The organism is Paenibacillus sp. FSL L8-0502, assembly GCF_038593055.1.
Classification (GTDB): Bacteria; Bacillota; Bacilli; order Paenibacillales; family Paenibacillaceae; genus Paenibacillus; species Paenibacillus polymyxa_D.
The window spans coordinates 1,083,015-1,140,685 of record NZ_CP151958.1; the positions used below are offsets into that span (position 1 = coordinate 1,083,015).

At 44.7% G+C, this 57,671-nt stretch carries 48 protein-coding genes, 2 tRNA genes, 3 rRNA genes and 1 pseudogene (2 of these 54 cut by a window edge); 47 read left to right on the forward strand and 7 right to left on the reverse strand.

From position 1 onward, the window contains the following. The 7 genes from NSQ57_RS04805 to NSQ57_RS04835 all read left to right on the forward strand — a co-directional run. On the forward strand, window positions 1-1,865 hold the final stretch of the coding sequence (locus NSQ57_RS04805) for an S-layer homology domain-containing protein (RefSeq protein ID WP_342425699.1). 2,188 nt of this gene lie to the left of the window's left edge; 1,865 of the gene's 4,053 nt are visible here — the last part of the coding sequence; its start codon lies off the left edge, out of view; the stop codon is at window positions 1,863-1,865. Window positions 1,866-2,120: 255 nt separating this feature from the next. Further along, the gene (locus NSQ57_RS04810) at window positions 2,121-2,462 is read left to right on the forward strand and encodes an iron-sulfur cluster biosynthesis family protein (protein ID WP_029517576.1); all 342 of its coding nucleotides are present in this window, start codon (window positions 2,121-2,123) and stop codon (window positions 2,460-2,462) included. A 212-nt stretch (window positions 2,463-2,674) separates the two neighbouring features. Next, window positions 2,675-3,232 (forward strand): DUF1273 domain-containing protein, encoded by a 558-nt coding sequence (locus tag NSQ57_RS04815; RefSeq protein WP_069012927.1) that lies wholly within the window; start codon window positions 2,675-2,677, stop codon window positions 3,230-3,232. A gap of 226 nt (window positions 3,233-3,458) precedes the next feature. Continuing rightward, window positions 3,459-5,255, forward strand: a complete 1,797-nt coding sequence (locus tag NSQ57_RS04820) for a rhamnogalacturonan lyase (RefSeq protein WP_342426115.1) — start codon at window positions 3,459-3,461, stop codon at window positions 5,253-5,255. A gap of 175 nt (window positions 5,256-5,430) precedes the next feature. Further along, complete coding sequence (locus NSQ57_RS04825) at window positions 5,431-5,664, forward strand: hypothetical protein (protein WP_029517573.1); 234 nt, start codon at window positions 5,431-5,433, stop codon at window positions 5,662-5,664. A 111-nt stretch (window positions 5,665-5,775) separates the two neighbouring features. Continuing rightward, complete coding sequence (locus NSQ57_RS04830; RefSeq protein WP_342425700.1) at window positions 5,776-6,645, forward strand: DL-endopeptidase inhibitor IseA family protein; 870 nt, start codon at window positions 5,776-5,778, stop codon at window positions 6,643-6,645. A 90-nt stretch (window positions 6,646-6,735) separates the two neighbouring features. Beyond that, window positions 6,736-6,981, forward strand: a complete 246-nt coding sequence (locus NSQ57_RS04835) for an HPr family phosphocarrier protein (RefSeq protein ID WP_023987189.1) — start codon at window positions 6,736-6,738, stop codon at window positions 6,979-6,981. Between the two features lie 89 nt (window positions 6,982-7,070). On the opposite strand, the gene NSQ57_RS04840 is transcribed toward NSQ57_RS04835, so the two are convergent. Together NSQ57_RS04840 and NSQ57_RS04845 are read right to left on the reverse strand one after the other, a co-directional pair. Then, window positions 7,071-7,859, reverse strand: coding sequence for a formate/nitrite transporter family protein (locus NSQ57_RS04840; RefSeq protein ID WP_029517571.1), 789 nt, complete (start codon window positions 7,857-7,859; stop codon window positions 7,071-7,073). A gap of 89 nt (window positions 7,860-7,948) precedes the next feature. Then, a complete protein-coding gene (locus NSQ57_RS04845; protein WP_029517570.1) occupies window positions 7,949-8,731 on the reverse strand; it encodes a Cof-type HAD-IIB family hydrolase in 783 nt (260 codons plus the stop codon). A 199-nt stretch (window positions 8,732-8,930) separates the two neighbouring features. On the opposite strand from NSQ57_RS04845, the gene NSQ57_RS04850 reads away from it, so the two are divergent. The 18 genes from NSQ57_RS04850 to NSQ57_RS04935 all read left to right on the forward strand — a co-directional run bounded on the left by NSQ57_RS04850 (window position 8,931) and on the right by NSQ57_RS04935 (window position 26,006). Then, window positions 8,931-9,962 carry a WXG100 family type VII secretion target gene (locus tag NSQ57_RS04850; RefSeq protein WP_340931441.1) on the forward strand — a complete coding sequence of 344 codons (1,032 nt, stop codon included), beginning with the start codon at window positions 8,931-8,933 and terminating at the stop codon, window positions 9,960-9,962. Window positions 9,963-10,268: 306 nt separating this feature from the next. After that, the gene (locus NSQ57_RS04855) at window positions 10,269-10,817 is read left to right on the forward strand and encodes a YcxB family protein (RefSeq protein WP_069012931.1); all 549 of its coding nucleotides are present in this window, start codon (window positions 10,269-10,271) and stop codon (window positions 10,815-10,817) included. A gap of 58 nt (window positions 10,818-10,875) precedes the next feature. Beyond that, a complete protein-coding gene (locus NSQ57_RS04860) occupies window positions 10,876-11,823 on the forward strand; it encodes an ATP-grasp domain-containing protein (RefSeq protein ID WP_342425701.1) in 948 nt (315 codons plus the stop codon). Between the two features lie 273 nt (window positions 11,824-12,096). Next, entirely contained in the window at window positions 12,097-12,543 is a 447-nt protein-coding gene (locus NSQ57_RS04865; RefSeq protein ID WP_013369616.1) for a tellurite resistance TerB family protein, read from the forward strand. A 28-nt stretch (window positions 12,544-12,571) separates the two neighbouring features. After that, window positions 12,572-13,165, forward strand: a complete 594-nt coding sequence (locus NSQ57_RS04870; protein ID WP_069012933.1) for a TerD family protein — start codon at window positions 12,572-12,574, stop codon at window positions 13,163-13,165. 47 nt (window positions 13,166-13,212) lie between these two features. Beyond that, complete coding sequence (locus NSQ57_RS04875) at window positions 13,213-13,788, forward strand: TerD family protein (RefSeq protein ID WP_013308970.1); 576 nt, start codon at window positions 13,213-13,215, stop codon at window positions 13,786-13,788. A 31-nt stretch (window positions 13,789-13,819) separates the two neighbouring features. Continuing rightward, window positions 13,820-14,401: a TerD family protein gene (locus tag NSQ57_RS04880; protein WP_069012934.1), complete on the forward strand. Its 582-nt coding sequence runs from the start codon at window positions 13,820-13,822 to the stop codon at window positions 14,399-14,401. 224 nt (window positions 14,402-14,625) lie between these two features. After that, complete coding sequence (locus NSQ57_RS04885; protein WP_342425702.1) at window positions 14,626-15,912, forward strand: TerD family protein; 1,287 nt, start codon at window positions 14,626-14,628, stop codon at window positions 15,910-15,912. A 26-nt stretch (window positions 15,913-15,938) separates the two neighbouring features. Then, window positions 15,939-16,673 (forward strand): TerC family protein, encoded by a 735-nt coding sequence (locus NSQ57_RS04890; RefSeq protein ID WP_029517565.1) that lies wholly within the window; start codon window positions 15,939-15,941, stop codon window positions 16,671-16,673. A 167-nt stretch (window positions 16,674-16,840) separates the two neighbouring features. Then, window positions 16,841-18,028 (forward strand): HpcH/HpaI aldolase/citrate lyase family protein, encoded by a 1,188-nt coding sequence (locus NSQ57_RS04895; protein WP_341038830.1) that lies wholly within the window; start codon window positions 16,841-16,843, stop codon window positions 18,026-18,028. A gap of 52 nt (window positions 18,029-18,080) precedes the next feature. After that, window positions 18,081-19,427 (forward strand): phosphoribosyltransferase family protein, encoded by a 1,347-nt coding sequence (locus NSQ57_RS04900; RefSeq protein WP_069012943.1) that lies wholly within the window; start codon window positions 18,081-18,083, stop codon window positions 19,425-19,427. Then, window positions 19,424-20,575 (forward strand): cysteine protease StiP family protein, encoded by a 1,152-nt coding sequence (locus tag NSQ57_RS04905; protein ID WP_322252499.1) that lies wholly within the window; start codon window positions 19,424-19,426, stop codon window positions 20,573-20,575. The genes NSQ57_RS04900 and NSQ57_RS04905 overlap by 4 nt, the downstream gene beginning before the upstream one ends. Continuing rightward, window positions 20,572-21,408: an HAD family hydrolase gene (locus NSQ57_RS04910; protein WP_342425703.1), complete on the forward strand. Its 837-nt coding sequence runs from the start codon at window positions 20,572-20,574 to the stop codon at window positions 21,406-21,408. The genes NSQ57_RS04905 and NSQ57_RS04910 overlap by 4 nt, the downstream gene beginning before the upstream one ends. Window positions 21,409-21,425: 17 nt before the next feature. Further along, entirely contained in the window at window positions 21,426-22,457 is a 1,032-nt protein-coding gene (locus NSQ57_RS04915) for an ATP-grasp domain-containing protein (protein WP_342425704.1), read from the forward strand. Between the two features lie 58 nt (window positions 22,458-22,515). Next, window positions 22,516-23,196 carry a hypothetical protein gene (locus tag NSQ57_RS04920; protein ID WP_039272509.1) on the forward strand — a complete coding sequence of 227 codons (681 nt, stop codon included), beginning with the start codon at window positions 22,516-22,518 and terminating at the stop codon, window positions 23,194-23,196. A gap of 96 nt (window positions 23,197-23,292) precedes the next feature. Further along, entirely contained in the window at window positions 23,293-24,393 is a 1,101-nt protein-coding gene (locus tag NSQ57_RS04925) for a toxic anion resistance protein (protein ID WP_039272510.1), read from the forward strand. Window positions 24,394-24,730: 337 nt separating this feature from the next. After that, complete coding sequence (locus tag NSQ57_RS04930; protein WP_029517557.1) at window positions 24,731-25,276, forward strand: hypothetical protein; 546 nt, start codon at window positions 24,731-24,733, stop codon at window positions 25,274-25,276. Between the two features lie 52 nt (window positions 25,277-25,328). Then, entirely contained in the window at window positions 25,329-26,006 is a 678-nt protein-coding gene (locus tag NSQ57_RS04935) for a VWA domain-containing protein (protein WP_029517556.1), read from the forward strand. A gap of 303 nt (window positions 26,007-26,309) precedes the next feature. Here the strand turns inward: NSQ57_RS04935 and NSQ57_RS04940 are convergent, their stop codons facing one another. The 4 genes from NSQ57_RS04940 to NSQ57_RS04955 form a co-directional block, all read right to left on the reverse strand. After that, complete coding sequence (locus tag NSQ57_RS04940; RefSeq protein WP_342425705.1) at window positions 26,310-26,690, reverse strand: DUF3899 domain-containing protein; 381 nt, start codon at window positions 26,688-26,690, stop codon at window positions 26,310-26,312. Then, window positions 26,690-28,333, reverse strand: coding sequence for a peptide ABC transporter substrate-binding protein (locus NSQ57_RS04945; protein WP_342425706.1), 1,644 nt, complete (start codon window positions 28,331-28,333; stop codon window positions 26,690-26,692). The genes NSQ57_RS04940 and NSQ57_RS04945 overlap by 1 nt, the downstream gene beginning before the upstream one ends. Window positions 28,334-28,529: 196 nt before the next feature. Then, window positions 28,530-29,480, reverse strand: coding sequence for an ABC transporter permease (locus NSQ57_RS04950; protein WP_165150033.1), 951 nt, complete (start codon window positions 29,478-29,480; stop codon window positions 28,530-28,532). 1 nt (window position 29,481) lies between these two features. After that, on the reverse strand, window positions 29,482-30,408 hold the full coding sequence (locus tag NSQ57_RS04955; RefSeq protein ID WP_039272522.1) for an ABC transporter permease: 927 nt from the start codon (window positions 30,406-30,408) through the stop codon (window positions 29,482-29,484). A gap of 318 nt (window positions 30,409-30,726) precedes the next feature. Between NSQ57_RS04955 and NSQ57_RS04960 the strand changes: the two genes are divergently transcribed. From NSQ57_RS04960 to NSQ57_RS05040, 17 genes and pseudogenes are all read left to right on the forward strand, one after another. After that, window positions 30,727-31,494, forward strand: a complete 768-nt coding sequence (locus NSQ57_RS04960) for an amino acid ABC transporter substrate-binding protein (protein ID WP_341071706.1) — start codon at window positions 30,727-30,729, stop codon at window positions 31,492-31,494. A 39-nt stretch (window positions 31,495-31,533) separates the two neighbouring features. Further along, complete coding sequence (locus NSQ57_RS04965) at window positions 31,534-32,193, forward strand: amino acid ABC transporter permease (protein WP_029517550.1); 660 nt, start codon at window positions 31,534-31,536, stop codon at window positions 32,191-32,193. Window positions 32,194-32,208: 15 nt separating this feature from the next. Continuing rightward, complete coding sequence (locus NSQ57_RS04970) at window positions 32,209-32,961, forward strand: amino acid ABC transporter ATP-binding protein (protein ID WP_029517549.1); 753 nt, start codon at window positions 32,209-32,211, stop codon at window positions 32,959-32,961. Between the two features lie 281 nt (window positions 32,962-33,242). Beyond that, a complete protein-coding gene (locus NSQ57_RS04975; protein WP_029517548.1) occupies window positions 33,243-34,457 on the forward strand; it encodes a radical SAM protein in 1,215 nt (404 codons plus the stop codon). 22 nt (window positions 34,458-34,479) lie between these two features. Beyond that, entirely contained in the window at window positions 34,480-34,914 is a 435-nt protein-coding gene (locus NSQ57_RS04980; protein WP_029517547.1) for a pyridoxamine 5'-phosphate oxidase family protein, read from the forward strand. Between the two features lie 3 nt (window positions 34,915-34,917). Beyond that, window positions 34,918-35,643, forward strand: coding sequence for a class I SAM-dependent methyltransferase (locus tag NSQ57_RS04985; protein WP_029517546.1), 726 nt, complete (start codon window positions 34,918-34,920; stop codon window positions 35,641-35,643). Between the two features lie 21 nt (window positions 35,644-35,664). After that, on the forward strand, window positions 35,665-37,032 hold the full coding sequence (locus NSQ57_RS04990; protein WP_069012388.1) for a glutamate-cysteine ligase family protein: 1,368 nt from the start codon (window positions 35,665-35,667) through the stop codon (window positions 37,030-37,032). 13 nt (window positions 37,033-37,045) lie between these two features. Beyond that, window positions 37,046-38,326, forward strand: a complete 1,281-nt coding sequence (locus NSQ57_RS04995) for an ATP-grasp domain-containing protein (RefSeq protein ID WP_029517544.1) — start codon at window positions 37,046-37,048, stop codon at window positions 38,324-38,326. Continuing rightward, a complete protein-coding gene (locus NSQ57_RS05000) occupies window positions 38,307-39,965 on the forward strand; it encodes a radical SAM protein (RefSeq protein ID WP_342425707.1) in 1,659 nt (552 codons plus the stop codon). Before NSQ57_RS04995 ends, NSQ57_RS05000 begins: the two co-directional genes overlap by 20 nt. Window positions 39,966-39,981: 16 nt before the next feature. After that, window positions 39,982-41,220: a hypothetical protein gene (locus NSQ57_RS05005; protein WP_165150039.1), complete on the forward strand. Its 1,239-nt coding sequence runs from the start codon at window positions 39,982-39,984 to the stop codon at window positions 41,218-41,220. Beyond that, window positions 41,221-42,456 carry an MFS transporter gene (locus NSQ57_RS05010; protein WP_342425708.1) on the forward strand — a complete coding sequence of 412 codons (1,236 nt, stop codon included), beginning with the start codon at window positions 41,221-41,223 and terminating at the stop codon, window positions 42,454-42,456. Window positions 42,457-42,459: 3 nt separating this feature from the next. After that, window positions 42,460-43,284, forward strand: a complete 825-nt coding sequence (locus NSQ57_RS05015; RefSeq protein WP_029517540.1) for a hypothetical protein — start codon at window positions 42,460-42,462, stop codon at window positions 43,282-43,284. A 4-nt stretch (window positions 43,285-43,288) separates the two neighbouring features. Next, window positions 43,289-44,302 (forward strand): U32 family peptidase, encoded by a 1,014-nt coding sequence (locus NSQ57_RS05020; protein WP_029517539.1) that lies wholly within the window; start codon window positions 43,289-43,291, stop codon window positions 44,300-44,302. A 1-nt stretch (window position 44,303) separates the two neighbouring features. Next, window positions 44,304-45,143, forward strand: coding sequence for a hypothetical protein (locus NSQ57_RS05025; RefSeq protein ID WP_342425709.1), 840 nt, complete (start codon window positions 44,304-44,306; stop codon window positions 45,141-45,143). Between the two features lie 1,041 nt (window positions 45,144-46,184). Then, window positions 46,185-46,823, forward strand: a complete 639-nt coding sequence (locus NSQ57_RS05030) for a glycoside hydrolase family 11 protein (protein WP_025720875.1) — start codon at window positions 46,185-46,187, stop codon at window positions 46,821-46,823. Window positions 46,824-47,111: 288 nt separating this feature from the next. After that, a pseudogene (locus NSQ57_RS05035) lies at window positions 47,112-47,854 on the forward strand (SUMF1/EgtB/PvdO family nonheme iron enzyme); the annotation flags it as partial. Between the two features lie 354 nt (window positions 47,855-48,208). Next, window positions 48,209-48,961, forward strand: a complete 753-nt coding sequence (locus NSQ57_RS05040) for an alpha/beta hydrolase (protein ID WP_318628273.1) — start codon at window positions 48,209-48,211, stop codon at window positions 48,959-48,961. Window positions 48,962-49,402: 441 nt separating this feature from the next. Here NSQ57_RS05040 and NSQ57_RS05045 read toward each other — a convergent pair whose 3' ends face one another. Then, window positions 49,403-50,719 carry an erythromycin esterase family protein gene (locus NSQ57_RS05045; protein ID WP_342425710.1) on the reverse strand — a complete coding sequence of 439 codons (1,317 nt, stop codon included), beginning with the start codon at window positions 50,717-50,719 and terminating at the stop codon, window positions 49,403-49,405. A 1,620-nt stretch (window positions 50,720-52,339) separates the two neighbouring features. Here NSQ57_RS05045 and NSQ57_RS05050 point away from each other — a divergent pair. The 5 genes from NSQ57_RS05050 to NSQ57_RS05070 form a co-directional block, all read left to right on the forward strand. Further along, window positions 52,340-53,895: ribosomal RNA gene (locus tag NSQ57_RS05050) — 16S ribosomal RNA — on the forward strand. A 403-nt stretch (window positions 53,896-54,298) separates the two neighbouring features. Beyond that, window positions 54,299-57,247: ribosomal RNA gene (locus tag NSQ57_RS05055) — 23S ribosomal RNA — on the forward strand. A gap of 152 nt (window positions 57,248-57,399) precedes the next feature. Then, window positions 57,400-57,516 (forward strand): 5S ribosomal RNA (gene rrf, locus NSQ57_RS05060). The 16S, 23S and 5S rRNA genes sit together here with 2 tRNA genes alongside, the layout of an rRNA operon. Before the next feature lie 70 nt (window positions 57,517-57,586). Next, window positions 57,587-57,662 (forward strand) — tRNA-Ala (locus NSQ57_RS05065). Between the two features lie 4 nt (window positions 57,663-57,666). Then, window positions 57,667-57,671 (forward strand) — tRNA-Asn (locus NSQ57_RS05070) (it continues 71 nt past the right edge of the window).

A 57,671-nucleotide genomic window follows, 5' to 3' on the forward strand; every position in this document is an offset into this window, starting at 1 on the left:
CTCCACATGGACAAGCCCCTCAGCCGTTAACCGTCACATTGGGCCAGCCGGATATGACACTGGATCTTTCAACAATATTTACGGATGCAGATGGCGATCCACTGGTGTTCACAGCGATCAGTTCGGATGCTTCCATCGTACAGACTACCTTAATGAGAGCTCAGCTCTCTTTGCAGTCGCTGCAAGCGGGGAGTGTAAGTATTACCTTGACGGCAGACGACAGCAAGGGTGGAACAGATACAGTTACCTTGATTGTAACGGTTTTGCCCATACCTAACAGTAGCCCGGTAGTAACCCGTGCACCAGACGCTGTACATCTGATTTTAGGCAAGGCTGACGGAACTGTGGATCTGTCCACCATCTTTGCTGACCCGGACCATGACCCGATTCGTTATGAAATCAGTTCGTCTGATCCAGCCGTGGCAGATGCTACAGTTCAAAATGATCAGCTTGTCATTCATGGGTTGACTAGCGGCAATACCGTGATTACCATCACGGCTAAAGACGATAGAGGCGGAGAGATTAGCGCAGACCTACAGGTTCATCTATTGGAAAATGCGGTTATTACAGCGATCCCTGAGCAGTTGCTTCAATTGGGAGATGCTGCATCAGAACTGGATCTCTCACCGTTCTTATTGAACTGGGATCTAGCATCCCTGTCAGTGACAGCAGACACGTATGATCCAGGAATTGCTACGGCCCATATGAATGGTCAGAAACTACAGTTAAACCCAGTAAGTGTAGGGACCACGAGTGTAACACTCAGTGTGTATGATCAGTACGGACGTGCAGAGGGAGCGACGTTCCCGGTTACCGTCAGCATGCCTCAGCTAAATCAAGCTCCTCAAGTCGTAGCGGCTATAAACGAGCAGGTATTGACTCCCGGAGTTACACAGCAAAGAGATTATGATTTGCAACAGCTGTTCAGCGATGAGGATGGAGATGTGCTTCAGTTTACGGTCAGCTCCAGTGATCCGACATTGGTGAGTGCATCAATTAATGGCAGTATCTTAACGGTGGCTTCTGGAACAGGTAGCGGTCTTGCCGCTGTTACCATTACAGCCACGGATGGTCGGGGAGGTTCTGTGCAATACACGTTGAATACACGCAATGCCGAACTGGTTTCCGGGGGGATCACTCCGATAGGGGTTAAATACGGCTTGCCGCATAGAACCGTGGATCTGTCCAGTTATTTCCCAGGACAATCTAAATTCCTGGTATATAGAGGAACGCCATCATCGACATTCATCGGTCCTGTAGAACTCATAGGCACCTCCATTCCCCTTTCCCCCGAACCTTTACTGGTATGGGTGGTAGGAGCGGATGGAAGAGCTGTCGTATTTCAGGTCCAACAGGAACCACAGCAAGCGCCTGCTGTATATTTCTCGCAATATGTGGATGGCGGGGATGGAAGAATTGTTTTGCAATTGTATTATAACGGGAATGGAGATCCTTCCCATCGGGCAGACGGTTACTCACTGGAGTTTCATCAATGGATGAAGAAAACAAACCAAATGAAAGTTACCACTCTACCGATTAATCCGGTTTATCCTGCCATGCCCTATATAATCATCGACACTATTTTCTATGATTTCATGGATATTACGAATGCTTGGTATTTCAATGATGAGGGCGATTTCTACAACCCGAACGAATTTAACACTGTTGCATACGTTTTAAAATACCAAGGACAAGTGGTGGATGTATTAGGAAATCCAAATTCACATGAACAGTTTACTCCACAAGGAGGAACGTTCGTCCGCAAGTCAGGAATATCCTATGGATCGTCTGCCTATAATCAGCCAGATGAGTGGAATGCGTTCCCGAAAGGGACCTTTCAATTTGTCGGCATTCATACACCATAAACGGTATGTTTGTCTGCGATCGCCTGTTTTTTGAAGACAGGTCATGAATTCTTAAAAAGGTGTAACCCATCAACTATGGAGGGTTACACCTTTTTATGTACAAAGAGGTAATGATAAAAGAGATCATTTATAGCAGTGAGTGCAGTCACATAGACATATACAAAAACATGACTATAATGTACATATAGTTTAAATTTAGTCTTTTTGGGGCTGACGGTTCCACACACTTTACTCACAAAGGAGAGGATTCATCTCATGAGCATACATTTGGAATTGGATTCCTTATCCGTTGAAAGGCTAGAAATGGCCCTTTCAGGACGACCGGGAATGTTCAAGCTGTTTTATGACACCGAGGATTGTGGATGCAATGGCGTACTCGTCATTTTGGTTGTCACCGCGCCCAATGCAACTGATAAAGCAGTACAGTCTGAGCCTTATTCTTTTTGGGTAGATCAGCAGCAGGAACAGCAGTTCGATAGCAGAATGCGGCTTGAGGCAGACCCTAGTTACCCGTCGTTCAAGCTAAGTAGTGATGCCGGTATATTTAGTAGCAATGTTAGAATTCAAGATCGGCGCGCGAACTCGTCCGAGGAGTGATGTGCGGAGGTAATAGGAATTCATTAAGCACCAAAAAAGCAATTCTGATTTACACCAAGTTTCCAAAAGACGAACCTTGTTTAGCCTATATGGCAGAGGTTCGTTTTTTTTGTGTTATATTCCAATCGTTCCACCAAAAAATGAAGTGTTTAGTGGCCTGCTCTGAAGTGGTACAATAACCTTTATGATAATCGGAGAAGGACGTTGAGAAGATGAAAAACTTGCTCGTTTCGGGCTATCGTGCCCATGAGCTGAATATTTTCAGTCAGAAGCACGAAGGCATTCCATATATTAAAAAGGCGATTGCAGGCAGGCTTATTCCCCTGATTGAAGAAGGGCTGGAATGGGTGATTACCCCAGGCCAATATGGGGTGGACTTGTGGGCCTGTGAGGTCGTTACTGCACTAAAACAGCAATATCCCCACCTCAAATGCTCTATTATGATGGCTTATCAAAATATGGACGAAAAATGGAAGGAGGACAAAAAGGAATATTTTCAGCAGATTTGTGCCGAAGTTGACTATGTAGGAGTAGTCAGCCGCCAGCCTTATCAGGGGATATGGCAACTTAGGGCACGGGATGAACTTCTTTTCCGCAAAACAGACGGTTTATTGCTTGTTTACGATGAGGATGCCGGAGAGGGCAGCCCACGTTTTATGAAGGAACTTGCATTGAAAAAACAACAGGCAGAGGGCTATCAGTATATTAGCATCAGCTCGGAGGATATCCAGAGCATTGCGGATGAAGAACGATTATTCATGGACCTCTGATTTTTAAAGCAGTAGCCCGGATTTTTGAACAAAAAGGACGTATTCGTCCCTTTACATTGATGTAAGCGCTGTCATAGAATTTAAACAACAATAACTTATCAGTCACATAAAATAAATTTATTGAAAATACAAACTATGAAAGGAGCTAATGATTCAGATGAACAAAAGGTTTCGGTATACTGCGTTGCTCTGTCTCGGTGTCATGTTGTGTGGAGTGGTTACCCCGATGGATAGCCAGGTCTCTGCTGCCTCTACGAGACAAATGGAAAAGCTGAACCGGGGAGCCGTCGCTGTTAAGGTGCCTGAGGGTGTACTGGTGAGCTGGCGCTTGCTGGGCACGGAAGCGGATTCGGTCGGCTTTAATTTGTACAGAGGGACAAGCAAGGTGAATGATGCGCCGATACCATCGAGAACCAACTTTTTGGACAAGGCAGGTTCGACCTCATCTTCGTATACCGTTCGTGCCGTGGTCAATGGAGCAGAGCAGGCCGCTTCTCCTGCGGTGAAGGTATGGAACAACAACTATCTGGATGTTCCGATCCAGCAGCCCGCGGGAGGCACAACTCCGGATAATGTGAGCTACACGTACCATGCCAATGATGCCAGCGTAGGGGATCTCGATGGGGATGGCGAGTATGAGATTGTGTTAAAATGGGACCCTTCCAATGCCAAGGATAATTCGCAATCCGGTTATACGGGAAATGTATTTTTGGATGGCTACGAACTGGATGGAACGCGCAAATGGCGGATCGACCTGGGACGGAACATACGGGCTGGAGCCCACTATACGCAATTTCTCGTCTATGATTTTGACGGAGACGGCAAAGCAGAGATCGTATGTAAAACAGCAGACGGCACGGTAGATGGTACAGGTGTAAAGATTGGGGACGCTTCGGCTGATCATCGAAACACGAGTGGATATATTTTGAACGGACCCGAGTTTCTGACCGTGTTCTCAGGAAATACAGGCAAGGCTCTTAGTACCATTGACTATGTGCCACCACGCGGAACGGTATCGAGCTGGGGAGATAATTATGGTAACCGTGTAGATCGTTTTCTCGCCGGGGTTGCTTATCTGGATGGCGTGAGACCCAGCATAGTGATGGCACGTGGGTATTACACTCGCACCGTTCTGGTCGCATATGATTGGCGGAATGGTAACCTGAGCCGACGCTGGACCTTTGACAGCAACAGCTCCACCAATGCTGGAACTGCTGGACAGGGGAACCACAGTTTGAGCGTGGCAGATGTGGATGGAGATGATAAGGATGAGATTGTGTATGGCTCGCTGGTTGTAGACGATAACGGAGCGAAGCTGGTTAACACGGGGATGGGACATGGAGATGCACTTCATGTTGGCGATCTAGACCCCGACCGTTCGGGCTATGAAGTGTTCAAGGTGAACGAGGACAAAAATGCCACCTACGGAGCTGCCATGTACGATCCGCGTAATGGAAATATTTTATGGGGCGTAAATACAGGCAAGGATACCGGAAGAGGCATGTCAGCAGACATTGACCCGCGGACCAAAGGGAACGAGCAGTGGGCACCGGGTATTGGATTGCGTTCAGCCAAGGGACAGCTCATCACCAACACGCTACCGTCTTCCATTAATTTTGGCATCTGGTGGGATGGGGATCTCCTGCGTGAACTGCTGGATCATACCTCATCAAGCGCTGGAAAGATAGACAAGTGGAACTATACGAACTCGACTACTTCCAACTTGCTTACGGCAACAGGAACGAGTTCCAATAACGGAACCAAAGGAACGCCGTCCTTGCAGGCCGATCTGTTCGGTGACTGGCGTGAGGAAGTCATTTGGCGTAAAAGTGATAATTCAGCGCTGCGTATCTACACAACACCATACGAGTCAGAACATCGATTTTACACGCTTATGCATGATCCAGTGTATCGCTTGAGTGTTGCCTGGCAGAACGTAGCTTATAATCAGCCGCCGCACACCGGGTTTTATCTGGGAGAAGGGATGTCCAAGCCCCAGCAGCCGAATATATATACTCCTTGATATGTCGTTAGACAGTGGTTTGAAAGCAAATAGAATGAACAAAAACAGAGAGGGCTCCAAGCTAATTGGAGCTCTTTTTGTCATGAGAGCCCAAGAGATAACGTATGCTTTCTATAAAAACGGGAACATTAGTTCTTATTGGTGGAATATATGTATGAAAAAGGAGGCGGAATCTGTGAGTTCTTTAACGACTGAAGGCATAATTGAGCTCGTAACTAATGTTGGATTCCCTGCTGCATTAAGTCTGATTCTGTTAAAATACATCCTCGTCACTTTGAGTCGCAGATTAGAAGAGCTGGACCGATCTGTTAAGCAATTATCGCTATCTTTGGAAGAGATGGAGGCAAAGCAAGTGAAACAGTCAGAACAACCGTCCCCGGCAAATACGGACAAACTTCGTGCAGAATGAACAAAAAAAGGCAAATAGAAACAATTTAGCAACCCAATCGAGAAGCGAAATTCTTATAATAGAAATGTCTGCAGTTTATGCAGACATATGATTATGGAGGTGTATATAAGTATGAAATTAAATACGAAGCTATCAGCACTATGCATTGCGGCCACACTTATGAGCGTGGCACAGGCCGCCGCTGCCGCGCCCGCTGTGACCGCTCCAGCGGAAGCGACGCAACCGAGCGTTGCCAGTCCGGCCGCATCCGCCCCGGCTCAGGTGCCAGCACCAGCAGCGTCTGCACCGGCTACGACTCCAGCCCCGGCGCAAGCGCCGTCGGCTCCAGCAAGCTCGCCCCCGGCTGCAGCCGCAGGTTCTGCCAAAGCCGCTACACCAGTAGCTCCGTCTGCACCAGCACAGCGTCCATCTACATCGGTAGCACCCGCGGCTGCTCCGATCGTACCTTCGACTGTGAAGCCGTCTAAGCCGCAACAGCCGTCCACTGCGGCGCCAGCAGCAGCGGCTACCAACGTGAAACCGACGCAACTGGACAAGCTGAACCACGAGAGTGCGGTTCCGCTTGTGCTGGAGGCGCAGTCTCGTTATCAATATGCAATCAGTGGTGGCAGCCCGGTGGGTAAGTCGTTCCAGTTGAACGGTAAAAGCTACCGCTATCTGTCCGAGGACATCGGTACAAAGACCAAATTGATCAGCTATCTGACGCAGGCCTACACAAAGCAGGCCAGTGAGCAATTTGTCGGTAAATTTTTCGTCGAAGTTAATGGCAGATTAGCTCAGTTGAACGCAGATGGTGGCAATTTGTTAGAGTTCAACCGGGCTACGGCGAAAATGGTAACCATGACTCCGGTGAAGCGCAGCTACCTGCTGACCGTGCCTTATCCGGCAGAAACCAAGCAGGCGAATGAGAAAATCACCGTGAATTTTGAAAAGGTCGGCAGCTACTGGAAAATCAGCTCTGCGCCGCATGTCATTTTCTAAATTAAGATTTTGCAACAGGCTTCATATGGGGTAAAGTGATGTTAAGGCTTGTTTCGTAAGCCTCAATTCAATGCAGGGGAGTGCTGTGCAATGATGACACCCATCAAGGTAAAAGACGTTAAGGATATTGAAAAAATCAATCAAATCGTATCCAATTATACGTATGACATCTGGATTCATGGCAAAAGCGGCATGGCAGATGCCAAATCCATTTTAGGCATGTACGTGTTGAAGCTGGATGAGCCGCTAACTCTGGTTGTACCTGACAATGTTAATCCCAAGAAGCTGTTCAAGGAGTTGGAGGAGTTTATCCATTTTCCTGCTCAAGAAGGATAAAAGGCAAGCAGGCACTTGTAAACACTGGATGATCTATTACTAAAATAACGCAAAGAAGCCGTGGAACCTAAGTCCCACGGCTTCTTTTTTTAGTGTTCTTTCTCGTCCAAAAACGGGAGATTCACCGAATAGTACATAACCCCCATAAGCAGCACGCCGCCAACCAGATTTCCGAGCGTAACCGGAACGAGATTATGGATCACGCCAGCGACAGAAACTGTACCCGGATGGTCCAGCACGAGCGCAATGGCGAAAGTACACATATTAGCCACACTATGCTCATATCCCGAAATGAAAAAGCAGAACACAAACAGCATCATGGCAAACATCTTTGCACCATTTTCCTTCATAAACATGGGAACAAAAAAGGCAAGACAGACCAGCCAATTACACAAAATGGCTCGGAAGAATAGCTGCATTGCAGGCGCTTCCATTTTATGCTCAACCACGCTCAGTAGAAAGCTGTTCACGCTGGAGGAGTCAAACAGACCGGTCAAGTAAATAAGGAGTGCAAATACCCCCGCACCCAGCAAATTACCGCCATAGCTGGCAGCCCATAATCGAAGCACCTGTCCCCAGCGTAGCTTTTTACGGAGCGCAGCATAAGTGTAATAGAAGGTGTTACCTGTAAACAAATCCCCGCCGCCGTAAGCGATCAGAATGATAGCCGCTCCGAATGTGAGCGCCGCCATGGGATAAGTGAATGGAGAATGCTCCATGTAAAAAAAGTTGCCCGTCTTGAAGGCTACAATAACGCCGAACCCGATGAACATACTCGCCAGCATGGAACGTGCCAAATACCGGAGTAGGCTCTGCTTGTAAATTTTGTACTTCTTCATGGCTAGCTGTTCGACATTGCGTAAGCCTTCCGTCTCCATATTTAAGGACAACCTCCTATTTTCTCATATGTAAGTCTTTAAACAGACTTTATTTTTCCCGAAACATGTCCAGTCTATCAGCAATTCTGTTAGCTTAACAAACCAAGCTTTTGCAGTCCGTACAAAATACCGTCTTCATCTGCGCGTTTTGTGACCATTTTAGCTGCGGCTTTGGCTTCATCACAGCCGTTGCCCATCGCGACGCTGTTATGTATAGCTGTCAGCATCTCCACATCATTTAAGCCATCGCCAAAGGCGTATTGATTTTCAGCGGCAATGCCCAGTCTGGACGTAATTTCGCGAATACCCTTCGCTTTGGAGCCAGCATGAGGAACAACGTCCACAGAACTCGGATGCCAGCGCACAAAGTCAAACGCCTTGAATACCGTTTCATAGAAAGGCTCTTCTTCTGCTGTACACATCAACAGCGTCTGATAAATATCTCTTCCTTGGAAATAGAGCGGATCGTATCCAACTGAAATCTTGGCCTTAAGCGTTTGGACCGATTTCTCTACAAGCTCATCGTTAGGAATATTGGCCTTCATGTCCATATGATCCATATATACAAGGGCATGATTATGTGTGAGGGCCAGATCGGTCATCGTTTGCAAGGCTTCTCTGTTCAACGGATTGGTAGCGACCACTTCCCCGCGGAGCACGACATATTGCCCATTAAAGCTGACGTAGGAGTCAATTTCCAACTGCTCGCGGATATCTTTGAACATAAAAGGTGCACGGCCTGTTGCAATGGCCACCTCATGTCCCAGCTCTTTCAAAGCAAAGACGGCCTTTTCTGCCGTTAACGGCATTTTCTTGTCATCGTCCAGCAATGTACCGTCAATATCGAAAAAGATAATTTTTTTGTCTGACATGTCCTTACACCTGACTTTCAATAATGTATTTGTCGAAATGAACTCATATGGATTCATTATATCAAAGGAACTGCTTCTGAATACACAAATACGTATAAATCCTCATGAATGTCCGACCTCTATAGCTTACAATATGAAATAAGGCTTACTGTAAAATATAATTTCTATCTCCTATTTTCATAGATGGGATGTGATCACCATGACAAAAATCCAAGTCACACCGGAGCAGCTGGACAGCGTGGCCTCCCAATTTGCCAATGCCCACGGCACACTGTATAACCAGTTAAATGGCCTGGATAGCACAATGAACCACCTTCACAGCCAGTGGGATGGTATGGAGAGGAATCGTTTTTATAATGACTATCGAACGGCTAAATATACACTATCTTCTATATTAAATAAGGTTCAATCCATTGAAATTGAGCTGAAAAGCATCGCTTCGAAATTTAGAAATGCGGATGGTGAAAGCACACGTGGCTTCTGGACAGCCCTAGCAGCGGCAATGAGCGCTAGCGCAGCGCTGGCAGGCAGTGGAGAGGCTGGAGATCATGGTGGTGAAATTGCGAAGCACCCCAAAAACATAGACGAATGGGAGCAGGCAGACGCGGTTAAATATCATCAATATGAGGAACTACTGAAAAACGCCGAGGCCATCGGCGACAAGCAGGTTATGCAGAAAATTCACGACCAGATGAATGTCCTGCAGCTGCAATATGAGGACTCCGTTACCCGTACAGATTACAATACAGGAGAGACCTCCAAGATCACATCCGATTCCCTTGTCGCCGTCACTGAACTGACAGGTAAAGACGGAAGCAAAACGGATATATCTATAGATAAAAAAGGGAATGTTGTGAGTTATGAGCAAAATACGGATAAATACGATTACTGGGTCCAAAAGCATACCCAATCAGCCGGAGAGCATGCTCTAGGTAAAACGGCCCAGACCGTCACCGGATATGGAATAGGTCTTATTTTGTCGCGCGGGGCTGGTGTTAGTGGGGGAAGTTCGGGCATCGGTACTGGCGCAGCCTCCGGCTGGGGGGAACACGTCGTCGGCATTGGTGGCGGCATGCTCAGTGACAAAGTACTTTTCTCTGTACCCGATGAGGGCGAAACCCGTACCATGATCTACCGAACGAATAAAGAAACCGGACATATTGAGAACATGATCATCGTCACCAAAGGTGAGAATGAAATGGAGTATCGCTATTGGGAGGATTATAACTAGATCTTGAGCAGTGAACGATAATAACGTGTTTAGGAGTACCCATAAAATCTACAGTCTTTTTTTCTAGAACAGGTGAGCGGCAGGTGGAAACTGTAAACTCACTAGCTGGAGAGGTCTGTGGATTTTTTTGTTTACCATTTTTTTCTGAATTCCGATATATTAAATAGATAGAATACATATCCAAGGTGATTTAATTGAATATTCGAAAAAGATTAAAGTACTAGTTTTAGAGGGAGAAAAAGTAAATGAAAAAAACATCCATTAGTAGTCGTGTTGTTTTGAGAGGGTAGGGAGAGGAGTTACGATATGCAACAATCAGAGACATTACTGTACACGTACAGGCTAACATTGAAAGATATCATGTTATTTAATTTTTGTTTGAAGTATCAGAAGTCTACTGGGCTTAAGTTGATGGCATCAATCCAGTTTCTGTTGGTCATTATGGCTACATACAAGCTTATAGTAGATAATGAAGTAGATCCTAATACGATAGCGATGTTCTTCTTTCCATTCTTAGTTTTTGTAATTATTCCTTTCTTTACTATTAAAGAAGTGAAAGCTAACTACCTAAATCACCCACAATGGCCTATTGAAAAAGATTATGAGTTTTCAAAGGAGGGTCTTCATTTTACGTACTCTGCGGGTTACAACTGGGATGAAGTAAAGGGGGTCATTAATACGCTGACTGCCTTTTATATATTGCTGCCTAATCATAAATTTATATTGGTCCCCAAGCGGATTTTTTCTAGTAGACTGGAGCGCCGACAATTCAAAGAACTGTTGATAACCCAGATCGGATCAGAGAGATGGGATTATAAATTTATAGACAAAATGAGCAAATTAAATAGAAAATAATTATATTTATGGTAAATAAAATTAAAGGCTAATACATTTGTTAAAAGGAGGAACTCATATGTATCTTCTATTTTGTAGCGATCCTCTAAATTCTAAAAGTGTAGATATGGATTACCGTGAAGAGTGCGAGGTTGCACAGAGTCTTGGTTTTGATATAGGGTTGGTCAATTTCGATAATCTGATCGAGGATGAACAAGAAGGATCAGGGTCTAACCCATATATTGTTTCTAAGAATATGCGGGAGTATGTTGCTAATCAGGGAAGCGAGTACGTGAACGCGCTATACCGTGGATGGATGTTAAGGCCCAAAGTATATGGTGCTTGGACTGCGAACTTGGAGGCAAAGCGAATCAGGATGCTAACAAGTGCTGAAAGTTATAGGAACTGTCACTATTTTCCCGATTCATACTCGTTAATTCAAAATTTTACGCCTCGGAGTGTATGGCTGGAGCGGGACCAATTGGATGCGGAGTATATTCGAGAGGCGGTCATGCCTTTTGGAACGACAGCAATAATGGTCAAGGACTTCGTTAAATCACGGAAACATGATTGGCTGGACGCCTGTTATATCCCGGATGCGTCAGATCAGGTGCATGTGGAACGTGTGATTCGTCGTTTTGTTGAACTTCAGGGAAAGGAATTGAATGGAGGAATTGTGTTAAGGGAGTTCGTACCTTTAGAATTTCTTACCCTTCACCCCAAAAGTGGCATGCCCTTGTCTAAAGAATATCGTCTATTCTTCATGTTCGGAGAGCCTGTTTTTACAGTTAATTACTGGGATGAGGCTGCATATGAGACCGTTCCTACAGATCTGGATGAATTTATTCAGATTGCACGTCAAATCCAAAGTCCATTTTTCACAATGGATATTGCTCGTACACAAGCAGGACAATGGATTATTATAGAATTGGGAGATGGGCAAGTTTCGGGACTGCCTGAGCACACGGATCTTGAAGCGTTCTATACAAATTTAAAAAAAGCGGTGGTGAACTGTGGATTATGGTAAAAGGCACAGTGCTTCTGTTGAATTGGAAGGCTGTGCCTTTCTATCAATTTTGACATTTCACAGACTTGCAATTGGGGTAGCAAATGATGGATGATAGAAGAGGGCCTTTTATGTAGAAAATAGGGCTAAAGATAGAGAGGATACTAATAATAAATAGATCGGATTTACCGTATTTTTGTATATTATTGTAGAAAAAGATCGTAATTCAGGTTATAGTAAAGGAAGAAATTAACTAGGATACCTTTACCCAAATACGTAATTGTGGAGGGAAACATGAGTACATTTAAAAATTGGTTGAATACAACTAAAAAAGGACTTGGAGACCAAGTTAAGAAGTTTAAGAATAAAGATTTTATGGAAGCTGTTGTTGCAGGCTGTGCATTAGTAGCATTTGCTGACGGTACGATTAGTCCGGAAGAGAAAACAAAAATGGCCGGATACATAAATATCAGTGAAGAATTGAAAGTGTTTGATATGGGTGAGGTCATCAACCGTTTCAATCACTATGTAGCGAACTTTGAGTTTTCACCTGAAATCGGTAAACAGGAAGCACTGAAGGCGATTGGTAAATTGAAGGGTAAGCCAGAAGTAGGCCGACTTGTCGTTGGCGTATGTAGCGCTATTGGCGCAGCTGATGGTGACTTTGATGCCAATGAGCAGCGAATTGTGGCTGAGATTTGCGGCGCGCTTGGTTTGAATCCGTCTGAATTTAGTCTGTAAATTTTACGGAAGGGAGGTGTGTTAATCAGTGGCTGTAATTAATCTGGTCAAGGGCCAGAAAATTGATTTGACCAAGGGAAATACAGGACTAACCAAGGTTATAGCTGGATTGGGATGGGACCCTGTACAGTCCAAAGGATTTTTTGGCTTCAAGAAGCAACCCAATATTGATTGTGACGCTTCTGCCATTTTGCTGGATGCCAACGGAAAACTGACTCAGTCAGATAACGTAGTGTGTTTCCACAATAAAAAAAGTCCATGTGGCTCTGTCGTGCATTCCGGTGATAACCTGACCGGACAAGGTGACGGCGATGATGAACAAATTGAAATTGACCTGGCACGTATTCCTGCCAATGTCGACAAAGTGCTTGTTGTTGTGAATATATATGATTGCGTTAACCGGAAACAGGACTTCGGCATGATCGAGAAAGCGTATATCCGCATTCTGGACGGTGCTAATTCCAAGGAACTGGTGACGTTTAATTTATCTGATAATTATGAAGGGCTGACCGCACTGGTCTGTGGAGAACTCTATCGTCATAACAACGAATGGAAGTTTGCTGCAATCGGTGAAGGAACCCATGCCGTACATATTGATGTGCTGGCTCAGCGTTATATGTAATTTTAGGTTGCTCATACAAAACTTAATGTGAAAAGGGGTTCTTACTCATGGCAATTAACTTATCCAAAGGTCAAAAAATCGATTTGACGAAAACAAATCCAGGTTTGTCCAAAATCACAGTGGGTCTCGGTTGGGACACAAATAAATACGATGGCGGTAAAGATTTTGATCTGGACGTATCCGTATTTTTGGCTAATGCGGAAGGTAAAGTAGAATCCGATAAGAACTTTGTCTTTTTTAATAACCCACAAAATGAGAACGGCTCTGTCGTTCATACAGGGGATAACCGCACAGGTGATGGCGACGGAGATGACGAGCAAATTAAAATTGATCTGGGTAGCGTGCCAGCTAACGTTGAAAAGATCGCTTTTACGATTACAATCTATGAAGCACAAGAACGCAGCCAAAACTTTGGACAAGTGTCCCGTGCTTACGCTCGTATCGTAAACGAAGCAAACAATGAAGAATTGGTCCGCTTTGATCTGGGAGAAGATTTCTCAATCGAAACAGGCGTTGTTGTAGGCGAACTGTATCGTCATAGCGGTGAATGGAAGTTCAATGCCATTGGTAGCGGCTATCAAGATGGTCTTGCAGGATTGACGCGCGATTACGGTTTGGCATAAAAAATCTATACAAAGAAAGCAGGTATGCGGAATGACCATTAGCCTTTCCAAAGGACAACGTATTGATCTGACCAAAACGAATCCTGGCTTGACTCGTGTCGTTGTAGGTCTTGGATGGGATACGAATAAATACAGTGGTGGCGCGGACTTTGACCTGGATGCTTCAGCTTTCCTACTTTATGAAGACGGCAAAGCCAAAGCTGCGGATGATTTTGTATTTTACAACAACCCGACAGGTGGAGCAGGATCGATTACCCATACAGGCGATAACCGTACAGGTGAGGGCGATGGGGATGACGAGCAAATCATCGTTGATTTCTCGAAGATTCCTGCGAACATCCACCGTATCGGGATCACGGTTACCATTTATGATTACGAGGCACGCGCGCAAAACTTTGGTCAAGTGTCCAATGCTTTTGTGCGTGTGGTAGATGCAGCAACGGATCGTGAAGTGCTGCGCTACGATTTGGGAGAAGATTTTTCCACCGAAACGGCCGTCGTATTCTGTGAATTTTACCGTCAGAATGCAGACTGGAAATTCCAGGCTATCGGTAGTGGCTTTGCTGGTGGATTGGGTGCGCTTGCTAAAAACTATGGCTTGGACGCTCAATAATATCCACTTGGGGTGGTGTCCATAGGGCGCTACCCTTTCTTTTTAAGCTATTACATTGAGCATTTTGCATAAATCCCAAGAGCATTTTCAAATCAGCAATATATAGATCGAAACGCTTTAGTTTGTCTATATATTGTTCTTATGTGCGTTGGGAATCGAATGATCCAAAATGCTACATTAGCGTACGCTGACACATGACAAACCGACAGAAAGGTGACACAATCATGGCTGTTATCGTAGTAAAGGGACAGAAGGCGGATTTGACGAAAACAAATCCGGGCCTGACCCATGTCAACGTAGGGATTGGCTGGGAGTCCCCAGCGTCTCTGGAGCTGGATACTTCGGCATTTTTGCTAGGTCCTGGAGGAAAAGTATCGGGTGATGAGGATTTAATTTTTTATAACAATCCGACCACGCCCTTTATCACCTATTCAGACGGACAACAGTCCGGTGACAAAAAGCAATTTGCCCTTGATCTGACGCAAATTCCTGCAAACATCGAGAAGATTGCGTTTACGCTGACGATTTATGATGCGGATCAGAAACGGCAAAATTTTGGACAGGTTCAAGGTGGGTTCATTCGTTTTGCTCATCCGGTTAGCGGAGAGGTTTTGCGGTTTAATTTGGACAGTGGATTTACAGTGGAAACGGCGATTGTCATTGGTGAACTGTATCGTCATAACGGGGAATGGAAATTCAACGCGATTGGCGCAGGTTTTTCCGGTGGATTGGATGCGTTGTGCGTTAATTTTGGGATTGAAGTGGAAAATAATCCGGCTCCTCCCACGCCAGTGCCTACACCTCCGTCTCCAGCGCCTCGACCAGCACCAGCGCCTCGACCAGCACCAACGCCGCCACCAGTACCACCTGCTCCGAAGCCAGAGCCATCTGCAACACCGGTGAATCTGAATCTGCGGAAAATTGAGCTGAAGAAGAAGGGCGACACCATTAATCTGAAAAAGGGCTCAGGCGGATTGGGTGAAATCCTGATCAATCTGAACTGGAATCAGGTGCAGCAAAGCAAGGGATTTTTTAATCGCGGCTCCAAGGGTGTCGATCTGGATCTGGGCTGCTTATATGAGATGAAGAATGGAGATAAAGGCGTTGTACAGGCGCTCGGGGAAGTTTTCGGTTCTCTAAATCGCTTTCCGTACATTGCTCTGGATGGCGACGACCGAACAGGCTCTGTGAAAACAGGGGAAAATCTTCGCATCAACGGTGCTAAAGTTTCTGAAATTAAGCGAATTTTGGTGTTTACCTTCATCTATGAAGGAGTCACGAACTGGTCACAAGCGGACGGGGTAGTCACGCTGTACCAGAAGGATGGGCCGGACATTATCGTTCACATGAATGAACATGACAATCGCAAAGGGATGTGTGCAATTGCCATGATCCAAAATGTAAACGATGAAACGTTTAGCATTGAAAGACTCGTGCAGTTCTATGGCGGTCATCGTGAGTTGGATCGGGCCTATAACTGGGGCATGCGCTGGTCGCAGGGTAGCAAATAAATTGAATTATCGGAGGCACTCTTTTCATGTTGAATGATTTGTTTAAAAATATCAGCGAAAACTACGGCCATTTCTTTTCATGGAGTGATGTTGTAGGTACGCTTACTGATCCAGTGAGTTGGGGGATTATAGGAACTCTCATTTTGCTGGAAGGACTTTTATCGGCGGATAACGCCTTGGTTCTCGCAGTTATGGTTAAACACTTACCTAAGGAACAACAGAAGAGAGCCTTATTTTACGGGATTTTGGGTGCGTATATATTCAGGTTCCTGGCTATCGGCTTGGGTACATTCCTGATTAAGTTCACCCTGATTAAGGTACTGGGTGCAGCTTATCTGCTCTATATCGCTTATAAGGGCTTATTCAAGTCCGAAGGTGATGGAGAAGTGAAAAACAAACCTACTTCTTTTTGGAAAACGGTATTAATGGTCGAACTGATGGATATTGCCTTCAGTATTGACAGCGTCATTGCAGCTTTCGGTGTGAGCGAGAAAGTATGGGTTCTGTTCCTGGGTGGTATTCTCGGCGTTCTGATGATGCGTGGCGTTGCTCAAGTGTTCCTCAAGCTCATTGATAAATTTCCGGAACTGGAACAGACAGCCTTTATTATGATCGCCATTATCGGGGGTAAAATGCTGGCTGCTGCTTTTGGCTTTCATATGTCGCAGATTTTATTCTTCGGCATTTTGATTGCTGTCTTTGTAGGCACAATGGTTATCAGCTCGGCGAAAAGAAAGAAAAAGGCCGACAAAGAGGCTTAATGTACAAAGTATAGCGAAATCCCTCCTGAAACTAAGGGGGGATTTCTTTTATACCCGGAGCACAGGGCTTCAGTCAGGCAAGAAAGAGCAAGAGGAGGGGAAGAGCCCTGAAATATTTTAATGATTTAACCTCTGAGGAAGTAGAAGCGATCTTTTATACTCCACCGTTGGAGTTTCATAACCGTTCTCCCAAAAGTATATTGGCTTATGCGATAGGAGCGGCTTTGTACATGCCAGCGACCCGCTCGGAAGTAGCGGAAGAGATCAAAAATGGAAAACATGAAGGGCTAACAACGGTCATTTTAGATTTGGAGGATGCGATAGGGGATCAGCAGGTTGGGCAGGCGGAACAATCGCTGGCACAGCAGCTGCTTCAACTATTGTCCTATGTACGGACGGGGATGATGAGTGAACAGCAATTACCTTTGTTATTTGTGCGTGTGCGCTCTGTGGAGCAGTTGGAACGACTACTGAACGGTTTGGGTGAATCTTTGTCGCTGCTCACGGGCTTTGTCTTACCCAAGTTCTCTTCTGATAATGGACGAGCGTATTTTGCACTCATTGCAGAATATAACCGGAGTATGCATACAGGGGCAGGAAACGAAAACAACATGCCTGTGCTGTACGGGCTACCGATTCTTGAAAGCTCCAAAATCATTTATCGGGAAACCCGCTGGAAAGAGCTATTGTCGATTAAAGAAATCTTAGACGAGTACCAGGAATATGTGTTGAATGTACGCATTGGAGCAACCGATTTTTCCAGTCTGTATGGCTTGAGACGCAGCCCGGATATTACGATTTATGAAATTGCCGTCATTCGGGATTGCATCGCAGATATTATTAACTTGTTTGGACGCGTGGGCTCAAATTACGTCATTTCCGGTCCTGTATGGGAATATTTCTCTCACCGAGAACGTGTCTTTAAACCTCAATTAAGAGTATCTCCTTTCGAAGATGCACTTGGGAAGCCGGGTCGACACTTGCGGATGGACTTCATCTCAGATGCCGTAGACGGACTGATCCGAGAAGTCATGATGGACAAAGAGAATGGGATTATCGGCAAAACGATTATTCATCCCTCCCATATTAAGCCGGTACAGGCCATGTATGCGGTGACACATGAAGAGTATATGGATGCACTTGAAATTGTTGAGCGTAACGACGGTAGTCTGGGTGTATTCAAAAGTACCTATGCCAACAAAATGAATGAAATTAAGCCGCATTTGAATTGGGCTCATCGAATTATCAATAGATCAAAAGTATACGGGGTGTTACATGAACAACAACATTTTGTCAGTCTCTTACCCAACCACGAAAACACATCTGCTGCCAATCCTGGAGCAGTTCAGCGTTAAAATTACGGAGACTCATAATCCATTCCGTCTTCCTGTGGACAAGCTGTTTGCGATGGCGGCACGGGTCAATAAAAAGCGTTCATTTTTATTTGTCAGCAAGGTGCTGGGCAAGCATATTCCGGTAAACCCATACACCTCTCTGCTCAGTGGTGCGGCGCTGGCGATCCTGCTATATAAGGAGCTTGTCCCACAAGCGGGACAACAGATGGATGAACTGATTGGAGAGGCCGTGAGAGGACTACTTAACCCGGACTATGCGAAAGAGGCCTACCGAAAGCTGATGGATGAGCGTTTAGCTTTTGCTTTTACGGAGCCGATCAAGTTTGTTGGTTTTGCCGAGACGGCTACAGCACTGGGACACAGTATGTATCGGTTGTTTGACGACGGGGCCTCGTATATTCATACGACGCGCGAGGATATCCCGGGCCTTCGGCCTATTATTCGGTTTGAAGAAGAGCATTCGCACGCTGTTGATCATCGTTGCTATGCACTGGATGAAGGTGCTTTTGCGGGTGATGGCCCGATTGTGCTGGTAGATGATGAAATTACGACGGGGAAAACAACGCTTAATATCATACGGGATATTCAGGAGCATTTTCCGCGTAAACAGTATGTGATTGCTTCGTTATTGGATTGGCGGACAGACAGCGACGAGCAGGCTTTCGCTGATCTGGAGGTAGAGCTAGGCATTACGATTACGCCTTTAAGCTTGCTCAAAGGAAAGATTGAGGTACAGGGAGTACCAATACTGGATCACGCAGAATATGCTGGACAGGCTGGGAACCCAGAACATGCAGCCACTAGCATGGCAGAGGTTAATAAAGATGCTTCTGGAATAATTGACCACCGTTTTGAACAGGAGGCTTCCGGTTTTGAGCGGGTAGTACACAGCTCCATGTCAACGGACGGGTACACCAATACAGCTCCTTATCTAAAATATACAGGCCGTTTTGGTCTACAATCCATTGACAATTCAGCGTTGGATGCAGAAATCACGCGTACAGCCGAACGACTGAAGCAACTTCGTTCTGGGCAACGCACGCTGGTTATGGGCACGGGAGAATTCATGTACATTCCAATGCGGATTGCAGCAGAGTTAGGCCCGGATGTGTATTTTCAATCGACGACACGCAGCCCGGTATATCCCCACCGAGAAGAAGGGTATGGAGTCGCTTGTGGTGTGACATATCCATCGCCTGAGGACAGTACGATACGCAATTTTATTTATAATGTAGACCCTGGTCAGTATGACGAAATATTCGTTTTGATGGAAAGGGAGTCGGACCTAGAGCGGATGAACCCCATGCTGGAGGCTTTGAACCGTCTGGGCTGCGATAAAGTGCATGTCGTTTATTTTAACGGTTTAACTAGACAGGAGAGTAAAGGAGCGCGGATATGAAGCAAGCACTCATGGAGCAAATACAACAGAAGAACATTCATCCGCCCAAACCTCTAGGCAGTTATCCTGCCTCGGATGTCACATTTTTATTGAAGGATTTGAGTAGGGTTACGTTGGAAAAAGGGACGGAGGATCGTGAAGAGGCGATTCAGTCGGGCGTCCATTATTCAGAAATGCTGCCAGTGGAATACGAGCCCACCGCAGAGTATATTGCATTGTTTCACGAAACGCTTGCCCAATCTGCCCAAAAGGTTGCATTAGCGGCAGCTTCTGTGGCTGAGATGATTGTGAGAAAAAGAGGCTTAAATACGGCGATTGTTTCTCTGGCTAGAGCAGGGACGCCCATTGGTATCCTGATCAAGCGTTATATTGACTGGAAGTATAGCGTATCCTTGCCGCATTACAGCATTTCTATTATTCGTGGCAAAGGCATTGACCGGAATGCGATATTATACATTTTACAGCAGCATGGGCTGGGGATTGAACTTCAGTTTGTCGATGGCTGGACGGGGAAAGGGGCAATTCGCCAGGTATTGATTGAGGCCTGTCGTGAGATGAATGCGGATTACGGGTTGCGCCTAAATGATGATCTGGCGGTGCTGGCCGATCCGGGCAGATGTTCAGAAACCTTTGGTACACGAGAAGATTATTTGATTCCAAGTGCTTGTCTGAATTCGACTGTATCAGGTTTGATGAGTCGGACGGTATTACGCGACGATCTCATAGGCCCTGACGATTTCCATGGGGCCAAATTTTATGAATCCTGGCGGTCAGTGGATCAGTCCAATGCGTTTGTGGATACGGTATCCGGGTATTTTCAAGACGTGGCTGAAGCGGCCGTTGCATATGCTGAACAAATGACATTGAATCCGCCTGCGGTGACATGGCAGGGCTTACGGGATATTGAGGCGATTCAGCAGGCATTTGGTATTCGGGATATCAATCTGGTCAAGCCCGGAGTGGGGGAGACGACTCGTGTACTGCTGCGCAGAGTGCCGTGGAAAATTCTGATTGATCGCGAAGATAATCCGAATCTCCAGCATATTATGCTGCTGGCAAAGGATCGTGGAGTGCCTGTAGAGGTATTTGAAGGATTGACTTATTCCTGCTGCGGAATTATCAAGCCGCTCAAGGGGGGACAAGAATGATCTACGCAAGTGATCTGGATCAGACACTGATTTACTCCAAACGTTCGCTTGGCGTACCGCTGGAGTCCCCTGGTCTGTTGCCTGCGGAACAGATAAACGGGGCGACATCGGCTTTTATTTCTGAACAAGCCCTGCAATGGCTAAAGACACTGCCTGAAGATGTGATGTTTATGCCCGTGACGACTCGGACGATAGAACAGTATAGACGCATCACTGTGTTTCAGACAGAGTTGGTTCCCGCATATGCCGTGACGAGTAATGGCGGAAACATCATCGTCGGAGGCGAGGTAGATCGAGAGTGGAATCGACGTATTCACGAACAGGTACGCCGTGATGGTGCACACGCGGAAGAAGCACGTCAGGTGTTCGGACAGGTGCTGCATGAAGATTGGGTGGTAAACGAACGCTTTTGTGACGAGCTATTTTATGCCTTCGTGATTGAACGGGATCGTATGCCGCTGGAACAGGTGCTGGAGAAGGCACGAATCATGCGTGAAATGGGCTGGGAGGTATCCATTCAAGGTCGTAAGATATATCTGGTGCCTGCGGCCGTGAATAAACAGGCAGCCGTGGAGCATATCCGTAATCTCACGAATGGAGGGGCTGTGGTTGCGTCCGGTGACTCTTTGCTGGACCGTTGTCTGCTGGACTATGCCGATTATGCGATTGCTCCGCGTCATGGTGAATTGTATCGGGAACAGCTGCGAGATAAGCTGGAGGTCAATTACCGTTTTACAGAAGTGTCGGGGGTTTATGCAGCGGACGAAATCATGGCGTATGTTCATGAAATACAGCGGAGTGTGTTCGCAGCTCAAACTTCATTTTCAGAATAGATAGGGGACGTGGCTCTGTGAAGAAGGTTAAAGTGTATTTTAACCGCTGGTTTTCAGTGGCGTATCATTATATGAATGCTATTCGTAACAATGAGGACGGTATTCCGTTCGAGATCTATGCGACGCACTCTGATCCGCAGCATATGGCGTTACAGGCCAGTGATGTAGCTGAAGTAGAGCCTCGCACCAGTGGTGTGGAGTACGCACGGTTTTGCGCTGATTTTTGCAGACGGCACGGAATTGATGTCTTTATCCCACGGTGGAATATGCTCGATATTAGCAAGCATCTTTATTTGTTCGATGATATTGGGACAAAAGTGATGGTATGCCAAGATACCGAATTGCTGGAGCAACTGATGGAAAAGGATCTGTTTTATGAATCCATTCGTCAAAAGGACATTGTCACGATTCCCGATTATGCCATTGCCAGCAATGCCGAGCAGTTTAAACAGGCTTATGAGTCGTTAATAGCACTTGGGCATAAGGTATGCTTCAAGCCATGTAATGCAGAAGGCGGAATAGGCTTTCGTATCATCGACAATGAACGTAATCCGCTGGAGGAACTGTTCGGCCATGCGCTGAATCATATTTCATTCGAGGAAGCACACCGCGTATTGTCATCCACAGAATCATTTCCCAATCTGATGGTGATGGAGTTGCTGGAGGGATACGAATACAGTATTGACTGCCTGGCTGACCGGAACGGAAAGATGCTAGCAGCAGTTCCGCGTAGGAAGGCAGGAGGACGATTACGGCTGCTGGAGCAGCATCCCGAGCTGTTGGAGGTGGCACAGAAGGTCGCTGAGGCGTATCATATTCCGTACAATTATAACATTCAGGTAAAATATAACGGCGAGCATGCCAAGCTGCTAGAGATCAATCCGCGGATGTCCGGAGGACTTCATGTATCATGTTTGTCAGGTATCAACTTTCCTTATCTAGCGGTGAAATCGGCTTTGGGTCATGAGATCGGTTCACTTCATCCGCAATACGATATTTTAGCCAGTCATATCGAGCAGCCAATCACCATACGTAAATCCGTACATTGACACACACAAATATTGTTTTCTACAATATGGTAAGGGTTTACGTCAGGAGGTACAAGCTATGACGTCAAAAATGTGGGGTGCCACGATTGCTGTGGTTAGCTACCTGATTGCGCTTTTACTAAGTTTTTGGTTGCCACTGTTTGTGTGTTTGGCGATTCCGATCCTTGGTTTGGGAGGATACAGCGCCATCATGGCTGTTCGCCATCCTCGCCCCAATCTGACCGGTTCCGTGATTCCGGTGGTGCAGGAGCAGGTCGGTGAGACACAGCAGCATGAAAAGGAAGCTGCCGTTCGACCGCAGTCTATGACAGGACAAGTACGTCAACCAGATCAGGTGAGCAGTGAATTTGCTCAGGTGATGGAGTATTTGGAGGTACTGGAGGATATGGTGATCTCCGAGGGACAGAAGGATGCGCTTGATAACGAGATTGTCGAGAAGGCGCTGGCTCTATTTGCACGTTTGCAGCGGGTCATTCCGCTTTTGCATGAACTGAACAACAGCGAAGTGAATCATACGGTTCGGAGATTGATTTTGAAGGATTTGAATGGGCTAATTAATCCGTTTCTTCGGCTCAGCGGCGATGCGAAGCGTACCAACCGGAGGACGTTGTTAAACGGATTACGGGATGTGGATAGTAAAATATCAGTAATTGTATCCACGGTGGAGCATAAGGATCTGATGGAATTACAGAGCAAAGCGGAGCTTATTCACCAGCGTTATAGCAGTTCCGAATTGTAGGCGATTTGTAAGAAAATAAAAAAGTAGCAAATTAGCTGCTCTGAAAAACAACGATTATACTTGGGAACAGTTGTTTTTTAGAATAGGAGGTAGCGTATGGCGACCCCATGGGCTGAGTTGAAAAAAGAAGATGAACAGAAGGTGACTGAGGAGGCTTCACAGCTGATTCAGAAGGTATCACAAAGCGATGTCATGAGCTTGGATACCTTAATGGATGATATCGGTAAGTTGGGGGTTAAAACGCAGGAACGTGCGGGGCAGACCCTTAAAATGCTGGATCGTCCGGTAAACGACCTCATGTCCGGTGATCGGGCTGAGGTATCCAATATGATCTTAAAGCTGCGTGATGAATGTGAAACGCTCCAGCAGAGCAAAAATGTGAGTTTTTTTGGCAAGCTTCTGCGTAAAAGCCCGTTAAAAAACTACATTTACAAGTATCAGTCGGTGAAGACGAACATCGAGAAAATCATTACTGCCTTGAGAGATGGTAAGGATAATCTGGAAGAAAACATCGTCAGCATGAGACAGTTGAAGAAAGCCTCCATTGAAGAAATCTACAATTTACAGACGAAGATCGCCTTTGGTAATCGCCTGAAAGAACTGTTTGAGACCGAGATTGCCAAGCCGGAAAATGAAAACCGCAAGCCTCATCTGGAGCGGGGATTGCGCAAGGTGGTTACTCGTACGCAGTCTATGACCGAAATGATTTTGTTATACAATCAGGCGATTGCGGCAACGGATATTATTAATGATAACAATGATAAACTGATTGATTCTGTAAATAATGCGATTGATAAAACATCGAATCTGATCACTGTATCGGCTATGATCGCGATGGCGCTGGCGGATCAGGACAAAATCATTTCAGCCGTCGATGCGACCAACCGTACCATTGAAGATCAATTCAAGGAAAATGCGAAGCTTCTCAAAACGACGACCGAGAGAACGACAGATCTGCTTAGCAAGCCTTCTATGTCACTGGAGGCTGTGAATCAGGCGATTGGTGATTTGGTATCTGCTTTGGATCTGTCTGAAAAATCAAACCGTCGGATTATTGAAAGCTGCCATGATTATACAAGTAAAATGACAGCAATCAATGCCAACCTTAGCCAACGTTTGGGGATCGAAGGGAAAGAACCTTCCAAACCGCTGAAGGATAGTAATTCTTCTGAGGGTCTTAGCTCGTTTTTGAACTGATGACAATGTAGAATAATAGACCAATCTATGAAAAAGACGCCGGGATGACTCCGAAGGGCGTCTTTTTTTGGTTTGCCAGCAGCTAATAAAGGACATGATGAACATACATAGCATTCTCGTGCATAAACTCTTAAAAAGCGAATGACAAAAGGAGAGAGCGAGCGTATGATGTCTTTTATTTTGGGCTGTGTCATTGTCTATTTACTTGTGGCTGCCAGTAGCGAAAAAGCAGATTCAATTGTGGAGTTAAATGATTCTGTGAAATAAAATTTTTTATTGAAAATCATGCATTTTCTGATAGGATAGAGTTAAATATTGGAATCCAAAAGGAGAATGCATGCTGGAATTTTCATTTGAAATCATAGACGAATCGAAAATTAACATTGTATATCAGTATGGAAGCAGCAGCTTCAATTTTAATTTATTTTTTAACTACGGTGTGTGGACGCTGCATCCTTTTGACGGGATTCTACTGCAGAACAAGGAAATGTGCCGTCTGATCGTTACGGATCTGTTTAAGAACAAAGATTTTCATGTCATGCTGGCACGCGAAAATATTTTATTATCAACCCTGCGTACCTCTATTGATCTCAATCCCGAAACTCGGGGAGATCGATATCAGGAACAGGAATTTGATGAACTGTCTGATTTTGCCGAGACACACAGCTTTGAAGAGGTACTGCAAATCGAGCAGGATTCCGTCCGCGAACGTATGGATTTCTTCCAAAACATCATTCAAAAGATGTATATGGAGGGATTCGGCCCGGAAGACAATGATTTTAACAAGGTACAAGCTATTCTTCGAATCTATAAGGCTGCACATGACCAACTCGGAGAATTAAGCGACTTTCCCCTGAGAGGCGACGAACGACGCAGATGGTAGAGTAGACGTACTAGACGTACAAACGCAAACATCATAGAGGAGCGTGGGGAACATGAGCAGTATTTCTTTACTTAAAAAGAATGCGCAACTGGTACTGACTAAAAAGAATCTAACGAATGTGACTGCGAGAGTTGGATTGGTGCTCGATATTTCAGGATCTATGAGAAGTTTGTACAAAAATGGTACCGTTCAAAAGGTGTTGGAACGAATTGTTGCAGTAGCGAGTGCTTTGGATGATGATGGTGTACTGGACGTATGGGTGTATGATCACCGTTTTTCACGGTTGCCTTCCGTTACCGAAAATGATGTTGACAACTATGTTGAAAGACATATTCTGTCCAATGATTATTTGCCCAAGTTCGGTCGTAATGATGAGCCGCCTGTGATGCGCGATGTCATCGCCAAATACACCAAGGAAGAACCCTCTTCTGATCCGGCCTTTGTTATTTTTATTAATGATGGCGGTGTGAAGCGTGGAAAAGGAGACAACATCGACAACGCGGTCATTGATTCGTCAGGAGAGCCGATTTTCTGGCAATTTATAGGTGTGGGTGAGTCCGATTTTGGTGTATTAAAGAAGCTCGACAACATACAAGGCCGTGTGGTAGATAACGCTAATTTTTTTCAAATACAAGATATCGAATCTATGGAAGATAATGAATTGTACGAACTATTGCTTAACGAGTTCCCGTCATGGCTGCAAGAAGCGAAGGAAAAGCATATTTATTAAGGATACTAAGTGTTGTAATATGCGATCCTACAAAGCTTCATATAAAAAATACAAAAAGAGAGAGTTCCGCTAGCAATGCGAAACTCTCTCTTTCTTTACACACCTCTAAAACGTATAGAAGCTCTACGGCGGTTGCCAGCGGAGCGGGCAGAATTGTTCTGAAGAAGCGAAGCGTTCGCCTTTATCCCCGGATTTTACCCTTACAGGTTCTATTCAATAGAAATCCGGGGATAACAGCGATCGGAAGAACAATCTGCACGCGCAACGCCCACCAACCGACCAAAGGCTTCTAATCGTTTTAACCTAACTCATCCCCATTAATATCATCGAGCAAAGGATAAGCCCTGCTCCGCACCCCGAAGTATATACCTTGAGGTGGCGGAACATGGATGTTTTCCAGGCTGACAAAGATTCATCGGAACGCAAACGCTCATTTTCCTCTCGTAATGTCTTGGATTGACGAATGAATAACTGTCCGATGTCGGCAAATCCCCGCAGGAAGAGGGTTAGAAAACCGCTTTGCAGAACGTGGAAGATTGCACCGATCACCAAGCCCAGCAACCCCAACAGGAATAACAGATTTGCAGTAGCCATGTGTTCACGACCATTCAAGAGATGGGGGGTGGCGTACAGAAACCCTAAGGTACTGACAATCAGGGCGATGATCCCAAAACGTAAAATCATTATTTTTCGACCCGTTTCGCAAAGCGCAGGTCTGGGTTCGAACGAGCATCAAATACGATACCTTGAATCTTAGGGCTGATTAATGCAGTGTCCGCAGAGAACTGGATCGGAATAATCGGCAGATCTTCCATCAATACGTCTTCTGCCTGATGGAGCTGTTCAAAGCGTTTTGCCGGATCAAGCTCAAAGGTTGAGGATTCAATCAGTTTGTCATACTCCGGGTTGCTCCAGTTGGTAAAGTTGTTCGAGTTTTTGGAAGTATAATGCCCCAATACGCCGAGCGGATCCAGGAAGTTTCCTTCCCAGCCCATACGGGCGATCTGGAAGTTCTTCTGTTTAAAGGTATCAATGTACGTTTTCCATTCCTGATTCTCCAGCGTCACTTCAACACCCAGGTTTGTTTTCAGCATTTCCTGAATCGCTTCAGCTACTTTTTTATGCTTGTCCGAAGTGTTGTATTTGAAGGTGACTGGTGGCAGCTTGGTCAAACCTTCTTCTTTCAGACCTTCGGCCAGCAATTGTTTCGCTTTTGCAGCGTCAAACTCATAGTATTTTTTCGGTGCTTCATCACGGAAGTCCTTGCCGGATGGCGTTGTTGTTCCGTATGGAACATAACCGTAAGCCGGAGTTTCGCCACCTTTGGTTACGCTGGTAGCCAGTGCTTCGCGGTTAATCGCGTAGGCAATGGCCTGTCTGATTTTTTTATTGTCAAACGGCTTTTGTTTTACGTTAAAAGAATAGGTGTACACACTAAAAGACGGATGCGACAGGAATTCCTTGTTGCTCTTTTCCTGATCCAGTGTATCCACGGGAAGGCTCAAAATCAGATCCAGATCGCCCGTTTTGTACATTTGATAATACGTTGTGGAGTCTTGCACCATTTTAAAATTAATCGTTGCCATTGTAATGGCATCTTTGTTCCAGAATTGATCGTTTTTCGTCAGCGTAATTTGTTCGTTATGTTTCCATTCCTTGGCTACATACGCACCGTTGCCGACAATTGTGCCCGCTTCTGCTGCCCATTTGTCATTTTTCTCAACAACCGATTGGTTTACTGGCAGATAAGCATGACCCACGGCGATCGTTGGGAAGAAGCTCAGCGGTGATTCCAGCTCAACTACAAGAGTTTTATCATCTTTGGCTGTAACACCCACGTTTTCAATTTTACCTTTGCCTGTGTTGTACGCTTCGGCACCTTTGATGTAGTAGAGGGCAGAAGGATCGTAGGCAGCTGTTTTTGGATTTAGTACCCGTTTCCAGGAGTATTCAAAATCCTTAGCTGTCAGTGGGTCACCATTCGACCATTTTGCACCGTCACGAATAGTAAAAGTGTAGGTTTTGCCGTCAGGAGATACGTCTACTTTGCTAGCAGCACCTTCTACGATTTTACCAGCCTTATCGTATGTATACAGCCCTTCATACAAGTTATCAATCACAAAGTAGGAAGTTGTATCTGATGCGAAAGCAGGGTCTAGCGTATAAGGCTCTCCACCTGCCAGATTGGCAGTAATTTCTTGCGGGACATCTGCTTGAGGAGCAGCGGACGGGTCGTTGCTTGCTGTTTTGTCCGTATTACCAGAGCATCCTGCCAAAGCCGTTACGGCCAAAAGTAAGATGATCGTCATCCAATGCATTTTTTTCATCGTGGTTTTCCTCCATTACTGTAATTAGTTATGCGAAAAATAAGGTACACCTTACCGGGAGTTACTCATCCTCCTTTCCTGCAGGTATGCCGCGTGTGCGCACTTCGATAAAGGAACTGCCGTTCTTCCTGCGGTTAGGCGAGAAGCTGCGGATCATGGTGACACCCCTCCTTGTCCAATTGGGATCTCTCTGTTGTTAATGTTGTGAACGCGGGTCAAGTGCATCCTGAAGCCCATCTCCAAGCGTATTGAACGCTAGCATGGTGAGCGATATCATCAGCCCGGGGAAAAATAGGCGCCACCATTGACCGCTTAAAATAACGCCAAGTGAATCGTTAGCCATCGTCCCCCAGCTGGCCGAAGGAGACTGAATCCCCAAACCGAGAAAGCTCAGGAACGATTCGGCAAAAATAGCCGACGGAATAGTGAACGTCAAATTCACGATAATGATTGCCGCTGCATTTGGTAGCAAATGTCTGAAGATAATACGCGAATGAGATGTCCCCAAGCTACGGGCTGCTAACACATATTCTTGCTGCTTCAGCTGTAAGATTTGCCCACGCACGACACGGGCCATACCGACCCAGCCAGTAATAGATAATGCAATAATCATCGTGAGCAGACCGGGCTTCATAATGACGAGCAGCAGAATGATGACTAGCAGATAAGGAATACTATACAAAATTTCAATAATACGCATGAGAATGCTGTCGATCCGGTCGCCCGTTTTACCCTGCCCAGCACAATAGCCAGCAACACAGCCGACGAGAATGCCAAGCACCAAATCAATGGCGGCAGCGGCAAAGCCGATCATGAGTGAAATTCTAGCCCCGGCCCATGTCCGTGCCCATACGTCCCTCCCCAGATCATCCGTGCCAAACCAATGCTCTTTGGAAGGAGAGAGATTCGTCTTCAAAAGAGATTGATCACTAGGTGCATAAGAAACCATGGAAGGTCCAACAATCGCCAGCGCAATAATAATGATTAGTAGGGAAAGCCCCAAAAGAGCAAGCTTGTTGTTGAAAAGTCTGCGTAGCCGATCCCGCCAGAGTGATTCTTTGGGTCTGGTCAACGTGGCGGTGGGGATCTGGCTGCGGTCTACAAGACTGAACAGACTGTCCTTTTCGACAGTAGGTGCTGCTTTCATGTTAATCTCCTTTACTGACTAATTTGATTCGTGGATCGACAAGGCGATAGGAAATATCAATTAAAAATAAAGTAACGACTAGAATGGCACTGTAGAAAATGGTCGTCCCCATAATCACTGGATAATCCCGGTTAAAGATACTATCTACGAAGTATTTACCGATGCCGGGAATGGCGAATATTTTTTCAACGACAAAGGTACCTGTAATGACGGAAGCGAATAGCGGTCCGATAAAAGAAAGCACCGGAACCAACGCGTTGCGTAATCCGTGACGCAGAACTACTGCCCAAGAAGACAACCCTTTCGCTTTGGCAGTGCGTATGTACTCCTCATGCATGACTTCCAGCATACTCGTCCGCATAAAGCGTGCGATAACAGCAAGAGGTGAAACAGCGAGAGCCAGCGATGGGAGCACCGTATGCTGCCAGGTTCCCCATGAGGCGACCGGAAGAAGGTGCCATTGAACGGCAACATACTTGATTAGCAACGGTGCCAATATGAAGCTGGGTACGGAAATACCAACAATGGCGATAAACATCGAGATATAATCCAGTGGTCGATTATGGTGTAGAGCAGCCAGTGTTCCAAGCGAAATTCCGGCAATAATCGCGACCACGATGGATTGAATACCGAGCAATGCAGAAGGTGGAAAACCTCGGGCGATGAGCATATTGACGTCCGTCGTTTTCGATTGAATAGACGGGCCCATATCCAGCACTAGCAGATTTTTGAGATACAGCACATACTGCACAGCGAGCGGCTTGTCCAGATTGTACCTGGCACGCATGTTTTGCAATACCGCTTCCGGAATGGTTTTGGAATCGTTCGAGAATGGGTCACCCGGAATGATGTGCATGATGATAAACGTTAAAGTGACGATAATCCACAGTGTAATGAACATCGTAAAAAGACGCTTTAAAATGTACATGGGGCTTAATTTCTCCTGTCTATCAAGCTGATTTACATACTATTGCTGCTGAAAATTTAATATAAGTAAAAGTATATAAGAATACTAGGAAATAATAAGACGGTTTAGGTGACATGTCAAGGTAAGGTTTTACATTATAGAACACAGGTCAAATTTTCGTCACAGGTTTTCCATTTATATAAGGCTAAGATTCCGCTCATTCCTCTCGACGAGTATCCTGCGGTGTGTTATGATGATACTCTGATAACGTGTTAACGAACTAAAGCGTTTGCCACCTGTTCTTGGATACGGGGGTCACCATTGTTGGAGGGGAATAAGATGAGAAAAGCAGCCATGTTTACGATGTTAATTGGATTGATGATGATCGTGTTGGCCGGGTGTTCCGGCGGTAAGGACGACAGTAAATTGATTATTGGCATTGATGATAAATTCGCCCCGATGGGCTTTAGAGATGAAAATAATGAGCTGACCGGCTTTGATATTGATTATGCGAAAGCGGCCGGGGAACAAATGGGTAAACAGGTGAAATTTCAGCCGATTGACTGGTCTGCCAAAGAATCCGAGCTGAACAGCGGACGTATTGATCTCATTTGGAATGGATACACCATTACGGATGAGCGTAAGGAAAAAGTGCTGTTCACGAAGCCATATCTGAAAAACAGTCAGGTCATTGTCGTTCCAGCTACCTCCAGTCTTTCCAAGCTGGCTGATCTGGCGGGCAAAACGGTGGGACTCCAGACGCTGTCTTCAGCAGCCGATGCATTGGATGCGAATCCGATCAAAAGTAAATTGAAGTCAGTGTCTGAGTACCCGGATAACGTTCTTGCTTTGACAGATCTGAAAACCGGGCGTCTGGATGCGGTTGTCATTGATGAAGTCGTTGCCAAGTATTATATGTCGAAGGAACAAGGGACGTATAAGCTGCTTGATGAATCATTGGCCCCTGAGGAATACGGCATCGGTGTGAAAAAAGGGAATGAAGAGCTGTTGACGCAGCTGCAATCCGCTTTGGATGAGCTGCACAAGAACGGAAAAGCTGCTGAAATTTCGAAAAAGTGGTTTGGTGAAGATAAAGTATTAAATTAATACGTAGTGTATTGAACTAAGGTTTAGGAGTCGAAGGTCATGAGTATGGAATATATTTTACGAATTATGAAGCCTATGCTTGAAGGGGCACAGATGACGGTTATTTTATTTTTCATCACGCTCATCTTGTCTATTCCATTGGGTTTTGTCGTTACGTTGCTGGCCAAAAGCCGGATTAAGCCAATCGCTTGGCTGATGCACACGTACATTTATGTTATACGCGGCACGCCGCTTTTGCTGCAATTATTGTTCTTTTGTTTTGGTCTGCCGATGTTGCCTGTCATTGGGGAGTATCTGGTAATGGATCGAACAACGGCTGCCGTGCTGGCATTTGTATTGAATTATGCGGCTTATTTTGCAGAAATTTTTAGAGGCGGAATGTTGTCGATTGATAAAGGGCAATACGAGGCTTCGCAAGTGCTGGGCTTGAGCAAGTCGCAGACGCTGATAAGAGTCATTGTGCCGCAAATGGTACGGATCGCTTTGCCTGCGGTAACCAATGAGGCGACAACATTAGTAAAAGATACGGCACTACTGTATGCAGTAGCGGTACCGGAACTGCTGCATTTTGCCAATACGGCTGTAAACCGCGATTTTTCGATTGTACCTTATGTTGTAGCAGCGGTTATTTATTTGTTGTTAGCTTTGGTGCTGACGCTATTCTTCAGGGCGCTGGAAAAACGTTTTAAATTCGAGTAAAAGGAATGTCGGGATATGAATACTAATGCAATAGAAGTTATCGATTTGAAAAAATCGTTCGGCAAGCTCGACGTTCTGAAAAGAGTGAGCTTTAACGTTAAAGCGGGCGAGGTTGTAGCTGTCATCGGTCCTTCAGGTTCAGGGAAAAGTACCATGCTCCGTAGTTTAGTACACCTGGAAGATGTGACGGGCGGGACGATCCGCATTCATGATAAAGCACTGGTGGAAAACGGTCAGTACGCTCCGGCAGGTGACATTAAAGGCATTACCACCGGTATGGGCATGGTGTTTCAGCATTTTAATCTGTTCCCTCACTTGACGGTGCAGGATAATCTGGAGCTGGCTCCGAAGCTGGTGAAAAAGGTGAGTAAGGCTGAACTGCGCCGCCAAAGCGCCGAACTGCTGGCCAAAGTCGGCTTGGCGGATAAAGCTGACGCGTATCCGTCCCGATTGTCGGGTGGACAGAAGCAGCGCGTGGCGATTGCCCGGGCAATGATGATGAATCCAGATATTTTGCTGTTCGACGAGCCGACCTCGGCCCTTGATCCCGAGCTGACAGGCGAGGTGCTGCGGGTCATCAAAAAGCTGGCTGAGGAGAATATGACGATGGTCATCGTGACCCACGAGATGAATTTTGCGCGAGATGTGGCGGATCGTGTCATTTTTATGGATAATGGCGAAATTGCAGAATCCGGTACACCGGAGCAGATTTTTGGCAATCCGCAGTTGGAGCGGACGAAGGTGTTTTTGAATCGGGTGGAAGCTTAGCCCAAGATGCATATCATCTTTGCATACTTGTGTATATGTGTTTTATATCTCCCAAAAGCGACTTTAAAGAAGTATTCTGATGTAAGCTGAAGCAGGCTATTTGAGCTCTGTTAAGCGAACGAAGAATGCTTTTTTTTTTGAAATGGTTCTTATTCCAGTAAATGTGATCTATTTCATATGATTGTGTAAGAAATGGGGTTTAACATGTAAAACATGCTACCACGATTTAAACAAATTCTGTTACTAGCTCCACAATTTAAAAGTGGAAGGTTGGGATTTGAATGATTGATCGTTTTCACATTTATTGTCACATTCCGTTTTGCAAGAAGCGCTGTCCATACTGCTACTTTACAGCCAAATTTTCGGAAGAGGAGATGATTAACCTCGATGTAATGGATGAGTATGTTAAAGCCTTGAAAGTGGACATTGAATGCACTGAATTTCCAAAATCAGCAATCACCTCGATAGTTTTTGGTGGAGGAACCCCATCCCTCCTAAATGAAAGTCAGCTAGACACTATTATAAATTCCATTCGAAATAGGATTACCCCAGAACAATTTACCCACATGAAATTTATGGCGTACGAAGTTTCCCCAGATACCGCATCCAAAGAAACCTTGTCTATTTTCAGGAGAAAAGGATTTAATCGTGTAAGTATCGGTGCCCAGTCTTTTAATAATGAAGAGCTCAAATTGCTGGGACGGCCCTATTCACGAGAAAAAATTATAAAGGCTGCAAGCCTGATCCGAGAAATTGATTACGACATGTTAAATATTGATCTGCTAATCGGAATCCCGGGGCAGACGCAGAGCACGGTCATGGAAAGCATAAGGGATACAGTGAATATACGACCGGAACATATTTCGGTTAGTCTTTTCTACTCCTCTTATCCAGGGGGAAAGGAATTTGTCGAGCGATGCGAGAAAAGAGGAAAACATATTTTAGCATTGTCCGATAAAATCTCAGTTTATGAAGAAGTGTGCGGATTTTTACAACAAAACGGATATATAAGAGTAGATAATACTGTTTTTTCTTTACCAGATTATATATTTCCTTATGAAAAAGATGCTATAAGTGAAACTGAGCCGGTGTTGGCTTTTGGACCCGGATCTGCGGGATATTGGGATAATAATCGTGTACGCTTCACACCTCCTTATATTAAAAATTATATAGAACTTCCACATTCAGTCGAAGAAGAAATTACAGTCGATAATTATGCGTTTACGATTGTATGGGGGCATTTGAATGCCTATGGAAAAATCGAGGAACGAACGTTAGAGCAGTATCTAGGAGTTAATTTTGAAAAAGTAATGGAAATGGAGAAAGATGTTAATATTCTTTTGTCCGTTTTAATTCAAGAAAATCTGGTGGAACAACAAGACTCGGCTTACATATTAAAACCAGAAAGTCTAAATCGCGCGATTGTACTAATGCATTATATAAGGGATGGCTGGGGATACAAGCTCATGACTGCCCCGGATGAAATTAAAAACTAAGAGTAAAGTGAAGGTGAATACAATGAATCAAGAAGAATATTCAAAATGGATTAAAAACGTTTCTATTGCCTATCTGGCAACGTATGATTCATTCAATAATCAACCTCATGTAAGACCTGTAGATGCGGGGACTGTTCACAACGGATATATATATTTCTCTACCTTCAGCAATACAGATAAGGTTGAACAAATCCGGACGTGTGAGAATGTGGAGCTTACTTATTTTGGAGACGGGGCTCAGCTCAGAATGGCAGGTAAGGCCAAACGGGTGAGTGAAAAGAAGGAAGAAGATCTATTTTTGGAAAACAACCCTATGATAAAAGAAACCTTTAGCAATGAGAAAAGAAATCAGTTTGTATTGTTTCAAGTCACACCCCATGCAGTAAGATTTATGGGCGAGGAAGATCATCAATACTCTCCTGTAGATTGGAAGCAGACGGACCGGATAGGCATGTGACTCATGGAGACAGACGAACTGATTTTTGATTTTCTAGGTCCGGATACGATTGAAATGCAAAAGTTTATTGGTGATGTCTGGCCTGAGAAGATACATGCAAGGGTTTTGGACCTGGCTTCAGGGAGTGGTGAACACTTATTTGGTTTTATAAACAAGTCTATTGAATCTGTAACTGTAGTTGATCGTTCGCCGGAATCGTTGCAATTGTTGCTCAACAAGCATAACGATCATGGAAATATGATTAATACGGTATGCTCTGACTTAAATGATTGGTCTTGCCCTCAAAAATTTGACATCGTACACATTGGGGATAATTCTATCCAAATGTTCCCTGCGTATAAAAACCAATTTGATATTTTTAGAGTAATTGCTTCAAGTTTATCAGCCGAAGGGGTTGGAATGGTTAATGTTACGCCAGTGACGGAACATCAAATCATGGAATATGGCGGGGCACCTAAAGTGATTAAATCACTGACTATCGACGGGGAAGCATTTGAAGTATATGGAGAAGTCAAAATCGATGTTTTTAATCAGATCTTAATGATGTATTTCACAGTTTATAAAAATGAAAATGAAACCAGCCGTTGTACCTGTCGATGTCGGATGTTATTGAAACATGAAATAGAGGAGATGGCAAAGGCTGCTGGACTAAAAATAGTGCAAGTTAAACAACAGAAACTTAAACGGGGAAACGATTCTTACTATTACCTATTGCAACTCAATCAATAGAGCAAATGGGAGAATAAGGGTATGTCCAAAACCGTTTCATTGAATCCAACGGCGTTAATGAACAGGGCTTTTTTACGACAACTTAGACAGCTTGAAAAAAATATTTTGGTTACTAAAAATAATTTATCCGGAATTATGGGTTTTGAAACCGAATACCTTCTTTTTGATTTTGAGTTTAATTTGGTAGATGAAAAGGTCCGGAATCGTGTAATTGAAAATGCAACATTTATAAAACGGGAAATAGGTGCCAGCCAAATTGAATTGGTATCCCGTCCTTTCACACTTGCAGAGGGACTTGAAAATCTTATAAATGAAATGCAGGAAATGGAGCAAGAGGCGGCAGCCATAGCACATGCCCAAAATAATAGACTGGCGCGTCTTGGTACCTATCCTGGTTCATTTACTGACTTGGAAATTACAGATGACCGGGAAAATTATCAAATGATACTCGACCAGTTTAAAAGTTCAAGAAAACATCACCTTGAGCTTCATTTGGGAGAAGTTGATCTATCAAGTCGTGTTCATGAGCTAATTAGCGGGTGTCAGTCGACACAAATGAATGTACAGGTTAACTATAATCAGGCTGCTATTGATCTTTTGAACAAGACGATTGAGATCTCACCTCTCTTTATTGCCATTGGGGCCAATTCTCCGATTTTGGACAGGCGATTAACCGGATTGCTCGAAACTCGTAACCTGATTTGGGAGATTGGTTATGATTTGCGGACCTATTCTGAATTTTTGGCAGCTCTGTCTACTCGCGTTTCATTTCCTCATCAATATTATGCAAATTTCCATAATTATTGGGCAACTTTGTATCAACAAAAACATATGAAATCCGATCCACGGTATGCATTTAGCCTCAATCAAAAAATGAATTGGAAAATTGCGAGATTAAAACTGGTAGGTGGCAGCGGTAAGCCCACAGCATGCTTGCTTGAAACGCGATTTATACCGATCCAGCCGACACTTCGGGAAGATATTGCGTTGCATCTCGGAGTCTATGCGCTTTTGGATTTAAGCCTAAGCAAAGGCGGAGAAAGACTTCTTCCCGTTACTTTTGTGAAGGAAAACTTCAGGAGGGCTTCATGCTACGGAATTGACTGTGAGCTTTACTATTTTACATCCGACGGTAAAAGAATCACTGAGTATGCAGCCACGGAATTAATAAATAGAGCTGGCGAGCGTATTTGTGATTATTGGAAAAGAAAATCTTCTTCAACTGCAACACTTGTGGAGGAGGTACTAAGCAAGCGACTTAGAGTAGGCCCTCCAGCCTTATCACTAATAAACAATATCAGGGGGAACTCGAAAAATACACTTCTTGGAACCCAAGAAATAAAGCGAATAGTGTCGCAAAATTGTATTCCTGTCAATGAGGGATCGTAAGGAGGACTTTGGTATGTCTGCTAATAGTTCAAGGGCTATATTTTTACTGGAGCCTTGTTTTTTTGGAGAAAAATATATTGAATTTGCCGCTGAACTTGAGTTGATTGTAATTGTCATTCGAAGAGAAGGCGGCCCCAAGGTGGAGAAGGCGCATCTGGTACATTTTGAAATCATCAGTGACATTACAGATGCCGAGTCTACTTACTTGAAAATGGAGTATTTTTTCAGTCAGCATCCGGATATATCCCGCAACTCGGGTATTGTACCTGGTCACGACTATGCAGTACCGGTCGCCGCGATTATCTCCCAAAAGTTTGGCTGGAATTCCATTCGCCCAGATGTAGCCCATAATGCCCGCAGCAAAGAGTGTATGAGAAACGGGCTAAAAGGTTCTCAGTATGTATCCAATCCAGATTACCATTTGTATCACAGCGTATCCGAACTAAAGGAGCAGTTGGACCAGATCCAATTCCCCGCTATTGTTAAACCCGTTGATATGACAAGTAGTATGTTAGTCAAATGTGTGCAAACATCTGAACAATTAATTAGGCAGGCCGAAAAGATTATTCAGAATGAGGATAACTTCGGTTATCCATCGAATCTTTCATTTCTAGTAGAAGAATATATCAGAGGCCAGGAATATAGCTTCGAGGCTTTTATGTTTAAAGGTGCTTGTAAATTTGCCCATATTACTGAAAAAATGAAAACTCCCCTTCCTTATTTTGTTGAGCTACAGCATACCCTTCCAGCATCTATGGAATCTTCAAAATACACTCAATTATTAAACAGCTTCATAAATCTTATGGCTGAGCTTGGAATTACAGAAGGACCCTGTCATTTGGAATTTGTGCTGTCCAGGGGACATATTTATATTATCGAATATTCTACTCGTCTTGCAGGGGACCGTATAACTGATTTGTATAGCTTGAGTTACGGAGTAAATCTGCATAAGGCTTCGATTTTGTGCGCTTTGGGAGAAAGACCGGATGAGTACCTGCATGAAACCCGAAACGATATTTCAAGAATCCGTTATTTCCATCAAAAGAGTGGAAAAATCAAACAAATATCAGGGGTGGAAGAAGCCAGACGTTTGCCGGGTGTCATAGAGATTGTTATAGAAAAGAAGGAGGGAGATACAGTACCGGATGAGATGACTAGCAGTATGGACAGATATGGTTTTTTTGTTCTTAAAGCTGATACTTATGATGAATTAGAGAAAGTGAGCCACCAAGTTGAAGATACGATCCAATTTGTGATGGAAAGAGAGACTACTTATGAAAAGCAAAAAGGATGAAAATCAATTAGAAATTTTGCTGATTAATCCACCCTTATGGTACTACCAGTCTGTGCCACCCGATATTACGGCTGCGGCTGCTTTATTACATCACCAAGGAGTGGGTACCAAAATCCGTGATTTAAATTTGGAATCATTTCATTACTTTTTTCGGGGGCGTTCGGACATCATCACTCATCTTACGGACGCTGAACTGTTTTATAATTTTGAACATTTAGAAGAAACCTGCCAAAAAATCGCTGAGATTTATGATCGTATTAGTGAACAGATTTCACCCGCGGTGCTGCGATGGAATTTATATGATCCGGGAGTGGATCTACGTAATATTGATGAGGTACTAAGGATTGCCGAACAGAAGGAACACAATCCATATTTTGATTTTTTCAAAGAAATTTTACCGGATCTTGTCCCTGAAGGCGTCAAGGTGGTTGCTATTTCAATTTTTCATCCAGATCAGGTTATTCCCTTATTTTCGTTGACTTCATTGTTAAAAGAATATAACTCTAATCTACACATTCATCTGTTCGGCAATCTGGAGGATCAGATTAATACAAAAATATTAGTGCGAAATCTTCCAGATAAGGAGTATCATTTGTTGTTTTCTCATGTGGATTCGTTTGGCTTGGGAAATGAGCATTATCGATTGAGCGAACTGGTTAGAGCTGTTGAGGATTCATCTAAGTTGGAAGAACTATCTTGGTTACTTACTCAAAATGAACTTCAACCTTATATTGAAGAAACTAATAAACACTATTACACCAATAAAATAACATTACCCGTTTTATCTTCTCTTCCTGCAAGTGCTCTAATGCCGGAAGAGGTTTTAAATGTAGCTGCGTCTGTAAGTTGTTACTGGAAGGGATGTACTTATTGCTCTATTAAAGAGCATGGTACTTATCAGAAAGAGAGTATTGAGAGTATCCTGCAATTAATGGAGAATTTTTCAAAACAACAGACATTTTCGGTATTACGATTCAGAGACTGCTGTATTTCACCCACAGATTTAGAGAAAATAGCAACTCAAATTGTAGAAAGGAAGCTTATATTATCCTGGGCCTGTCGTGCCAGACTGGAAAAGGGTTTTAATTCCCGATTGTTTGAACTGTTAAACCGTGCAGGATGCATCATGATCTCTTTTGGAGTAGAGACCTTTGAAACAAGGGTATCCAGACTGATGAACAAAGGAATAGATCTTGAATATGCGCCTGTGCTGATTAAGAGTTGCTATGAGGCTGGGATTGCGGTGAAATTAACAGCGATGATCGGGTTTCCAGGTGAAACCAGTGAAGAAGCTCTTGCTAATCAAGCACGGCTACGGGAACTGTTTCCCTATTGTATAGATATCCGATATAACCGTTTTATTCTATTTGAAAATTCTCCTATTGCTGCCGATCCTGCTATGTATTCCATTCAAAAAATACCTTTTAACAATCGCCAGCATTTACGATTTTATAGTGAGTTTAGCAGGGAAAGTGGGATGACACAGGTGCAAGCAGATATACAGGCTGCTGAGTTTGAACAGGAAATTAAACAAACTTATGCTTTTTTTCTGTCAGAAGAACATTTGCTTTTATATTTGAAAAAATGGGGACTTTCTTTTTGTATGAATCTTGTAAATGCCAGGTCTCTCTATCAATAAAACGAAAGGATTAGGGATGGATAAACATTATGTAATTTTCGCGAAATTCGAAAACTTTTCTCGTATTGTGAATGAAGGCTTGAGCTCTTTAAGGTATGAAAAAACGTTGATTACTAATAATCAACGTTTGATTGAGCGTTGTAGTGATCATTATCACCATTTCTTGTGTGTCGAAGATTTAACATCACCTCAAGTTGTTGAGTTTATACTAACACTGCATGATGAAAAGCCCGTGAACGGTATTTTTTCCGAGAGTGAGGATTTGGTGCAGTTTACCGCTTTGCTTAGAGAGCGATTGGGTCTTACGTGTGGAGTCATCGGGAGAGATGGTGATTTTTTTAGAGATAAGGTAAAAATGAAAAATCATCTTGCTCAAGAGAAAGTTATTCTTATTCCTGAATATCGAACCGTTCACCACTTTGCTGATGCAATCGACTTTTTATCTAAACATGCTCCCGAGGCCATTATTAAACCAATTGACGGAGCGGGGTCCCTTCATACGTTTCGGGTTCATTTGGATAACATCCACGAATATGAACAATTGCTTAACGACCATGCCGGAAAATTTGAGATTGAACAATATATTGATGGAAAAATGTTCCATATGGATAGCATTGTATATAATAACCAAGTTGCATTCACTTCAGTTGCCTGCTATACGCATAGCACTTTGGAATGCAGGGAGGGGAAGCCACTGTGCGGGTATTTTTACCCTGACCATGAGATGCCCTTGGTCCAACAGCTTATCGCGGCAAATAACAAAGTATTGAGTGCAATGCCGATCACAAGTGGAGTAGCTCATACTGAACTATTAGTCACTAAGCAGCAGGAGATCTTATTTTGCGAAACAGCGGCACGAATTGCAGGCGGAGGAATTATTTTTGGTATAGAGGATACATGTGGAGTAAACCCGCTACTGGAGGGGGCTCGCGCTTTTGTCGGCGAACAGCCGCTTTTCAATCAATATTATCCACAGACGAATGGCGGGTATCTGCTGCTCTATAAGAAGAAAGGAAGGGTTAAACACGTCACCCCAAGCTCTGACTTTCTTCAGATACAAGGTGTGAAGCGGGCTGATATTTTACCACAAGTGGGTGACTGCTTGTCTTTTAGCGGCAGTTCCGGTGATGTGGCTGGAGTTGTGACTTGGTCAGTTGATTCTTTTGAGGAAAATGAGCGTATTCGTAATGAGATTGAGCATTTATGGGAACTTGAAATGGAAGTAAGCCTGTTTGATGAGGAAGGGGAAGCGTAGGTGGTTAAAAAGTTTGAAAGTCAGGTCAGATTATTTGGTTTATTGAGGTTTCTGAACACATTCTATGTATATAATTCCATTTTGGTTTTCTATTTTAGTAATATGATTAAGCTTAACTATACCCAAATTGGGATTGTAATGGCCAGTTACTATACGGCATCCATACTATTTGACATACCCACGGGAATGATCGGAGACCTGATTGGGAAGAAAAAGGCTATCCTTATCGGAGCGATTTTTCAATGTATTGGTATCTTTCTTATGGGATCATTACAAACTTATATGCTACTTATTATAGCTCATATCATTTTTGCATTGGGCTCATCCTTCATATCAGGTTCGGAACAAGGCTTGATTTATAAGCTTCATGAAAAGCATGACAAGCTTGATGTCTTGAACCGTAGCTACGGAAAAATTTTTTCAGCAAGTATTTTGTCTACGATTGCTGCTGCTCTTCTAAGCTCAGTAGTTATTCAATATAGCTATTCGGTTACTTTTTACATTTCGGCATTCTCTAATTTTTTAGCGGTGTTTTTTGTGTGTCTGGTTCATGAGGAGAGAGTTTATGAAGACAAAACAGGTAAAAAAGCGTTTCAACGAGTTCGCCCTCTACAAATAATGAAGGAATCCTTTCAGGAAATCAAAGTCAACAGGCAACTACTATTATTTTCTATTTACTATATATTCACAGCTATCATTCTAACCTCAGTATTCTTTCAATATCAACCCTATCTACAGCATTTAAAAATTTCACCGACTTTTTTTGGAGTTATTTATGCTCTTTTCGGCATTATTCCACTCATCTCTGCTCAGTTATCACATTTAATCAAAGGGAAGTATATATATATACTTAATCCTTTGATCCTTGCTGTTGTTTTTTTAGGGATGGCGTTAACCAAGTCCATTTGGCTTGGGATCGTATTGATTTGTTTGTTTCGGTTTAACTGGGGGATCATTATTCCAAAAATACAAAGTCACATTGATACCAGCATCACGAGCGAAACTAGCAGGGCGACAACCGTATCTACTGTGTACAGTGTACATAATCTTCTCCTATCTATGATGCTTATCATCAGTGGGCATCTTATTGAAAGCTACAGTATTGCTGTACTCCTGATTATCTATTCCTTGTTTAGCCTTTTATTTTGCTTGTATGTCTTCATTTTCCGTAGAAGCTACAACAACACAGAGGTACCCTCCAAAAGCACTTTAATGATGGATTCGAAGGAGTTGTAGTGGATGAATACCGAGGTCATCTTAATTCGCGTTTCCCCAAAAGCTGTTTTTAGCTATGATATCGAAAATGGTCATTTTCATAGGGAGAACCCCTACTCAGAAGTCACGGATTACAGTTATAGCTCGGAATTTAAACATCATAAAAGAGCAAATGACCTTTCTAATTTTGTGAAAATAGAGCGTGTTTATCAACTGGAAAACACGGACAAGGCTCAGGCCGAAATTGCCCAGCTTGCGCGCAGGTTACATCTGACTGATTTCAGTGTAATTGAAGGACCGCTGGAACGTCCTGAATTCGTTGCAGACTACAGACCTAGTAGCCCAACAGCTTACCTGGATTTTTTTCTACAAAAATGGCACAGGGGCTGTAGTCCCTTGTATTCGGAGGAGGAATTGCAAGAGGGAGAAAACCACATTAAAAACTTGCGTCATACCCATCCTTCTTATGGTGAATTAAATGAGTATGAGTATATTGCAAAAATGCTGAGTATGTTGGACTCGAATCAAACCCAATTGTTTCCCTGCGAAGCTGGGGTACATTCTTTTCAAGTAAATGGTGATGGAGCGCTTTTTCGCTGCAATAGATATGCTAAGGCGGGCTTGGAGAAATCAAGCGACGAGATAGGATGTATCGATTCTGTGGACGATTTGGCACCTTGTAAAAGTTGTTTTTCAAGATATATGTGCGGAGGACGTTGCAATTTATTGATTAATCAGCTTCAGAGCAATGCATGTGTCCTGTTTCGGGAGTTTACAATTGTTTTGTTGAAAGCGATCATTAGTCATCATCTGGCTGAAAAATCGGCTGGAATTCTGGTAAAGGAGTAGACATATGCGAATTTGTACAGGATTAGTGACCATTGATGATTTAGTGCCTTTTATTCAGGCCGGAGCCGAAGAATTTTATTGTGGCGTCATTGATGAACAATGGTTGGATCGGTATAACTATATCGTTGCCTTGAATCGCAGACCTTGGCCTGATGCGAACTTTTCCAGTTTTGCTGAACTTGCGGAGGTCGTGAATATAGCGCATGCTCATGGGTGCCAGGTATTTTTTACGATGAACGAACACTGCTATAACAACCAGCAGCTTGGTATCCTGGATTACTATTTGGAGCAAGCTGTTCGTTGTGAAGTGGATGCTATTATTTTTGCTGATTTGGGCTTGGCCGGTTATTTTGCGGATAAGAAAACGAATGTGGATGTGCATATCAGTACAGGCGGCACGATTTTTAACTGTTACACAGCAGAAATGTACACCAAAGAATTTCATGCGGATCGGCTTATTTTGCCCCGTTCCTTGTCCATGGCAGAAATGAAAATCATAATTGAAAGCTCACCAAATACAGAGTTTGAGGTTTTTATCAAAAATGAAGGCTGTACTTATATAGATGGCTTTTGTAATTTTGTGCATGGGACTCGATTTATGAATAACAATGATGGGGTCATTTTTAATCCTCCATGTGTTTTGAGATATCAGGTTATTGAGAGTATTACGCCCATACCGTATGATGTACCACTGCTGGAGAAAAAGCTAAACTGGATTTTAGACAATAAGGGTGACTGTGGTGTTTGCAGCTTATATTATCTGAACCAATTATCGGTTGATAGCTTGAAATTGGTCGGGAGAGCTTCAGACAGAAGTCAGGTTTTAAGTGATATCAGGATGATAAAATCAGCGATAGATTTATGCGGCGAGGTGGCAAACTTCGAAGAGTACCATCACATGATTTCTTCGCAAATATGTCAGAATAGCTGGAAAAACGATCAATTGATTACACATTGCTACTACCCGGAAATTCTGGACCATGTAAATGGCATTCATAATGTTCAGGGGAGTGTATAATATGGAAAAAGCGATGATGGTTGACGACCTGCGTAAATTAACGAATGTGGAGAACCAGTATCAGCGTCTGTATTATGGACAGGAGTTTTGCCCGCGTGCTTTCTTAACAGTAAGGGAGCTAAAATCAGTTATCAGCTTTTGTGAGCAGCACGACATGAAGCTAACCTTGATTACTCCTTATATGACGGATGAAAGTATGAACACGATTGTAAACATCTTAAAGGAAGTAAGTGAAGCATCTATTTTTGATGAGTTGGTGGTTAATGATTTCGGAATGTTGTATTTTATTGAAAATCATTATCCCGGCCGCTTTAAACTTATTTTAGGTAGACTACTGAATAAAGCTAAAAAAAGTCCTTCTATTGCAAACTATTTTCCCAAGCTTGATGATGATTCGAAAATTGCCTTACAGAATACTGCGGGAGGGTTTGTCCCCAATATTAGGTTCATGCGTAAATATAAAATTTCTGCTATTCAATATGATAATAGAATACAAGGTAATAAGCTGGATATCAAAGACAATCTTGATCTGGTAAATAATAATGATATTGATGATGCTGATACTGATGTGCTCCCTTTTAGCAGGGAATTAGTATACCCTTACGTACACATTACAACTGCCCGAAGATGTTTTTCCAGCATCCTGTATAGCAAGTCATCTATGTCTGAGTGGAAAACGTCATCATTATGCAATAAGAGCTGCAAGACTTGTCAAACAGTCCTCTATAATGATGTGATGAAAAAAGATATTATATTAAAAGGAAACTCTCTTTATTACGAAAACGCCAAGCTTCCCGTCAATTTAGCGGAGTATTCACGAATTATAACTCAGGTACTATAAATACTAGATCGGAGTGGTTTGCCCGCTTTTATTTTGAAAGAGCAGGTGGTCTAACCTCGCTGCTCTTTTCTGAACTCATTCGTTAAATCTTCCTATCCATTACTGGTTCCTTCACACTCGTTTTGGTATAAACTCGTGTTCCCGCTAAACACTTCAATCATCGTTAATGCCCCGTTCGATAGCCGTGGTTGAACGCTGCTGCCGAGTGTAGGGAAGTTGATTCGCTTAGTAAATCAAGCATGACTTCAATTTGTTCAAAATCGACTGCTGGTAGTTTATTTTTTTAGCATCTCCATAAGATCACTAAATTTTTAATTCACTTTTTGAGACTCAGGGTCGGTTGACTTTATTCGTTCACTGGGACGCCATTTCCTATAATGCATATCCTCCAAAACCATGTTCATCATGCCTCTCTATAAATTCTGTTTTGCTAAGTCTTTATCCTCACGTAAATCCATCACCCAAGCCAAAGTTCACTACATGTGGAAGCTACATATAAGGTGAGCATTGAATTTATTCTTGTTCAGACAGGTAATCCTAAACTTTAAAGGTAAAATGAATAATTCCAGAAATAAAGCTCCCGCGGTGATGGGACTGACCCGATTTTGAACCAATGGAAAATCCTCAACAACAAAAGACTACAAAGGTGTCGGAGTACAAGACTTGATTCCATTGCCGAAAGGGACAAGAACTTGGTATCGTTGCTGATTAGGTGAATAGCTAAAAAGGAAAACATAAAAAATGGATTCGCATATTGCTCGAATTAATTAAAAGCAGCCAAGCCCTTCTTTCAACGTTACGGGACTCGGTATCTATTGTTGCCCTCGACGGGTTCTAAAATTTCAAAGTATTCTAAACATAATAGAGTTAAAGCTTTAATTTGCTAGGTTTATATGCATACGCTATTATTCTATAATTTCACTCAGAAAGGAGGTTAAAGTAAAAAAATACGGAATATGGCACGGATAGGTGATATACTGCAAAGAGAATCAACCAACAAGCAAGTGTATGGGACAAACACAAAATTTTAGGAGGTAGAGTATGTTTAAGTTTAGTAAGAAAATGATGACGGTAGTTCTTGCAGCTTCCATGAGTTTTGGGTTGTTTGCAACAACCTCAAGTGCAGCGACAGACTATTGGCAAAATTGGACCGATGGCGGCGGGACGGTCAATGCTGTAAATGGATCAGGTGGTAATTACAGCGTAACATGGAAGGATACTGGGAATTTTGTTGTCGGCAAAGGCTGGACTACTGGATCGCCAAACAGAACGATTAACTACAATGCCGGTGTCTGGGCGCCGTCCGGTAATGGATATTTGGCTCTCTACGGGTGGACGAGAAACTCACTCATCGAATATTACGTCGTTGATAGCTGGGGGACTTATCGACCTACCGGAACGTATAAAGGTACGGTGACCAGTGATGGGGGCACATATGACATCTACACAACAATGCGATACGACGCACCTTCCATTGAAGGCCAAAAAACGACGTTTATTCAGTACTGGAGTGTTCGACAGTCGAAGAGACCGACCGGGGGCAACTCCACGATCACTTTCAGCAACCACGTGAAAGCATGGGCGAGCAAAGGAATGAATCTGGGAAGTAACTGGTCTTACCAGGTGTTGGCGACAGAGGGGTATCAGAGTAGCGGGAGCTCTAACGTAACGGTGTGGTAACCACTTAACTGCAAGCTGTTCAACGAACAGGCGCGGTTGGGGCTGTCTCACGGGATAAACGGGTTCCGAAAGCTGTCTGATAGGATTTACACGAATTGGTCCATGGAGGAAACACCGATCTCTAAGCATTGTAGACAGGCCGATGGCCGTTCTCCTCCAGTCTATCCGTCAGTGCGGATGCGTTGCAGGCCGTTACTTGCTAGACGAACGGCCTTCGACGCTGCTGGAGGCGAATTGCGGGCCGTCATGGCCTATCATTTTCCCTATCAGCTTAAAGGGGATATATCAATGAGAAAGCTATTGATTTTCCTTTTAATAGCACCAATGGTTGTGATCAGCGCTTGTTCGCAAGATAAGCCTGAGAAAAGGGATAACCTTGTATTCGTGGAAGGTGGGACTTTTCAGAACAACAAGTACAACAACTCTGGAAAAAGCGTGGCCCTATCGAACTTTTATATCAACAAATATGAAGTAGTTCAAAAAGAGTGGGTTGAAGTCATGGGAAGTAATCCCTCGGTATTCATAGGCGACAGTTTGCCAGGAGAAATGGTGAGTTGGTATGACGTTGTGGAGTACTGTAATCAAAGAGGTATACGAGAGGGCTTAAAACCGTATTACAACATAGACAAGGATAATAAAAGACCCGAATAAATAAGGATGATAACGATAATATAAAATGGACAGTAACGATTAATGAGGGAGCTAACGGTTGCCGATTGCCTACAGAATTGGAGTGGGAATATGCTGCAGACGGAGGTCAGGCGAGCAAGGGCTACACATACAGCGGAAGCAATAATGCTGACGAGGTCGAATGGTATTGGAAAAACGCCGGAGACAAATACTTATCTGGAGACTGGAACTGGCCTATTATAGAGAGCAACAATAATAAAACAAAATCAATCGATACCCGGAAACCCAACGAGTTAGGAATTTACTACGATATGTCTGGCAACGTAAGAGAATGGTGTTGGGACTGGTATGGAGACTTGGATAGCGAAAGCGGTTTCTACCGAGTTGTGAAGGGTGGTGGACAGCGACCGTCTAGGACTTTATTTTTTGTCCTCGGCTGTCGCTGTTCAATTTATAGAGCCAGTCTAATACTTTATTTTCTGCTGACAAAGAGAGGGATTTAGAGGCTTAAAAAATATTTTGGGCATGTTGAGTAGAAGATGGTCCAGGATATGTCTCCGCCATGTTTGTTCATCACTTTTCGCATAATCCCAGCAGCTCTCGTCCTCTATACACAAGATGACGAGGCATTAATTAAGCGACGGGCAGTTATTCAAAGTGACTTCATAGTGGATATTTTTTAATATAGACTGTATGTTCAGCCATGGCTAAAATGGCAATCAGGAAAATATTACCACATTGGGGAGAGGAACAAGGTGGAACTTTTTTACGAAATCGAGGGGAATGGAGTCCCTATAGTCATGATTCACTCGGGAGGTGTCGACTCAAGGGTATGGAGATATATGGTGCCTGGACTGGCAAAATCATTCAAGATCATTACCTTCGATGGTCGAGGAACCGGCCGCTCACCTGCTATGCAAGAGCCGACTTCACTTGTGGAGGATTTGCGCAAACTTCTTGAACATCTCGGACTGGATCTTGTCACACTTGTTGGCCATTCCATCGGTGGGCAAGTCGCGACTGATTTTACGTTATCATATCCTTCTATGGTTGAGCGGCTAGTGGTAATTGCCCCTTCATTAACGGGATTTGCATATTCGCAAGAATTTACCAATTATATGACATCGGTGAATGCGGTCGCTCCCGATATTACAAGACTTGTAGAGTTGTCCTTAGCCGCACCGATCTATCGGGCTACGATGGCTAGCCACCATCGAAGTTTTTTGACTGAAATGCATAATCACTACATGACAAGGGTATTCACCGAGTGGAGAAGCTTTGAGGTCCTTTGGCCAGAGGCGCCTTCGATTGAACGTTTAGAAAAGGTTGCAGCGAGTACGTTATTTATACAAGGAACCATAGAATGGCCGGATATGTACAATATCGCCGAGCACTTCAAGCGTGTACCTGCAATTAGGTTTGCCGAAATCAAAGGAGCCGATCATATGCTTGTCCTTACTCATGCGGAGGAACTAGCTAATAGCATCCGACAGTTTTGTCACAGGTGAGGACCATACGTGAATAGATTGGGCATCTCTTGAATCAAAGTATTATAATGGATGATAAGAAGTTTTGAAACTTAAAGGGCAACCCGGAAGAAACATCTTAGTGCTTGGAAGCGGCGGATGAGTGGAAAGCGGATGTTTACAGATAACATCAACACGAAGTCTCTCAAGCATGTCTATACCAAGACCTTACATTAGGGAGCAGTTGAATTGACGTACCGACCATCAAAAGAAGATTAACGCTTTCCACCAAAAATCAGAAAGTGTTTAATTGAACTAACGAGATACGTTAGCTCAATAAAACAGCGGCAGGCTCAGACTGATAAAACAAAGTCCGAGCCTGCCGCTGCTTTATATTGGAGCCAGTTTTATAATTATAATCCGGAGCCCTGACGGTAAACTATACCAGCTACCCTGCATTCCACAGACGATTCTTACGAGCTGTTATTCTGAAAATAAAGCATCCGTTGCAACCGGTTGAAGGATAGGCAGTGGCTGAAGGGCGGTGGTCCGGTCGAGATGAACAAACGCATCATAACGATCCGCCATGCTGGAAGGCACGTAATTGCCGAATCGTTCATGAGCAGGCTCATATACCACACCGATGGCTCGGTGGCCAATGACCGTATGCAGTATGGAAGATGCATCGGAGAGCATTACCATGCCATTCCGACCGTCTCCCGCCCGGTGCATGCAATACTCCCAGCTTCCTGGCTGTCCGGGCGGCACGGTCATTTTCTCAACCGGAGCTCCCCAAGCTCTTCCCGCCAGTACCTCGCCCTGATAGGTTCCGAAGCCAACGGCAAACACACGATGTTCCGGATCTTCCCGTAGTAGCTGACCCACATTGACCATGCCGTCAGCCATCATATCCGTTGCCCGGGCATCACCGATATGCGTATTATGCTCCCAGACAATGGCTTTTGCCGAGGCGCCGTAATAGGACATGATTCGCTTCAGCGATTCAACCATATGTCTGTCCCGTATATTCCAGGACTGCGGACCGCCCCGGACCATCGTACGATAATAGGCCTCCGAACTGGAAGTGACGAGCATGTTCACCTCCGCATTCAGTTCTTCCTCACTTCCCGGATACGCCATGCGCCTGCTCTGAATCTGCTTTAGTAGCTCAACCACTTCTTTCTCACAGCTCTCCGAGAGCAATCCTGCCGCAATGCCATAATTTTGATGGTCCCTGCTATATGGATCAAAACAAGCATATGTCCTGCGGGCCTGTTCCAAGTGGGGAGACTTGGTCTCCTCCAAATAAGCGATGATTGCCTCCATCGATTCCCATAACGAGTACATATCGATGCCATAAAATCCAACCTTGGGACAATCACTTCCGCCCCCTTGATTCATCTCATTGTACTCCTTCAGCCACTCCGCGAAATCACGAATATCCGTATTCGCCCACATCCAGGTCGGCCAGCGGGTAAAATCACCCAGTGCATCGACTGCCGAAGAATCGGACCCCTCCATCCCTTTAACATACCGGTTTAACCGATAAGCAGAGGGCCAGTCTCCTTCCACGCCGATAATGTTAAATCCCTTGCTTGTAATTAGCTTCTTCGAAAGTTCGGCCCGAACTTGGTAAAAATCAGACGTCCCATGGCTCGCCTCGCCAAGCAGCACAATATCTGCATCTCCGATGGCCTTAACCATGCTGTCCAGATTCTCCATTCCGTCCAATGGGATAAATAAGGCATTCAGCTCTTTTAGATATGCGTTCTGCTCTGATAGATTATCATTAGAATTCATGAATTTGTTCCCTCCTTTAGACGGTATGAGTGGATTATTTCCGAATTGTCCATTCATTAACCCAAAACAGGCCTCCCTTAGTGATAAGCCAGGGTAAGTCTGGTGGGGGCAAAATTTGAATTGATTAAGATGTGCACAAAAAAGGAGGAGAAATATAATGTCCGCTGAACGTTTTCATATTCACATAGCAGATGAAGTCCTTGCTGATTTAAAGAGAAGACCGCTGGCCGGATCAATTGGAAAACTCAGCTTGGAGTGATTGTGGAGGTGACCTCCGTCAAAGATTTAGCGAAGATGAACTCATTACATATCATGGTTTATTGGCTTACTAACACAATCGGGTCGTCAACGCGGATGTATTACGAAAATTCACATTCGCTGCCGCCATTAGGCTATATAAAAGTACCAACTGGGGTTGCATTATTCCCAGCAGATATAGTATTACCACCAAAAGACTGGGCAGTGCGAAATTTAAATATAACTCGCTGGACTATCATGGCTCGTGGTGGACATTTTACGGCCATGGAAGAGCCAGAGCTTTAAGCCCAAGAAATTCGTGCCTTCTACAAGCCTTATAGAGTGGAATAGTGAGTGTTTATGATGGAGCAGATACCTTAGAATAATTATTCAAGAGCGAAAAGGCTTTTTGAGTATGTACGAACATCCAATTGATTCAGCGTTTGGTTGATGAAAAAGCTATGGATAAAATCTTTTATTCGAATGCTATTAAGAATTAGTCCAAGTAGGACCAACTTACCAGTTGAGGCCGATTGGATCAATAAATCTGCCTTAAATGATGTGGGTTAGTATCCATTATTAAAGGAGGAATCACGAAATTCAATATAAGGCTCCTTAACGTTGTAAATCCGCGTTTACTGGCGATACGTCAATATTGTAAAAAATTACGATTCATTCTCGTTCCTAAAAGCATGCTTTTAGGAACGAGAATGAATTAGTCTATTTCACGTCCCCAAATGTGTATAAATAATTATTGGAACGTTTCAGTATTAATGGTCCCTTTTTTGGAACTGAAAGGGGGATGCATCATATAGTAGATATGGCTTATAATTTGTGTGTCGGTCGGCCAAATACCAAGCTACTTTCGACGCTACTGTTGATCAATAGTATGATGCCCAAAAAGTCGTCACAAGATATCTAACTGCTATTCATGAAAAGCATTTATCGGATGCAGTAGATATGGTCAAAGATTCACGGTACCTTTCAATGAAGAAAAACAAATTCGAAAGTATAAGCAGTATAGTAATAGAACTGATTTTGATAACTCGGTTATTAATTGGTATGATTTACATGTAGTAATCAGCAAACTTAAATGATATATTATGTATCCGGCCGTAAGTTAGGCTGTGATGTAATAGTTAGATGGACTTCAAAAATTCAAAGGATTACCTATGAGGTATTATTTACCAGTAGCGTGAATCGTCGAAGTGTGATATATTATTATTCCGGGTGTTGATATGTCCGGAAATGATTGATCTTTGAAAACTGAACAACGAGTGAGTAAAACGATTTTGTTCGCAAAATCAAACAAGAGATATTTTTTATCTCGTCAGTTTCAAAATGAGCTTATCGCTCTTTCTATAAACCAACTTCGGTTGGTCTTTAATGGAGAGTTTGATCCTGGCTCAGGACGAACGCTGGCGGCGTGCCTAATACATGCAAGTCGAGCGGGGTTATGTAGAAGCTTGCTTCTACATAACCTAGCGGCGGACGGGTGAGTAACACGTAGGCAACCTGCCCACAAGACAGGGATAACTACCGGAAACGGTAGCTAATACCCGATATATCCTTTTCCTGCATGGGCGAAGGAGGAAAGACGGAGCAATCTGTCACTTGTGGATGGGCCTGCGGCGCATTAGCTAGTTGGTGGGGTAAAGGCCTACCAAGGCGACGATGCGTAGCCGACCTGAGAGGGTGATCGGCCACACTGGGACTGAGACACGGCCCAGACTCCTACGGGAGGCAGCAGTAGGGAATCTTCCGCAATGGGCGAAAGCCTGACGGAGCAACGCCGCGTGAGTGATGAAGGTTTTCGGATCGTAAAGCTCTGTTGCCAGGGAAGAACGTCTTGTAGAGTAACTGCTACAAGAGTGACGGTACCTGAGAAGAAAGCCCCGGCTAACTACGTGCCAGCAGCCGCGGTAATACGTAGGGGGCAAGCGTTGTCCGGAATTATTGGGCGTAAAGCGCGCGCAGGCGGCTCTTTAAGTCTGGTGTTTAATCCCGAGGCTCAACTTCGGGTCGCACTGGAAACTGGGGAGCTTGAGTGCAGAAGAGGAGAGTGGAATTCCACGTGTAGCGGTGAAATGCGTAGAGATGTGGAGGAACACCAGTGGCGAAGGCGACTCTCTGGGCTGTAACTGACGCTGAGGCGCGAAAGCGTGGGGAGCAAACAGGATTAGATACCCTGGTAGTCCACGCCGTAAACGATGAATGCTAGGTGTTAGGGGTTTCGATACCCTTGGTGCCGAAGTTAACACATTAAGCATTCCGCCTGGGGAGTACGGTCGCAAGACTGAAACTCAAAGGAATTGACGGGGACCCGCACAAGCAGTGGAGTATGTGGTTTAATTCGAAGCAACGCGAAGAACCTTACCAGGTCTTGACATCCCTCTGACCGCTGTAGAGATATGGCTTTCCTTCGGGACAGAGGAGACAGGTGGTGCATGGTTGTCGTCAGCTCGTGTCGTGAGATGTTGGGTTAAGTCCCGCAACGAGCGCAACCCTTATGCTTAGTTGCCAGCAGGTCAAGCTGGGCACTCTAAGCAGACTGCCGGTGACAAACCGGAGGAAGGTGGGGATGACGTCAAATCATCATGCCCCTTATGACCTGGGCTACACACGTACTACAATGGCCGGTACAACGGGAAGCGAAATCGCGAGGTGGAGCCAATCCTAGAAAAGCCGGTCTCAGTTCGGATTGTAGGCTGCAACTCGCCTACATGAAGTCGGAATTGCTAGTAATCGCGGATCAGCATGCCGCGGTGAATACGTTCCCGGGTCTTGTACACACCGCCCGTCACACCACGAGAGTTTACAACACCCGAAGTCGGTGGGGTAACCCGCAAGGGAGCCAGCCGCCGAAGGTGGGGTAGATGATTGGGGTGAAGTCGTAACAAGGTAGCCGTATCGGAAGGTGCGGCTGGATCACCTCCTTTCTATGGAGAATCGTTTCCGGAGAGCGGAAACATTCAAATCAGCAGGTACATGTACCTGCGACCGGATATTCAATTCGGTTCATCACGTTCGTGTGAATGAAATGAATATCCTAAACTTACTCACTCGTTGCTCAGTTTTGAGAGCTCAAACTCTCAAGCTTCGACGAATACTTCATTCACACATTCGTGTGGAACCGAAATATTCATCGGGTTTCGCTTCAATGAAGCGAATTGCACCTTGAAAACTGGATACCGAAACGAAATTGCGTTTTAGAATATTCCTTTAAGCTGATCTTGTGTGAACAAGTGAAATAAAGGTAGCAGGTAAGGAAAGATCTTTTGCCTTTGGCAAAAATCATTCTTTATCGAACATCGACATTTTCTTTTATCAAAGAAAAGTCTAGGTTAAGCTACAAAGAGCACACGGAGGATGCCTAGGCGCCAGGAGCCGACGAAGGACGTGGCGAACAACGATAAAGCCTCGGGGAGCTGTAAGCAAGCTTTGATCCGGGGATGTCCGAATGGGGAAACCCGGCTGTCTTCATCGACAGTCACTTTCTGCTGAATACATAGGCAGAATAGAGGCAGACCAGGGGAACTGAAACATCTAAGTACCCTGAGGAAGAGAAAACAATAGTGATTCCGTCAGTAGCGGCGAGCGAACGCGGATTAGCCCAAACCAAGGAGCTTGCTCCTTGGGGTTGTGGGACGTCTCATATGGAGTTACAAAGGAACCGGTTAGATGAAGAGGTCTGGAAAGGCCCGCCAAAGAAGGTAAAAGCCCTGTAGTTCAAAACTTGTTCTCTCCGAGACGGATCCCGAGTAGTGCGGGGCACGTGAAACCCCGTATGAATCCGGCAGGACCATCTGCCAAGGCTAAATACTCCCTGGCGACCGATAGTGAAGCAGTACCGTGAGGGAAAGGTGAAAAGCACCCCGGAAGGGGAGTGAAATAGATCCTGAAACCGTGTGCTTACAAGAAGTCAGAGCCCTATGATATTTTCCTTTGGAAAAATCACGGGTGATGGCGTGCCTTTTGTAGAATGAACCGGCGAGTTACGTTCCCGTGCAAGGTTAAGGTGAAGAGCTGAAGCCGCAGCGAAAGCGAGTCTGAATAGGGCGACTTGAGTACGTGGACGTAGACCCGAAACCGGGTGATCTACCCCTGTCCAGGGTGAAGGTGCGGTAACACGCACTGGAGGCCCGAACCCACGCATGTTGAAAAATGCGGGGATGAGGTGGGGGTAGCGGAGAAATTCCAATCGAACCCGGAGATAGCTGGTTCTCCCCGAAATAGCTTTAGGGCTAGCCTCGGAAAGAAGAATCGTGGAGGTAGAGCACTGATTGGGTGCGGGGCCCGCAAGGGTTACCAAGCTCAGTCAAACTCCGAATGCCATAGATTTAGTTCCGGGAGTCAGACAGTGAGTGCTAAGATCCATTGTCGAAAGGGAAACAGCCCAGACCATCAGCTAAGGTCCCCAAGTGTGTGTTAAGTGGGAAAGGATGTGGAGTTGCACAGACAACCAGGATGTTGGCTTAGAAGCAGCCACCATTGAAAGAGTGCGTAATAGCTCACTGGTCGAGTGACTCTGCGCCGAAAATGTAACGGGGCTAAACACACCACCGAAGCTATGGCTTGATGCTTGCATCAGGGGTAGGGGAGCGTTGAATGCGGGTTGAAGGTGTACCGTAAGGAGCGCTGGACTGCATTCAAGTGAGAATGCCGGTATGAGTAACGAAAAGATCTGTGAGAATCAGATCCGCCGAAAGCCTAAGGGTTCCTGAGGAAGGTTCGTCCGCTCAGGGTAAGTCGGGACCTAAGGCGAGGCCGATAGGCGTAGTCGAAGGACAACAGGTCGAAATTCCTGTACCACCGTAATCCGTTATGAGCAATGGGGTGACGCAGTAGGGTAGTGACGCGGACGGATGGATGTCCGTCTAAGCAGTGAGGCTGGTGTGTAGGCAAATCCGCACATCGTTAAGGCTGGGCTGTGATGGGGAGCGAAAATTGTAGTAGCGAAGGTCATGATCTCAGACTGCCAAGAAAAGCCTCTAGCCAGGAGAAGGTGCCCGTACCGCAAACCGACACAGGTAGGCGAGAAGAGAATTCTAAGGCGCGCGGAAGAACTCTCGTTAAGGAACTCGGCAAAATGACCCCGTAACTTCGGGAGAAGGGGTGCCTCGGTAGGGTGAATAGCCCGAGGGGGCCGCAGTGAAAAGGCCCAAGCGACTGTTTAGCAAAAACACAGGTCTGTGCGAAGCCGCAAGGCGAAGTATACGGGCTGACGCCTGCCCGGTGCTGGAAGGTTAAGGGGAGTGGTAAGCCCTTCGGGGCGAAGCTATGAACCGAAGCCCCAGTAAACGGCGGCCGTAACTATAACGGTCCTAAGGTAGCGAAATTCCTTGTCAGGTAAATTCTGACCCGCACGAATGGCGTAACGACTTGGGCGCTGTCTCAACGAGAGATCCGGTGAAATTTTAATACCTGTGAAGATGCAGGTTACCCGCGACAAGACGGAAAGACCCCATGGAGCTTTACTGCAGCTTGATATTGAATTTGGGTACGATCTGTACAGGATAGGTGGGAGCCGTCGAACTTTGAGCGCCAGCTTGAAGGGAGGCATCCTTGGGATACCACCCTGATCGTATCTAGGTTCTAACTTGGTACCGTAAACCGGTGCGAGGACAGTGTCAGGTGGGCAGTTTGACTGGGGCGGTCGCCTCCTAAAGAGTAACGGAGGCGCCCCAAGGTTCCCTCAGAATGGTTGGAAATCATTCGAAGAGTGCAAAGGCAGAAGGGAGCTTGACTGCGAGACCTACAAGTCGAGCAGGGACGAAAGTCGGGCTTAGTGATCCGGTGGTACCGCATGGAAGGGCCATCGCTCAACGGATAAAAGCTACCCTGGGGATAACAGGCTTATCTCCCCCAAGAGTCCACATCGACGGGGAGGTTTGGCACCTCGATGTCGGCTCATCGCATCCTGGGGCTGAAGTAGGTCCCAAGGGTTGGGCTGTTCGCCCATTAAAGCGGTACGCGAGCTGGGTTCAGAACGTCGTGAGACAGTTCGGTCCCTATCTGTCGTGGGCGTAGGAAATTTGAGAGGAGCTGTCCTTAGTACGAGAGGACCGGGATGGACGTACCGCTGGTGTACCAGTTGTTCCGCCAGGAGCACCGCTGGGTAGCTATGTACGGAAGGGATAAGCGCTGAAAGCATCTAAGCGTGAAGCCCCCCTCAAGATGAGATTTCCCAGTATGTAAGACCCCTTGAAGACGACGAGGTAGATAGGTTGGGGGTGGAAGTGCAGTAATGCATGGAGCTGACCAATACTAATCGGTCGAGGGCTTATCCTAAAGATAAAACGCAAATGAGTTTCGGATCCAGTTTTCAGGGTGTAACCTTGAACGTATGTACAAGTGACATACAACAAGCGTATGGCTATTCATTCACACGATAAGTGATGAAGCGAATAACCGTACGATAGAATTTGCATAGCAAATTCATGTTTGGTGGCGATAGCGGAGGGGTTCCACACGTACCCATCCCGAACACGACCGTTAAGCCCTCCAGCGCCGATGGTACTTGGACCGCAGGGTCCTGGGAGAGTAGGACGTCGCCAAGCAACCCCATAATGGGGATTTTTTTTCGCCTATCAGGCTATTGATTATACATACAAAAATGATTTTTTAGATGGGGCTATAGCTCAGCTGGGAGAGCGCCTGCCTTGCACGCAGGAGGTCAGGGGTTCGATCCCCCTTGGCTCCACCAATATTCCCT

Excerpts from the sequence above, each read along its gene's own strand:
- NSQ57_RS04830 (WP_342425700.1), top strand. The coding sequence starts at position 5,776 with ATGAAATTAAATACGAAGCTATCAGCACTATGCATTGCGGCCACACTT.
- NSQ57_RS04865 (WP_013369616.1), top strand. The coding sequence starts at position 12,097 with ATGAGTACATTTAAAAATTGGTTGAATACAACTAAAAAAGGACTTGGA.
- NSQ57_RS04840 (WP_029517571.1), bottom strand. The coding sequence starts at position 7,859 with ATGGAGACGGAAGGCTTACGCAATGTCGAACAGCTAGCCATGAAGAAG.
- NSQ57_RS04845 (WP_029517570.1), bottom strand. The coding sequence starts at position 8,731 with ATGTCAGACAAAAAAATTATCTTTTTCGATATTGACGGTACATTGCTG.
- NSQ57_RS04965 (WP_029517550.1), top strand. The coding sequence starts at position 31,534 with ATGAGTATGGAATATATTTTACGAATTATGAAGCCTATGCTTGAAGGG.
- NSQ57_RS04920 (WP_039272509.1), top strand. The coding sequence starts at position 22,516 with ATGACGTCAAAAATGTGGGGTGCCACGATTGCTGTGGTTAGCTACCTG.
- NSQ57_RS05005 (WP_165150039.1), top strand. The coding sequence starts at position 39,982 with ATGGATAAACATTATGTAATTTTCGCGAAATTCGAAAACTTTTCTCGT.
- NSQ57_RS04940 (WP_342425705.1), bottom strand. The coding sequence starts at position 26,690 with ATGATTTTACGTTTTGGGATCATCGCCCTGATTGTCAGTACCTTAGGG.
- NSQ57_RS04985 (WP_029517546.1), top strand. The coding sequence starts at position 34,918 with ATGGAGACAGACGAACTGATTTTTGATTTTCTAGGTCCGGATACGATT.
- NSQ57_RS04945 (WP_342425706.1), bottom strand. The coding sequence starts at position 28,333 with ATGAAAAAAATGCATTGGATGACGATCATCTTACTTTTGGCCGTAACG.
- NSQ57_RS05020 (WP_029517539.1), top strand. The coding sequence starts at position 43,289 with ATGCGAATTTGTACAGGATTAGTGACCATTGATGATTTAGTGCCTTTT.
- NSQ57_RS04890 (WP_029517565.1), top strand. The coding sequence starts at position 15,939 with ATGTTGAATGATTTGTTTAAAAATATCAGCGAAAACTACGGCCATTTC.
- NSQ57_RS04905 (WP_322252499.1), top strand. The coding sequence starts at position 19,424 with ATGAAGCAAGCACTCATGGAGCAAATACAACAGAAGAACATTCATCCG.
- NSQ57_RS04900 (WP_069012943.1), top strand. The coding sequence starts at position 18,081 with ATGGCGGCACGGGTCAATAAAAAGCGTTCATTTTTATTTGTCAGCAAG.
- NSQ57_RS04980 (WP_029517547.1), top strand. The coding sequence starts at position 34,480 with ATGAATCAAGAAGAATATTCAAAATGGATTAAAAACGTTTCTATTGCC.
- NSQ57_RS04975 (WP_029517548.1), top strand. The coding sequence starts at position 33,243 with ATGATTGATCGTTTTCACATTTATTGTCACATTCCGTTTTGCAAGAAG.
- NSQ57_RS04955 (WP_039272522.1), bottom strand. The coding sequence starts at position 30,408 with ATGTACATTTTAAAGCGTCTTTTTACGATGTTCATTACACTGTGGATT.
- NSQ57_RS04930 (WP_029517557.1), top strand. The coding sequence starts at position 24,731 with ATGCTGGAATTTTCATTTGAAATCATAGACGAATCGAAAATTAACATT.
- NSQ57_RS04925 (WP_039272510.1), top strand. The coding sequence starts at position 23,293 with ATGGCGACCCCATGGGCTGAGTTGAAAAAAGAAGATGAACAGAAGGTG.
- NSQ57_RS04835 (WP_023987189.1), top strand. The coding sequence starts at position 6,736 with ATGATGACACCCATCAAGGTAAAAGACGTTAAGGATATTGAAAAAATC.
- NSQ57_RS04860 (WP_342425701.1), top strand. The coding sequence starts at position 10,876 with ATGTATCTTCTATTTTGTAGCGATCCTCTAAATTCTAAAAGTGTAGAT.
- NSQ57_RS05045 (WP_342425710.1), bottom strand. The coding sequence starts at position 50,719 with ATGAATTCTAATGATAATCTATCAGAGCAGAACGCATATCTAAAAGAG.
- NSQ57_RS04820 (WP_342426115.1), top strand. The coding sequence starts at position 3,459 with ATGGATAGCCAGGTCTCTGCTGCCTCTACGAGACAAATGGAAAAGCTG.
- NSQ57_RS04910 (WP_342425703.1), top strand. The coding sequence starts at position 20,572 with ATGATCTACGCAAGTGATCTGGATCAGACACTGATTTACTCCAAACGT.
- NSQ57_RS04935 (WP_029517556.1), top strand. The coding sequence starts at position 25,329 with ATGAGCAGTATTTCTTTACTTAAAAAGAATGCGCAACTGGTACTGACT.
- NSQ57_RS04995 (WP_029517544.1), top strand. The coding sequence starts at position 37,046 with ATGTCTGCTAATAGTTCAAGGGCTATATTTTTACTGGAGCCTTGTTTT.
- NSQ57_RS04850 (WP_340931441.1), top strand. The coding sequence starts at position 8,931 with ATGACAAAAATCCAAGTCACACCGGAGCAGCTGGACAGCGTGGCCTCC.
- NSQ57_RS04875 (WP_013308970.1), top strand. The coding sequence starts at position 13,213 with ATGGCAATTAACTTATCCAAAGGTCAAAAAATCGATTTGACGAAAACA.
- NSQ57_RS04960 (WP_341071706.1), top strand. The coding sequence starts at position 30,727 with ATGAGAAAAGCAGCCATGTTTACGATGTTAATTGGATTGATGATGATC.
- NSQ57_RS05000 (WP_342425707.1), top strand. The coding sequence starts at position 38,307 with ATGAAAAGCAAAAAGGATGAAAATCAATTAGAAATTTTGCTGATTAAT.
- NSQ57_RS04880 (WP_069012934.1), top strand. The coding sequence starts at position 13,820 with ATGACCATTAGCCTTTCCAAAGGACAACGTATTGATCTGACCAAAACG.
- NSQ57_RS04885 (WP_342425702.1), top strand. The coding sequence starts at position 14,626 with ATGGCTGTTATCGTAGTAAAGGGACAGAAGGCGGATTTGACGAAAACA.
- NSQ57_RS05015 (WP_029517540.1), top strand. The coding sequence starts at position 42,460 with ATGAATACCGAGGTCATCTTAATTCGCGTTTCCCCAAAAGCTGTTTTT.
- NSQ57_RS04950 (WP_165150033.1), bottom strand. The coding sequence starts at position 29,480 with ATGAAAGCAGCACCTACTGTCGAAAAGGACAGTCTGTTCAGTCTTGTA.
- NSQ57_RS04990 (WP_069012388.1), top strand. The coding sequence starts at position 35,665 with ATGTCCAAAACCGTTTCATTGAATCCAACGGCGTTAATGAACAGGGCT.
- NSQ57_RS04810 (WP_029517576.1), top strand. The coding sequence starts at position 2,121 with ATGAGCATACATTTGGAATTGGATTCCTTATCCGTTGAAAGGCTAGAA.
- NSQ57_RS04970 (WP_029517549.1), top strand. The coding sequence starts at position 32,209 with ATGAATACTAATGCAATAGAAGTTATCGATTTGAAAAAATCGTTCGGC.
- NSQ57_RS04815 (WP_069012927.1), top strand. The coding sequence starts at position 2,675 with ATGAAAAACTTGCTCGTTTCGGGCTATCGTGCCCATGAGCTGAATATT.
- NSQ57_RS04855 (WP_069012931.1), top strand. The coding sequence starts at position 10,269 with ATGCAACAATCAGAGACATTACTGTACACGTACAGGCTAACATTGAAA.
- NSQ57_RS05030 (WP_025720875.1), top strand. The coding sequence starts at position 46,185 with ATGTTTAAGTTTAGTAAGAAAATGATGACGGTAGTTCTTGCAGCTTCC.
- NSQ57_RS05025 (WP_342425709.1), top strand. The coding sequence starts at position 44,304 with ATGGAAAAAGCGATGATGGTTGACGACCTGCGTAAATTAACGAATGTG.